Annotated in this window: 52 protein-coding genes (2 of these 52 cut by a window edge); 27 read left to right on the top strand and 25 right to left on the bottom strand. The window is 66.3% G+C overall.

Annotated features, from left to right (window positions below; genetic code table 11):
• The 9 genes from BLR24_RS07925 to BLR24_RS07885 form a co-directional block, all read left to right on the top strand.
• Positions 1-1,224: the 3' portion of an NADP-dependent malic enzyme gene (locus BLR24_RS07925; RefSeq protein WP_093015287.1), read on the top strand. Its footprint begins 1,080 nt before the window's first position; only the last 1,224 of its 2,304 coding nucleotides appear in the window; the start codon falls outside the window, past its left edge; it ends in the stop codon at positions 1,222-1,224.
• A gap of 301 nt (positions 1,225-1,525) precedes the next feature.
• Entirely contained in the window at positions 1,526-2,440 is a 915-nt protein-coding gene (locus BLR24_RS07920) for a dihydrodipicolinate synthase family protein (protein WP_093015284.1), read from the top strand.
• A 21-nt stretch (positions 2,441-2,461) separates the two neighbouring features.
• Complete coding sequence (locus BLR24_RS07915; RefSeq protein WP_175543223.1) at positions 2,462-3,076, top strand: TRAP transporter small permease; 615 nt, start codon at positions 2,462-2,464, stop codon at positions 3,074-3,076.
• Between the two features lies 1 nt (position 3,077).
• Positions 3,078-4,343 carry a TRAP transporter large permease gene (locus BLR24_RS07910; RefSeq protein ID WP_093015281.1) on the top strand — a complete coding sequence of 422 codons (1,266 nt, stop codon included), beginning with the start codon at positions 3,078-3,080 and terminating at the stop codon, positions 4,341-4,343.
• A 52-nt stretch (positions 4,344-4,395) separates the two neighbouring features.
• Positions 4,396-5,397 carry a TRAP transporter substrate-binding protein gene (locus tag BLR24_RS07905; RefSeq protein ID WP_093015278.1) on the top strand — a complete coding sequence of 334 codons (1,002 nt, stop codon included), beginning with the start codon at positions 4,396-4,398 and terminating at the stop codon, positions 5,395-5,397.
• A 98-nt stretch (positions 5,398-5,495) separates the two neighbouring features.
• Positions 5,496-6,530: an ABC transporter substrate-binding protein gene (locus BLR24_RS07900; RefSeq protein ID WP_093015275.1), complete on the top strand. Its 1,035-nt coding sequence runs from the start codon at positions 5,496-5,498 to the stop codon at positions 6,528-6,530.
• Complete coding sequence (locus BLR24_RS07895; protein ID WP_093015272.1) at positions 6,530-7,390, top strand: ABC transporter ATP-binding protein; 861 nt, start codon at positions 6,530-6,532, stop codon at positions 7,388-7,390. Before BLR24_RS07900 ends, BLR24_RS07895 begins: the two co-directional genes overlap by 1 nt.
• A gap of 7 nt (positions 7,391-7,397) precedes the next feature.
• Positions 7,398-8,168: an ABC transporter permease gene (locus BLR24_RS07890; RefSeq protein ID WP_093015269.1), complete on the top strand. Its 771-nt coding sequence runs from the start codon at positions 7,398-7,400 to the stop codon at positions 8,166-8,168.
• A 10-nt stretch (positions 8,169-8,178) separates the two neighbouring features.
• Complete coding sequence (locus tag BLR24_RS07885) at positions 8,179-8,655, top strand: nucleoside deaminase (RefSeq protein WP_093015266.1); 477 nt, start codon at positions 8,179-8,181, stop codon at positions 8,653-8,655.
• A gap of 6 nt (positions 8,656-8,661) precedes the next feature.
• Here the strand turns inward: BLR24_RS07885 and BLR24_RS07880 are convergent, their stop codons facing one another.
• From BLR24_RS07880 to BLR24_RS07870, 3 genes are read right to left on the bottom strand one after another with little or no spacing between them, the layout of a single operon-like run.
• Positions 8,662-8,886 (bottom strand): oxidoreductase-like domain-containing protein, encoded by a 225-nt coding sequence (locus BLR24_RS07880; protein ID WP_093015263.1) that lies wholly within the window; start codon positions 8,884-8,886, stop codon positions 8,662-8,664.
• Positions 8,887-8,931: 45 nt separating this feature from the next.
• Entirely contained in the window at positions 8,932-10,008 is a 1,077-nt protein-coding gene (locus tag BLR24_RS07875; RefSeq protein ID WP_093015260.1) for a threonine aldolase family protein, read from the bottom strand.
• Positions 10,005-10,997, bottom strand: coding sequence for a Bug family tripartite tricarboxylate transporter substrate binding protein (locus tag BLR24_RS07870; RefSeq protein WP_254787210.1), 993 nt, complete (start codon positions 10,995-10,997; stop codon positions 10,005-10,007). The genes BLR24_RS07875 and BLR24_RS07870 overlap by 4 nt, the downstream gene beginning before the upstream one ends.
• 124 nt (positions 10,998-11,121) lie before the next feature.
• Here BLR24_RS07870 and BLR24_RS07865 point away from each other — a divergent pair, with 124 nt between their 5' ends.
• A complete protein-coding gene (locus tag BLR24_RS07865) occupies positions 11,122-12,006 on the top strand; it encodes a LysR family transcriptional regulator (RefSeq protein WP_093015253.1) in 885 nt (294 codons plus the stop codon).
• A 27-nt stretch (positions 12,007-12,033) separates the two neighbouring features.
• On the opposite strand, the gene lpxO is transcribed toward BLR24_RS07865, so the two are convergent.
• Positions 12,034-12,930, bottom strand: a complete 897-nt coding sequence (gene lpxO, locus BLR24_RS07860; protein ID WP_093015250.1) for a lipid A hydroxylase LpxO — start codon at positions 12,928-12,930, stop codon at positions 12,034-12,036.
• 145 nt (positions 12,931-13,075) lie between these two features.
• Positions 13,076-13,945: an NAD(P)-dependent oxidoreductase gene (locus BLR24_RS07855; RefSeq protein WP_093016283.1), complete on the bottom strand. Its 870-nt coding sequence runs from the start codon at positions 13,943-13,945 to the stop codon at positions 13,076-13,078.
• Positions 13,946-14,069: 124 nt separating this feature from the next.
• Between BLR24_RS07855 and BLR24_RS07850 the strand changes: the two genes are divergently transcribed.
• On the top strand, positions 14,070-14,402 hold the full coding sequence (locus tag BLR24_RS07850) for a winged helix-turn-helix transcriptional regulator (RefSeq protein ID WP_093015247.1): 333 nt from the start codon (positions 14,070-14,072) through the stop codon (positions 14,400-14,402).
• Positions 14,403-14,421: 19 nt separating this feature from the next.
• Here the strand turns inward: BLR24_RS07850 and BLR24_RS07845 are convergent, their stop codons facing one another.
• Together BLR24_RS07845 and BLR24_RS07840 are read right to left on the bottom strand one after the other, a co-directional pair.
• Positions 14,422-14,820, bottom strand: coding sequence for an OsmC family protein (locus BLR24_RS07845; RefSeq protein WP_093016281.1), 399 nt, complete (start codon positions 14,818-14,820; stop codon positions 14,422-14,424).
• Between the two features lie 56 nt (positions 14,821-14,876).
• Positions 14,877-15,344, bottom strand: coding sequence for a winged helix-turn-helix transcriptional regulator (locus tag BLR24_RS07840; protein ID WP_093015244.1), 468 nt, complete (start codon positions 15,342-15,344; stop codon positions 14,877-14,879).
• A gap of 129 nt (positions 15,345-15,473) precedes the next feature.
• Here BLR24_RS07840 and BLR24_RS07835 point away from each other — a divergent pair, with 129 nt between their 5' ends.
• Positions 15,474-16,775, top strand: a complete 1,302-nt coding sequence (locus tag BLR24_RS07835; protein WP_093015241.1) for a D-amino acid dehydrogenase — start codon at positions 15,474-15,476, stop codon at positions 16,773-16,775.
• Between the two features lie 12 nt (positions 16,776-16,787).
• On the opposite strand, the gene BLR24_RS07830 is transcribed toward BLR24_RS07835, so the two are convergent.
• On the bottom strand, positions 16,788-17,870 hold the full coding sequence (locus BLR24_RS07830; protein WP_093015238.1) for an aromatic ring-hydroxylating dioxygenase subunit alpha: 1,083 nt from the start codon (positions 17,868-17,870) through the stop codon (positions 16,788-16,790).
• A 331-nt stretch (positions 17,871-18,201) separates the two neighbouring features.
• On the opposite strand from BLR24_RS07830, the gene BLR24_RS07820 reads away from it, so the two are divergent.
• The 3 genes from BLR24_RS07820 to BLR24_RS07810 are packed head-to-tail and all read left to right on the top strand — an operon-like array spanning position 18,202 to position 20,639.
• Entirely contained in the window at positions 18,202-19,236 is a 1,035-nt protein-coding gene (locus BLR24_RS07820; protein ID WP_093015232.1) for an ABC transporter substrate-binding protein, read from the top strand.
• A gap of 8 nt (positions 19,237-19,244) precedes the next feature.
• A complete protein-coding gene (locus BLR24_RS07815) occupies positions 19,245-19,769 on the top strand; it encodes a nucleoside deaminase (RefSeq protein ID WP_093016279.1) in 525 nt (174 codons plus the stop codon).
• 39 nt (positions 19,770-19,808) lie between these two features.
• Positions 19,809-20,639, top strand: coding sequence for an urease accessory protein UreD (locus tag BLR24_RS07810; RefSeq protein WP_093015229.1), 831 nt, complete (start codon positions 19,809-19,811; stop codon positions 20,637-20,639).
• Positions 20,640-20,652: 13 nt separating this feature from the next.
• Here the strand turns inward: BLR24_RS07810 and BLR24_RS07805 are convergent, their stop codons facing one another.
• Positions 20,653-21,525 (bottom strand): LysR substrate-binding domain-containing protein, encoded by an 873-nt coding sequence (locus tag BLR24_RS07805; RefSeq protein WP_093015226.1) that lies wholly within the window; start codon positions 21,523-21,525, stop codon positions 20,653-20,655.
• 108 nt (positions 21,526-21,633) lie between these two features.
• On the opposite strand from BLR24_RS07805, the gene BLR24_RS07800 reads away from it, so the two are divergent.
• The 4 genes from BLR24_RS07800 (at position 21,634) to metC (ending at position 26,225) form a co-directional block, all read left to right on the top strand.
• Positions 21,634-22,224, top strand: coding sequence for a mercaptosuccinate dioxygenase (locus BLR24_RS07800; protein ID WP_093015223.1), 591 nt, complete (start codon positions 21,634-21,636; stop codon positions 22,222-22,224).
• Between the two features lie 96 nt (positions 22,225-22,320).
• Positions 22,321-23,901 carry a rhodanese-like domain-containing protein gene (locus BLR24_RS07795; RefSeq protein WP_093015220.1) on the top strand — a complete coding sequence of 527 codons (1,581 nt, stop codon included), beginning with the start codon at positions 22,321-22,323 and terminating at the stop codon, positions 23,899-23,901.
• 64 nt (positions 23,902-23,965) lie between these two features.
• The gene (locus BLR24_RS07790) at positions 23,966-24,976 is read left to right on the top strand and encodes a Bug family tripartite tricarboxylate transporter substrate binding protein (RefSeq protein WP_093015217.1); all 1,011 of its coding nucleotides are present in this window, start codon (positions 23,966-23,968) and stop codon (positions 24,974-24,976) included.
• Between the two features lie 43 nt (positions 24,977-25,019).
• Positions 25,020-26,225 (top strand): cystathionine beta-lyase, encoded by a 1,206-nt coding sequence (gene metC / locus BLR24_RS07785; RefSeq protein ID WP_093015215.1) that lies wholly within the window; start codon positions 25,020-25,022, stop codon positions 26,223-26,225.
• Between the two features lie 18 nt (positions 26,226-26,243).
• Here metC and BLR24_RS07780 read toward each other — a convergent pair whose 3' ends face one another.
• The 8 genes from BLR24_RS07780 to BLR24_RS07745 all read right to left on the bottom strand — a co-directional run bounded on the left by BLR24_RS07780 (position 26,244) and on the right by BLR24_RS07745 (position 33,031).
• Positions 26,244-27,104 (bottom strand): alpha/beta hydrolase, encoded by an 861-nt coding sequence (locus BLR24_RS07780; protein ID WP_093015212.1) that lies wholly within the window; start codon positions 27,102-27,104, stop codon positions 26,244-26,246.
• Positions 27,105-27,143: 39 nt separating this feature from the next.
• Positions 27,144-27,587, bottom strand: a complete 444-nt coding sequence (locus BLR24_RS07775) for a DUF1161 domain-containing protein (RefSeq protein ID WP_254787209.1) — start codon at positions 27,585-27,587, stop codon at positions 27,144-27,146.
• A 6-nt stretch (positions 27,588-27,593) separates the two neighbouring features.
• On the bottom strand, positions 27,594-28,013 hold the full coding sequence (locus BLR24_RS07770) for an SEL1-like repeat protein (RefSeq protein ID WP_093015206.1): 420 nt from the start codon (positions 28,011-28,013) through the stop codon (positions 27,594-27,596).
• A 123-nt stretch (positions 28,014-28,136) separates the two neighbouring features.
• Positions 28,137-29,372: a glutamate carboxypeptidase gene (locus BLR24_RS07765; protein WP_093015203.1), complete on the bottom strand. Its 1,236-nt coding sequence runs from the start codon at positions 29,370-29,372 to the stop codon at positions 28,137-28,139.
• Between the two features lie 156 nt (positions 29,373-29,528).
• Complete coding sequence (locus tag BLR24_RS07760) at positions 29,529-29,735, bottom strand: YbdD/YjiX family protein (protein ID WP_093015200.1); 207 nt, start codon at positions 29,733-29,735, stop codon at positions 29,529-29,531.
• An 8-nt stretch (positions 29,736-29,743) separates the two neighbouring features.
• The gene (locus BLR24_RS07755) at positions 29,744-31,810 is read right to left on the bottom strand and encodes a carbon starvation CstA family protein (RefSeq protein ID WP_093015197.1); all 2,067 of its coding nucleotides are present in this window, start codon (positions 31,808-31,810) and stop codon (positions 29,744-29,746) included.
• Positions 31,811-31,971: 161 nt separating this feature from the next.
• Positions 31,972-32,379: a hypothetical protein gene (locus BLR24_RS07750; RefSeq protein WP_093015194.1), complete on the bottom strand. Its 408-nt coding sequence runs from the start codon at positions 32,377-32,379 to the stop codon at positions 31,972-31,974.
• Positions 32,380-32,509: 130 nt separating this feature from the next.
• Entirely contained in the window at positions 32,510-33,031 is a 522-nt protein-coding gene (locus BLR24_RS07745) for a C40 family peptidase (protein WP_093015192.1), read from the bottom strand.
• Positions 33,032-33,133: 102 nt separating this feature from the next.
• On the opposite strand from BLR24_RS07745, the gene BLR24_RS07740 reads away from it, so the two are divergent.
• The 5 genes from BLR24_RS07740 to BLR24_RS31015 all read left to right on the top strand — a co-directional run bounded on the left by BLR24_RS07740 (position 33,134) and on the right by BLR24_RS31015 (position 37,414).
• Positions 33,134-33,694, top strand: coding sequence for a hypothetical protein (locus BLR24_RS07740; RefSeq protein ID WP_093015189.1), 561 nt, complete (start codon positions 33,134-33,136; stop codon positions 33,692-33,694).
• Entirely contained in the window at positions 33,691-34,884 is a 1,194-nt protein-coding gene (locus BLR24_RS07735) for a PrsW family intramembrane metalloprotease (protein ID WP_093015186.1), read from the top strand. The genes BLR24_RS07740 and BLR24_RS07735 overlap by 4 nt, the downstream gene beginning before the upstream one ends.
• Before the next feature lie 41 nt (positions 34,885-34,925).
• The gene (locus BLR24_RS07730) at positions 34,926-35,702 is read left to right on the top strand and encodes an extensin-like domain-containing protein (protein WP_093015183.1); all 777 of its coding nucleotides are present in this window, start codon (positions 34,926-34,928) and stop codon (positions 35,700-35,702) included.
• A gap of 135 nt (positions 35,703-35,837) precedes the next feature.
• Positions 35,838-36,935 carry a serine hydrolase gene (locus BLR24_RS07725; protein ID WP_254787208.1) on the top strand — a complete coding sequence of 366 codons (1,098 nt, stop codon included), beginning with the start codon at positions 35,838-35,840 and terminating at the stop codon, positions 36,933-36,935.
• A 68-nt stretch (positions 36,936-37,003) separates the two neighbouring features.
• Positions 37,004-37,414 (top strand): serine hydrolase domain-containing protein, encoded by a 411-nt coding sequence (locus tag BLR24_RS31015; protein ID WP_254787207.1) that lies wholly within the window; start codon positions 37,004-37,006, stop codon positions 37,412-37,414.
• Positions 37,415-37,444: 30 nt separating this feature from the next.
• Here BLR24_RS31015 and BLR24_RS07720 read toward each other — a convergent pair whose 3' ends face one another.
• The 4 genes from BLR24_RS07720 to BLR24_RS07705 all read right to left on the bottom strand — a co-directional run bounded on the left by BLR24_RS07720 (position 37,445) and on the right by BLR24_RS07705 (position 39,716).
• Positions 37,445-38,239: an SDR family NAD(P)-dependent oxidoreductase gene (locus BLR24_RS07720; protein ID WP_093015180.1), complete on the bottom strand. Its 795-nt coding sequence runs from the start codon at positions 38,237-38,239 to the stop codon at positions 37,445-37,447.
• Between the two features lie 118 nt (positions 38,240-38,357).
• The gene (locus BLR24_RS30360) at positions 38,358-38,660 is read right to left on the bottom strand and encodes a hypothetical protein (protein ID WP_139188738.1); all 303 of its coding nucleotides are present in this window, start codon (positions 38,658-38,660) and stop codon (positions 38,358-38,360) included.
• A 25-nt stretch (positions 38,661-38,685) separates the two neighbouring features.
• On the bottom strand, positions 38,686-39,081 hold the full coding sequence (locus tag BLR24_RS07710; protein ID WP_093015174.1) for a hypothetical protein: 396 nt from the start codon (positions 39,079-39,081) through the stop codon (positions 38,686-38,688).
• Between the two features lie 11 nt (positions 39,082-39,092).
• Positions 39,093-39,716: a DUF938 domain-containing protein gene (locus BLR24_RS07705; protein ID WP_093015171.1), complete on the bottom strand. Its 624-nt coding sequence runs from the start codon at positions 39,714-39,716 to the stop codon at positions 39,093-39,095.
• A 267-nt stretch (positions 39,717-39,983) separates the two neighbouring features.
• On the opposite strand from BLR24_RS07705, the gene BLR24_RS07700 reads away from it, so the two are divergent.
• Together BLR24_RS07700 and BLR24_RS07695 are read left to right on the top strand one after the other, a co-directional pair.
• Positions 39,984-40,202 carry a hypothetical protein gene (locus tag BLR24_RS07700; RefSeq protein WP_093015168.1) on the top strand — a complete coding sequence of 73 codons (219 nt, stop codon included), beginning with the start codon at positions 39,984-39,986 and terminating at the stop codon, positions 40,200-40,202.
• Complete coding sequence (locus tag BLR24_RS07695) at positions 40,199-48,382, top strand: glycoside hydrolase family 94 protein (protein WP_093015165.1); 8,184 nt, start codon at positions 40,199-40,201, stop codon at positions 48,380-48,382. Before BLR24_RS07700 ends, BLR24_RS07695 begins: the two co-directional genes overlap by 4 nt.
• A 40-nt stretch (positions 48,383-48,422) precedes the next feature.
• On the opposite strand, the gene BLR24_RS07690 is transcribed toward BLR24_RS07695, so the two are convergent.
• Positions 48,423-49,439: a patatin-like phospholipase family protein gene (locus tag BLR24_RS07690; RefSeq protein WP_093015162.1), complete on the bottom strand. Its 1,017-nt coding sequence runs from the start codon at positions 49,437-49,439 to the stop codon at positions 48,423-48,425.
• Between the two features lie 266 nt (positions 49,440-49,705).
• Between BLR24_RS07690 and BLR24_RS07685 the strand changes: the two genes are divergently transcribed.
• Complete coding sequence (locus BLR24_RS07685) at positions 49,706-51,343, top strand: alpha-amylase family glycosyl hydrolase (RefSeq protein ID WP_093016277.1); 1,638 nt, start codon at positions 49,706-49,708, stop codon at positions 51,341-51,343.
• A 4-nt stretch (positions 51,344-51,347) separates the two neighbouring features.
• Here the strand turns inward: BLR24_RS07685 and BLR24_RS07680 are convergent, their stop codons facing one another.
• The 3 genes in view from BLR24_RS07680 to BLR24_RS07670 are tightly spaced (each overlapping or abutting the next) and all read right to left on the bottom strand, a layout consistent with a single transcriptional unit that may run on beyond the window.
• A complete protein-coding gene (locus tag BLR24_RS07680; protein WP_093015159.1) occupies positions 51,348-53,624 on the bottom strand; it encodes a CocE/NonD family hydrolase in 2,277 nt (758 codons plus the stop codon).
• Entirely contained in the window at positions 53,621-55,381 is a 1,761-nt protein-coding gene (locus BLR24_RS07675) for an ABC transporter ATP-binding protein/permease (protein ID WP_093016275.1), read from the bottom strand. Before BLR24_RS07675 ends, BLR24_RS07680 begins: the two co-directional genes overlap by 4 nt.
• On the bottom strand, positions 55,378-56,174 hold the 3' portion of the coding sequence (locus BLR24_RS07670; RefSeq protein WP_254787206.1) for a glycoside hydrolase family 15 protein. 634 nt of this gene lie beyond the right edge of the window; only the last 797 of its 1,431 coding nucleotides appear in the window; its start codon lies off the right edge, out of view — the gene reads right to left on this strand; it ends in the stop codon at positions 55,378-55,380. The genes BLR24_RS07675 and BLR24_RS07670 overlap by 4 nt, the downstream gene beginning before the upstream one ends.

Genomic DNA, 56,174 nt, shown 5'->3' with positions numbered 1-56,174 from the left:
CTCACCAAGGCCGACATCAGCGAAGAGGTGGCCACGGCCTATGCGGGCCAGGAACTCTCCTTCGGGCCCGACTACATCATTCCGAAGCCCTTCGATTCGCGGCTCATCCTGCGCATCGCGCCGGCCGTGGCCAAGGCCGCCGCCGCCTCCGGCGTGGCCGCACGGCCCATCGAGGACATGGATGCCTACCGCCAGCACCTGACGCGCTTCGTCTACCAGACCAGCATGTTCATGCGGCCGGTATTCGGCGCCGCCAAGATCGCCGCATCCAAGCGCGTGGCCTACGCCGAGGGCGAGGACGAGCGCGTGCTGCGCGCCGCGCAATGGGCCATCGACGAAGGCCTGGCCCAGCCCATCCTGGTGGGACGCCCCGCGGTGATCGAGGCACGCATCCAGAAGGCCGGGCTGCACATCCGCGCGGGCACCGACTTCGAGATCGTCAACCCCGAGGACGATCCGCGCTTTCGCATCTACTGGGAGAGCTTCCACAAGCTCATGGGCCGCCGCGGCGTGACGCCCGAGGCCGCCAAGACCATGGTGCGCCGCTCCAACACCACCATTGCGGCGCTGATGATGCACCTGGGCGATGCCGACGCCATGATCTGCGGCCTGGTCGGGCGCTTCGACGTGCACCTGGAGCACATCCGCAACCTCATCGGCCTGAAGCGCGGCGCGCCGGGCTTTGCCACGCTGAACGCGCTCACGCTCGAGAAGCGCACGGTCTTCATCACCGACACCAACGTGAACGAAGACCCGAGCGCCGAGCTGCTGGCGAGCATTGCGCTGATGGCGGCCGAAGAGGTGCGCCGCTTCGGGCTGCCGCCCAAGGTGGCTTTTCTCTCGCACTCGAACTACGGCACCTCGAACCGCGGCTCGGCGCGCAAGATGCGGCTCGCGCGCGACCTGTTCGCGCAGCTGGCACCCGACATCGAATGCGACGGCGAGATGCACGGCGATGCGGCGCTGTCGGAAGAAGTGCGCCGCACCGCGCTGCCCGAAAGCACCCTCACTGGCGAGGCCAACCTGCTGGTGTGCCCGAACCTCGACTCGGCCCACATCCTCTATAACGTGCTGAAGATGACCGGTGCCAACGGCATCACGGTCGGCCCCATCCTGTTGGGCGCCGCGGGCTCGGCGCACGTGCTCACGCCGTCGTCGACGGTGCGGCGCGTGGTCAACATGACGGCGCTGGCTGTGGCTAACGCGACCACGGCGCTGAAGTAGGCGCTCCCCGCTTTCTTCTCTTCGTCCGAACGCCCCGCTGCGCACGCAGCGGGGCGTTTTTCATTGCGGGCCGATCAGGTGCACGCCGTGCCTCGATGCGGCGCCCGCACGCGCCAGAAGGGCGCGCCGGGAGCGCCGCAGCCGCCGCTGAAGCCGTTTTTCGCCTGCCCATCATTTTTTGGGCTGGCATGCAATCTGCTAATACCCTGAGCAGATATTTTAAATATCTTATTAATATATTTACCGAAGCAACGGCCCCTTTGGGCTCTCCATCCACCCTCTCCGATTCCAGAAGCAACCCATGACCCATCCCCGCTGGCAAGGCATCTTCCCCGCCATCACCACCAAGTTCCACGCCGACGAAAGCATCGATGCCGAAGGCACCGCGCGGCACATCGACTTCCAGATCCGCAACGGCATCCATGGCCTGGTGACCTGCGGCTCGCTGGGCGAGGCCAGCACGCTTTCGCTCGAAGAAAAACTGCAGGTGGCCCAGATCGCGCTGGAAGCGGCCGACGGCCGCATCCCGGTGCTGGCGAATGTGTCGGAAACCAGCACCCGCAAAGCGCTGCGCTATGTGGACGGGGCCAACAAGCTGGGGGTGGCGGGCTTCATGGTGATGCCTTCGGTGATCTACGTGGCCGATGCGCGCGAGGCGATGCTGAATGTGCGCACCATTGCCAACGCGGCTCAGAAGCCGGTCATGGTCTACAACAACCCGGTGGCCTACCGCGTGGATCTGAAGCCCGAGCACATGGTCGAACTGGCGGACTGCGAGTGGATCGCGGCGATCAAGGAGAGCACGGGCGACATCCGCCGCATCACGGACCTGCGCAACACGGTGGGGACCCGCTACCAGCTGTTCCTGGGGGTGGACGACCTGGCCTATGAGGGCCTGGCGCTGGGCGCGGATGGTCTCTTGGCCGGGGTGGGCTGCGCGTTCCCGCGCGAGACGGTGGCGCTGTATGACCTGATGAAGGCCGGCCAGTTTGCCGAGGCGCTGGCGCTGTACCAGTGGATGACACCGATGCTGCACCTGGATGTCTCGAACAAGCTGGTGCAGAACCTGAAGCTGATCGACGCGCTGGTGGGCGTGGGCACGGAGCACATGCGCCGTCCGCGGCTGCCGCTCATCGGCGAGGAGCGCGCGGCGGTGGAGGCGATCGTGAAGAAGGCGCTGGCGACGCGGCCTGTGCAGTATCAGTCGGTTGCCTGAAGGCGCGGCTCCCTTCTCACCATGGAAGAACACGCCTTGGAACGCGGGGGCCTCTCCCGCCGGGTGCTCGACGCGTCGGACTTCGTCCTCGCCTGCGAGCGCCGACTCCTCTCGGGCCTGATGGGCCTGCTCATCGTGCTGGTGCTGCTGAACGTGGTCACGCGCTACGGCGGCTTTCCGCTCTACTGGGTCGACGAGGCCTCGGTGTACTGCGTGGTCTGGCTCACCTTCATCGGCGCCTCCGCGATGACGCGGCTGCGGCTCGACTTTGCGGTGACGCTGCTCACCGACAAACTCGGCGAAAAAGCCGTGCGCATCGCCAAGGCCAGTGCCTCTGGCGGCGTGCTGCTGCTGGGGCTTGCGCTGCTGGCGATGTGCTGGCTCTACATGGACCCGGTGGGCATCGTGCGCTGGGGCTTCGATGCCAAGGAGTACGCGGCCGAATCCTTCAACTTTCTCTATACCGAGCGCACCCAGACGCTGAACTGGCCAGTCTGGGCCATCCAGCTGATCCTGCCGATCTTCTCGGCCACGCTCAGCCTGCATGCGCTGGCCAACCTCGTCGAAGACCTCGGCCTGCAGCCCCGGCGCACGCACGCCGAGTTCCACGTGACCAACGCAGACGCGGTGAATTGACATGCTGACTTCCGCATTCTTTCTATTGATCATGCTGGTGGGCGTGCCGATCGGCGCCTGCCTGTGCCTTGCGGGCATCGTCTACATCCTCGACTCGGGCGACACGGTGCTGTTCCAGTCGTTTCCGGTGCAGATGTTCGGCGGCGTCGACAGCTACAGCCTCATCGCGATTCCGCTGTTCATCCTGATCGGCGAAATCATGAACGGCGGCGGCATCACGAAGCGGCTGGTCGACCTCGCGCTGGCCTTCATCGGCTCGGTGAAGGGCGGCCTTGCCTACGTGAACATCCTGGCCAACATGCTGGTGTCGTCGATCATCGGATCGGCCACCGCGCAAGTGGCGATCATGAGCCAGATCATGGTCCCGGAGATGGAGAAGCAGGGCTACGACAAGACCTTCGCGGCCGGCATCACGGTGTACGGCGGCATGCTGGGGCCGATCATTCCGCCCTCTGTGATGTTCGTGGTGTACAGCGTGCTCGCGCAGGTGGCGGTGGGCGACATGCTCATTGCCGGCATCATTCCGGGCGTGATTCTCACGGTGCTGTTCTTCATCGTGATTGCGTGCATGGGCCTGATCTACAACTACCCGCGCACCGAGAAACGCACGATCAAACAACGCCTGCACACGATGCTCACGGCCTGCCCCACGCTCTTGATTCCCATCGTCATCGTCGGCTCGATCCTGGGTGGCATCGCCAATCCGACCGAGTCGGCGGCGGTGGGCGCGGTGGCCGCGGTGCTAGTGGGCCGCTACGTCACGAAGGAATTCCGCTTCGGGATGATTCCGCAGATCCTGCTGAAGTCGGCGATCTACTCGGCGGTGGTGCTGTTCCTGGTGGCTGCGGCCGCCGTGTTCTCGTGGCTCCTGATCTACGGCAAGGTGCCGCAGGCCACGGCCACGTGGATCCAGACCGTGGCGAAAGACCCGATCGCGTTCCTGCTGCTGGTGAACCTGATTCTGCTGGTGATCGGAACGGTGATCGACGGCATTCCGGGTCTGATCATGACGGTGCCCATCCTGCTGCCCATTGCCACCGAGATCTACGGCATCGACCCGCGCCACTTCGGCGTGGTGGTGGTGATCAACCTCGTGCTGGGGCTGATGACGCCGCCCGTGGGCCTGAGCTTCTTCGTGGCTTCCGCCGTGACCGGCGCCAAGCCCGGAAAGATGTTCATCGTCACCTTGCCGTTCTTCCTCATCTGCTGCGCGGCGCTGGTGCTGCTGTCGCTGTTCCCGAGCCTGTCGCTCGCGCTCATCAAGTAAGTCCCGCCTTTCTTCTTTTCCCCTCCTTCCCTTCACTCAACCGGAGCCTCGCATGTCCCTTTCCCGCCGCAAATTCGTCGTCCAGGCCGCCGCCGGAACCGCCGCCGCGTCGTCCGCTCTCTTCACCGGCGTGTCGCGCGCCGCGGCCGCCAAGGAATTCCGCCTCGGCCTCATCACGCCGGCCGGCCACTCATGGAACCGCGCCGCGCTGGGCTTCGGCGAGGCGCTGAAGAAGGCGACCGACGGGCGCCTGAGCGCCACCGTGTTCCATTCGGGCCAGTTGGGCAACGAGTCGGCCATGATGCAGCAGCTGCAGTCCGGCGCGCTGGACATGGGCTGGATCCAGGCCGCCGAACTCGGCTCGCGCGTTTCCAGCGTGGCGGCCATCAACGCACCGTACCTCGTGCGCTCGACCACCAACGTGGCCTCGCTGGTGCGCACGCCCGCCGCGCTCAAACTGCTCGACGTGCTGCCGCGCGAGACCGGCACCATCGGGCTGGGCTGGGGCATCACGGGCATGCGTGTGGTGTTTGCGACCAAGCCCATCTCGACGCCCACCGACCTCAAGGGCATGAAGCTGCGCATCAACCCGACGCCGGTGTACCGCGACTTCTACCAGCTGCTGGGCGCCGCCCCAACGCCCATTCCGACCCCGGGCGTTTTCGACGCCATGTCCAACGGCCAGGTCGACGGGCTCGAAGCGGACATCGAGTTCTCGTGGAACCAGCGCTTCGACCGCGTGGCCAAGACGATGCTGCCGATGAACGCGCTGTTCATGCCTTTTGCGCCGCTGGTGTCGGGCCGCATCTGGCAAACGCTGGACGGCAAGGACAAGGCGCTCATCACCGACCTGGTGAAGCAGTCGCTCGACGCGCAAATCAAGGACATCGTGACCACCGAGCTCGGACTGGTCGACAAGTTCAAGGCCAGCGGCATCACCATCAAGAGCGACGCCGGCTACAACCCCGCGCCGATCATTGCGGAATTCGACAAGATCTGGCTGCCCAAGGCGCCGCAGATCGCCGAGCTGCGCAAGATTGGCGCGGCACTCTGAGCCCGCTAGGCGCGGGGCCGGCGGAAGGGTTCGCACCAATCGCGTGCGGGCACCGTTTTTGCTTGAATGCAGAAGCATTCACCTTTCACGGATCCCGCATGAACAAGCGCCAACTTCTCCAGTCCTTCCTCGCGGCCTCGGCCCTCAGCTTCGGCCTTTCCCCGGCCTTTGCGCAGACCACGACGCCGATCAAGTTCCAGCTCGACTGGCGCTTCGAAGGACCGGCCGCGCTTTTCCTGCACCCCGCCGCCAAGGGGTACTTCAAGGCCGCGGGCCTCGACGTGACCATCGACGCGGGCAACGGCTCGGGCGGCACGGTCACGCGCGTAGCCTCGGGCGCCTACGACATGGGCTTTGCCGACCTGGCGGCGCTGATGGAATTCCACGCCAACAACCCGGACAGCCCGAACAAGCCGGTCGCGGTGATGATGGTCTACAACAACACGCCGGCCTCGGTCATGGCGCTCAAGAAGAGCGGCATCACCAAGCCGGCCGACCTGGCCGGCAAGAAGCTCGGCGCCCCGGTGTTCGACGCGGGCCGCCGCGCGTTCCCGATCTTCGCCAAGGCCAACAGCATCGGCGCCGTGAACTGGACCGCCATGGACCCGACGCTGCGCGAAACCATGCTGATCCGCGGCGACATCGACGCGATCACCGGCTTCACCTTCACCTCGCTCCTGAACCTGGAGGCGCGCGGCGCCAAGGCTGCCGACATCGTCGTGCTGCCCTACCCCGACTACGGCGTGAAGCTCTACGGCAACGTGATCATCGCGTCGCCCAAGCTCATCAAGGAGAACCCCGAGGCGGTGAAGAAATTCCTCTCGGCCTTTGCCAAGGGCGCGAAGGAAGTCATCGCCAACCCGGCGGTGGCCATCGAATCGGTGAAGGCGCGCGACGGCATCATCGACAGCAAGCTCGAAACCCGCCGCCTGCAGCTGGCCATCGACACCGTGATCAACAGCGCGGATGCGCGCAGCGAAGGCTTCGGTGCGGTGAACGCAGGCCGCATGTCGCTGATGGCCTCGCAGGTGTCGGACGCTTTCAACACCAAGACACGCGTGAGCCCCGACGCCGTGTGGACCGCTGCACTGCTGCCTCCGGCAGCCGAACTCAACGGCGTGCTGCGCAAGTGATGGCGGACGCATCGAGCGCGGACGCTGCTCCTTTCGTCGATTTCCAGGACGTCTGGCTCGCCTACAACGAAGAGCTGCTGCGCGCCAACCACTTCGCGGTCGAAGCCATCGACCTGAAGGTGAAGCGCGGCGAGTTCATTGCCATCGTCGGCCCTTCGGGCTGCGGCAAGTCGACCTTCATGAAGCTCACCACGGGCCTCAAGATGCCGTCGATGGGCAAGATCCGCATCGACGGCCAGCCCGTGACCGGGCCGCTCAAGATCTCGGGCATGGCCTTCCAGGCGCCTTCGCTGCTGCCGTGGCGCACCACGGTCGACAACGTGCTGCTGCCGCTCGAAATCGTCGAGCCCTACCGCTCGAACTTCAAGGCCAAGCGCAAGGAATACGTCGAGCGCGCGCGCAAGCTGCTGCAGAAGGTGGGCCTCGCGGGCTACGAAGACAAGTTTCCGTGGCAGCTCTCGGGCGGCATGCAGCAGCGCGCGAGCATTTGCCGCGCGCTCATTCACGAGCCCAAGATGCTGCTGCTCGACGAGCCCTTTGGCGCGCTCGACGCCTTCACGCGCGAGGAGCTCTGGTGCATCCTGCGCGACCTCTGGACCGAGCAGCAGTTCAACGTGATCCTGGTGACGCACGACCTGCGTGAATCGGTGTTCCTGGCCGACACGGTGTACGTCATGAGCAAGAGCCCGGGCCGCTTCGTGGTCAAGCGCGAGATCGAGCTGCCGCGTCCGCGCGAGCTGGAGCTCACCTACACCAAGGAGTTCACCGATATCGTGCTGGAGCTGCGCGGGCACATCGGCGCCATCCGCAACACGGGTATCAGCGCGGCGCAAACCGCCGCTGCCGCGGTGTCTCACTGAGGGCGCCATGAAGAACACCAAGCAACTCGAACGCTGGTCGCCCTGGCTGCTGCTCATCGCAGTCATCCTGCTGTGGCAGGTGATCTGCGCGGGCTTCGGCGTGTCGGACTTCATCTTTCCGAGCCCGCTGCGCATCTGGAACCAGTTCTGGGAGTTCAAGGAAATCATCGCGGGCCACGCGTGGCGGACCTTCTGGGTCACGATGGCAGGCTTCGGCCTCGCGATCGTGGTGGGCGTGATGCTGGGCTTCGTGATCGGCAGTTCGCGCATCGCGTATGCAGCGATCTATCCGCTCATGACGGCGTTCAACGCATTGCCCAAGGCAGCCTTCGTGCCCATCCTCGTGGTGTGGTTCGGCATCGGCGTCGGCCCGGCGATTCTCACGGCCTTCCTGATCAGCTTCTTCCCGATCATGGTCAACATCGCCACCGGCCTTGCCACGCTGGAGCCCGAGCTGGAAGACGTGCTGCGCGTGCTCGGCGCCAAACGCTGGGACGTGCTCATGAAAATCGGCCTGCCGCGCTCCATGCCCTACTTCTTCGGCTCGCTGAAGGTCGCGATCACGCTGGCCTTCGTCGGCACCACGGTGAGCGAGATGACCGCGGCGAACGAAGGCATCGGCTACCTGCTGATCTCGGCCGGCTCGGCCATGCAGATGGGCCTGGCCTTCGCGGGCCTGATGGTGGTTGGCGCCATGGCCATGCTGATGTATGAACTCTTCTCCGTGATCGAGAAGCACACGACCGGCTGGGCACACCGCGGATCGCAAAACCAATAAGGCACCGCGGATGACACGCGACCAGATCATCCGAGCACTGCGCCATGCCGACGAAGTGGCCCGCCGCGCCATGGCGATGGGCCGCCACCCCTTCGGCGCCGTGCTCGTCGCGCCCGACGGCGAAACCATCCTCGCCGAGCAGGGCAACATCGACACGGTGAACCACGCCGAAGCCACGCTGGCGCGGCATGCCGCCCAGAACTGGCCGGCCGATTACCTGTGGCAATGCACGCTGGTGACGACCTTCGAGCCCTGCGCCATGTGCGCGGGCACCAGCTACTGGGCCCACATCGGCCGCATCGTCTACGGCGCAGAAGAAAGCGCATTACTCGCGCTCACGGGCGATCACCCCGAGAACCCGACGCTGAGCCTGCCCTGCCGCGAAGTGTTCGCGCGCGGGCAAAAGAAGATCGAAGTGATCGGCCCGGTGCCCGAGGTGGCGGAAGAAATGATCGCCACCCATCGCGGGTTCTGGGAAGCGCGTTAGGTAGCGCTAGGCCAGCAGCAGCGTGGCCTCGTCGCGCCAGTAGGCCACGGCCGCCAGCCAGCCCTCCCACACGCAGCCGTTGCAGCCGCGCCCGCAGCAAGTGGTGGGCTCCGGTGGCGGCATGCGCAAGGCAAGGCCTCGGGCCCGGAGAAGCGACTGGACGCTCTCGATCAGCGCCTGGGCGCTGGCGAGATCGGTCGGACGAGCGAGGTCTTGTTCAGAAAGAAGCATGGCAGGCACCGGCCGATTGTCGGCGCTTCAGCAGGCCTTCCGGGATCAAGCCCTGGCCGGTGCCGATGCGGCAACCGCGGCGAAAGCCTCCAGGGCAAGATCGACCTCATGCTCGCCGATGTGGCGATGGGTGACGCAGCGCAGCCGATGCCTTTCCCACGGACGGACCAGCACGCCCAGCCTCTTGAGCGCAGCCTCCCATTGAACGGCATCGAGCCCCGTCGCCTTCACGTCGACCTGCACGATGTTGGTCTGGGGCGCATTGACGGTGAGGCCTGGAATCCGGCTTGTTCCGCGGGCGAGCCGGCTTGCGTTGGCGTGGTCTTGCGCAAGCCGTTCCGCCATGGTGGTAACGGCCACCAGCCCTGCGGCCGCGGCAATGCCCACTTGACGCTGGCCGCCCCCGAGCAATTTCCTGAGCCACCGGGCACGTTCGATGGTGGCGGCAGGCCCCGCGAGCACGGCACCCATGGGCGCACTCAGGCCCTTGGACAGGCAGAGCGAAACGGTGTCGGCGAAAGCTGCAATACGCGCCGCCGGCACGTCCAGGGCCACGGCCGCATTCATCAGCCGCGCACCGTCGAGGTGGACGGCGGCTCCCGCTTGCCTGGACGCCTCGAACACGGCCTGCATGTGCGCAAGCGGCAGCGCCGCGCCGCCGGCGTTGTTGTGGGAAGTCTCCAGGCACACGACGCCGGTTGGCAGCTTGTTGCGGCCCGGCGCGAGGGCCTCCTGGAGCAGGTCCAGGTCCATGGCGCCATCGACGCCCGCAATGCCCTGATAGAACGCGCCGGTCAGCGCCGCGGCGCCCCGCTCGGCCACGTAGATGTGCGATGCCGCTTCGGCAAGCACGAGTTCCTGGCGTTGGGCTTGCGCGAGGATGGCCAGGAGGTTGGCCATCGTGGCGCTTGGCGCATACAGCGCGGCTTCCTTTCCGAGCATGGCCGCGGCCGTTGCCTCCAGCTCTTGCGCGGTCGGGTCGCCGTCGAGCCCGTCGTCGCCCAGCGGTGCCGAGGCCATGCGCTCGTACATCTGCGGCGTGGGCCGCGTCACCGTGTCGCTGCGAAGGTCCACCGGCGGCTGTTCCGCACCGTCCGCCATCGTTGTTGCGGCCTGCGTCATTCGGCGGTCGCTCCGGTGGCCTTCACGAGCGCTGCCCACTTCTTTCTTTCGCTCTTCAGGAACGCATCGAAACTTTCGGGCGTGCCGGTACGCACATAGATGCCGCGCGCCGCCAGGTTGGCCCGGACCTCCGCCGTATCGAGCACGCGATTGATTTCCTTGTTCATGGTCCGCACGATGTGCTCCGGCGTCTTCGCAGGCACCACGACGCCATAGAGGGTGTAGTACTCGAATCCCTTGAAGCCGCTCTCGACGAAGGTGGGAACATCGGGCAGCGACACGTCCCGGGTGCCCGAGGTCACCGCGAGTGCCCGCAGCTTGCCGCTCTTGATCAGCGGCAGTGCCGAAACCAGCGACGAGACGTAGAAGTCGGCCTGTCCTCCCAGCATGTCCGCCATGGCGGGGCCGCCGCCCTTGTAGGGCACGTGCAAAAGATCTGCGCCCACGGTAACGCGCAGGTTCTCGGATACCAGGTGCCCGACGGTTCCGTTGCCGGACGAGGCATAGGCGAGCGGCTTCTTCTTCGAGCCCGCCAGCAACGAGGCCAGGTTGTCGAACGGGCTGTCGGCCCGCACGACCAGCACCGACACGCCGGTGCCCACCAGCGCCACCGGCGCGAGATCCTTGACCGGATCGAAGCTGAGCTTCTTGTAGAGAAACTGGTTGACCGTCAGGTTGCTGGTTTCTCCCAGTACGGCGGTGTAGCCGTCGGGCGGCGATTTCGCGCCGAAATCCAGGCCGATGTTGTTGCCCGCGCCTGGCTTCGTATCGACGACGACCTGCCATCCGGCCTGCTCGCCGAGCTTGGCGGCAAGCAAGCGGCAGACGGCATCGGTGCCGCCGCCCGGCGGACTCGGCGAGACCAGGTGGATCGCGCGCTCGGGTACCCACGCATCGGCCGCGTGCGCCTGCCACGCGGCGAGCGCGAGCCCCAGCATGCATGCCAGCCGCCTGGCGCGTGCGAAAGAGTGGTGTCGGGTGTCGTTCATGGTGAGGGTGTCGGTCGTGCAGGTTGAAGGATCGGGACGAAGCCGGAACAGAAGCCATTCGATCCTAGGCTCCCCATAGAATGAGTAAAGCGATATGTCCAAATATCAACTGTGAGGTTTTCTCATGAATCTCGCGATGCTCATCACACTGAGAACCATCCTCGAACAAGGCAGCTTCACTGCAGCGGCCGGCGTGGTGGGCTGCAGTCCGAGCGCGGTGAGCCTGCAGGTCAAGCAACTGGAGCAGTATTTCGGCAAGCCGCTGTTCGACCGCTCGACCCGCGTGGTGGTGCCCACGGCCTTTGCCCGCGAGGTGGTGGACGCCGTGGGCGATTTTTCCCACAGGCTCCAGATGCTGCGCTTCCGTCCGGTCGTGGAAGTGGCGGGCCGCGTCAAGGTGGGTGTGATCACCAGCATGCAGAGCGATGTGCTGCCGCAGGCGCTCCATGCGCTTCGCCAGCGGCATCCGTCGCTGGAGATCGTGGTGCCGCCGCTGAACGACAGCGGCGAGCTGATTTCAGAGCTGAAGGCGGCGCGGCTCGACCTTGCATTGCTTGTCCGGCCGGAATCCGGCGGTTCGCGCCGACTCGTCTGGCGGGAGTTGCACCGCCAGCCCTATGTGCTGCTGGCGCCGCCGAATGCCTCCGGCAAAACGGCCAGGCAACTGCTGGAGGCCCATGACTGGATCGGCTACGACCTGTCTCTTGCGGGAGGACGCGTGGCCGCGCGCTACGTGCGCAGCCAGATTCCGAATGCACGCTGCGCCATGGAACTGCGCTCGATGGACGCGATCGTGGCGATGGTCGCCCAGGGCCTGGGGGTTTCCGTCGTTCCCCAACCCAGGCGGCCACTGGTCGAGGCCTATGCGGTGCGAGAGGTGAGCCTCGGAAGCCACGCCCCGGTCCGCAAGCTCTCCCTGGTCTGGCGCAGCTCGGACGCCGGCAACCGCAATGTCGAGGCTGTGGCCGAAGCTTTCACTGCGGCCTTTGGCATGCGGCCGCATCGGTGAGGCGCGTTCGCGCGGCAGGCTTGCGCCTTACCAGAAGATCCAGAGCGCCAGGCCGCCGAAGATGGCCCACTTCACAAGGTAGTACACCCGCTTGTCCCAGGCCTTGAGCCGCTTGCCGATGACGCGGATCTGGTAGATGTACTTGAACGCGCGGTTGATGCCGCCCGTCTTGTCGCCGGCCTCGTTGGGCGAACTGGCGGCGGCGAGCAGGTTCTTGGCGAACCAGCGGTTCACGGCGCTGGCCCAGCGGTACTTCAGCGGGCGCTCGATGTCGCAGAACAAAATCACGCGGTCGTGGTCGGTCGTGTTCTCGGCATAGTGGATGTAGGTCTCGTCGAACACCACGGCCTCGCCGTCGCGCCAGTAATAGCGCTGGCCGTCCACGTCGATGTAGCAGCCCTCCACGCCCGGCGTCCACAGGCCCAAGTGGTAGCGCAGCGAACCCGCGAACGGGTCGCGGTGGCGCACGAGGCGGCTGCCCGGCGGCAGTTCGGCGAACATGGCCGCCTTGATGGTGCCGATGCTCTTGAGCAGCTCGGTGGTGCGCGGGCACAGCACGGCGGCCGAGGGATGCGCCTCGTCGTACCACTTCAGATAGAAGCGCTTCCAGCCGCTCTTGAAGAAGGAGTTGAAGCCCACGTCGTTGAACTGGCTCGAGGCCTTGATGCTGCCGCCGTTGCGCATGGCGAGCGCCTCTTCGCGAATGACCTGCCAGTTCTCCTCGAGCACGCGCATCTCGGGAAACTGCGCGGGCGACAGGTACGGCGTGCTCGGCACCTTCGAGAAGATGTACATGAAGGCGTTCAGCGGCGCCAGGAAGGTCGAGTGATCAGACAGCTGCCTGAAGAAACGATGCCGGACCTGGCCGCGGAAGTGAACGTAGAGCGCGCTGAGCGCGAAGATAGCAAGAATGACCCACTTCATTGTTGAAAGTGTCCTGTAGACGACGCCGGGGCTAACCGGGTAGTGTAAATCGTCGCCCCAAATTGGACCTGACCACGCCTTTTGGCCGTGCCCCGAGGGAGGTTTCAGCATGCGGCGCATGGGCTGGGGCGGGTCGCCCGTCGTGTCAGCGCAGCAGCTTGATCAGCGCCGCGATCTCCTCGCCGCCGAGCCCCGCCGCATCGGCGCGCCTGAAAAGGCCCGCAGCGAAGGCCGGGAACTCGGTGTTGATGCCCGCCTCCTGCGCCGTCTGCAGGATGCGTTGCGTCGCCTCGACCGAGATGCGCATCGGGCTCTGCGACACCTTGAAGTCGCCAGACTGGATCACGGAGCCCTCGTGCTGAAGGAATGCGGCGAAGGTCGGCATGACCCCGGCCACGATACGGCCGTACTCCGCGACGTCGAATCCTTCGTGCTCGGCGATGCGCGCGCCATGCATGAACCCGAGCAACGTGCCGTAGATGGTGGAGAGCGTCGCCAGGTCCATGGCTGCCGCGGCACTGGCCTTCTCGCCCAGGTACACGATACCGCCGGCCAGCGCCTTCAGGATCGGCTCTGCCTCGCGGAAAACGCCTTGCGCGCCCGACAGGAGGATCGGCGTGTCGGGCTGTCCCATCTGGTCCGGCGCGGCCTGGATCGCGCCTTCGAGGTAGGCGGCGCCATGCCGATGGGCCCAGGCCTCGGCCGCAAGCGCATCGCGGGGGCTGCCGGTGGTCAGCTGGACCAGCAGGCGGCCGTCCATCGCCGCCGCGACGCCGTCCAATGCAAGGATTGCATCGGCGGCGCGGTAATCGTAGACGCACATCACCGCCGTCCTGGCGGCGCTCACCGCTTCGGCTGCGCTGCGCGCCAGCGTCGCACCCTTCGCGACCAACGCATCGGCTTTCTCCGCCGTGCGGTTCCACACCGTGACCTTGTAGCCCTGGTCGATATAAAGCTGCGCGATGGCGATGCCCATCGAGCCCAGGCCCAGAACGGAAACTTCCTTGTTGCTCATGGCGATTCCAATGCAGATCTTGCAGGTTGTGACGAGGCCTGCATCGTAGGAATCGCACTTGCCAATGGTCAAGTACCTACCATAAAGTGAGGTACTTACCAAAACGTATTTATTGGAACGTCGGATGAAAGCAAAGAAGCCCTACAACTGCGGCATCGGGCCCGCGTTCGAAGTGATCGGCGGCAAGTGGAAGGCGGTGATCCTGTGGGAGCTGCATGCGCAGCCACGCCGCTTCGGCGAGCTGAAACGGCTCTTGCCCGACATCAGCGAGAAGATGCTGATCCAGCAGCTTCGCGAGCTGGAGGCCGACGGCATCGTCAACCGCGAGGCGTTCCACGAAGTGCCGCCGCGAGTCGTTTACTCCGAAACGAAACTGGGCGCAACGCTCAATGCGGCGCTCGGGCCGCTGGCCGATTGGGGCGAGCGCTACGCCAAGCGCGTGAGCGCCGCGCGCTGAACGGCGATGTCGGTGCCGTTCAGGCCCAGCCCGTCTCGATTTCGGTCTTCACCTCGGTCATGAGCCGGTGCACCGGGCACTTGCCCGCCACGCGCAGCAGTTCGTCGCGCTGAGCGTCGGTGAGTTCGCCGGTCACGCGCAGGCTCGACTTCAGCCGGTAGACGCCCTTGCGTTCCTCGGTGTCGTCGCGATCGACGACCACCTCGATGTCTTCCACCGGCATGCCCTTGCGCCGCGCATAGATCAGCACGGTGAGTGCCTTGCAGGCGGCCAGCGACGCGTCGTACAGGTCGTGGGGCTCCGGCCCCGCATCGCTGCCGCCGCCGGCCGGCGAGGCGTCGATGGCAATTTCATGGTTGCGGATCTTGAGGATGTGACGCGTACCCGTGGTGCCGTCGCGCCGGACCGTGATGCTCATGCCGATGTCCTTGTGGGGTGTGAATGCGGCGCCATCGTAGCCCGCAAGCAAATCGCTCAGCGGTCCACCGCGAGCATCAGCGTTTCCTTGATCTCCTCCATCACCACGTAGCTGTGCGACTCGGCCGCCACGGGCAGCTTCTTGAGGATGTCGCCCAAGAGGTGCCGGTACTCGCTCATGCCACGCAGGCGCGCCTTCACCAAGTAGTCGAAGCTGCCCGACACCAAGTGGCATTCGAGCACCTCGGGCATGTGCAGCAGCTCCTTGCGCACCTTGTCGAACACGTCGCCCGACTTGGCCGAAAGCTTGATTTCAACGAACACCAGAAGCGTCTTGCCCAGCGCCTCGGGCGACACGTGCGCGTGGTAGCCGCTGATGACGCCCTCACGCTCCATGCGCTTCACGCGCTCGGCGCAAGGCGATGCCGACAGGCCGATGCGCTCCGCGAGTTCGGTCATGGAAATGCGGCCCTGGCGCTGCAGCAGGTCGAGGATCTTGCGGTCGATGCGGTCGAGTTCGGGCATTTCACTTCGCACGGGGCATGAAGGCGATTCTTCGCAGCGGATTTCACTGCAGAATCTACAAAAACGATGGAATCCACTGCATTGTGCGCTTTAGATTCCATGCATTCACCTTCATTCGCGTAAATACCCATGAAAGTCATCGTTCTTGGCGGCGGCGTGATCGGCACCACGACGGCCTACTATCTCGCGCGCTCCGGCGCCGACGTGACGCTGCTCGACCGGCAGGCCGGCCCCGCGGAAGAAACCAGCTTCGGCAACGCCGGACAGGTGTCGCCGGGCTACTCGACGCCATGGGCCGCGCCCGGCATTCCGCTCAAGGCCATCAAGTGGATGTTCCAGAAGCACGCGCCGCTGTCGATCCGGCCTGACGGCACGCTGTTCCAGCTGCGATGGATGGCGGCGATGCTGCGCAACTGCTCGCCCGAGCGCTACGCCGTCAACAAGGAACGCATGATGCGCGTGGCCGAATACAGCCGCGGCTGCCTGCAGCAGCTGCGCGCGGAAACCGGCCTCGACTACGAGCACCGCACCGGCGGCACGCTGCAGCTGTTCCGCACCCAGGCGCAGCTCGATGCGGTGCAGCGCGACATCGCGGTGCTCGAGGAATGCGGCGTACCCTACGAACTGCTCGACCGCGATGCGCTTGCGCGCGTCGAACCCGCGCTGGCCGGCGCCCGCGACCGCCTCACGGGCGGCCTGCGCCTGCCCAATGACGAAACCGGCGACTGCCACCTGTTCACCCGCGGCCTCGCCGACATCGCACGCGGCATGGGCGTGGACTTCCGCTTCGGCCAGGCGGTCGAAGGCCTGGAGATGGCGGGCGACCGCATCACGGGCGTGCGCACCAGCGCCGGCAAGATCCTCACGGCCGACCGTTACGTGATGGCCTTCGGCAGCTATTCGCGCGCCGCCATCGCATCGCTGGGCCTCGACATCCCGGTGTACCCCGTCAAGGGCTACTCGCTCACCGTGCCGCTGCTCGACGAATCGCTGGCGCCGCAATCGACCGTGCTCGACGAAACCTACAAGGTGGCCGTCACGCGCTTCGACAACCGCATTCGCGTGGGCGGCATGGCCGAGCTCGGCGGCTTCGACCTGCGCCTGAACCCGCACCGCCGCGCCACACTAGAAAAAGTGGTGAGCGACCTGTTCCCCGGCGGCGACCTGCCCCGCGCCACCTTCTGGACAGGCCTGCGCCCGATGACGCCCGACAGCACGCCCATCGTCGGCGCCACGCGCTATGCGAACCTGTTCCTCAACACCGGCCACGGCACGCTCGGCTGGACGATGGCTTGCGGCTCGGGCAAGCTCATCTCCGACCTCGTGACCGGCCAGCGTCCGGAAATCCGCACCGACGGATTGGCGATGGACCGCTACGCGCAGGGCTCGCCGCGCGCAGCGCGCCCGAACCCGGCAACGGCACACGCTTGATGCGGCGGCCGCTCAGGCGGCTTTTGCAATCGGAATCGTCGCGCTCGTCATGCCGCGGTAGACCTCCGCCTCGCCGTGCTTCGCAAGCAGCTGCATCAGATGCTTGCGGATCAGCATGCCGGGCCGGTCCGATTCCATCGAATACTCGACGCCGCGCCGGCGCGTGTCGACCAGCGCATCGGGGTCGGTCGATTCGAGGATGTCCTTGTCCTCGCGCGTCACCGCCTCGTCGAAATCGATCAGCATCTGCGCGGTGCAATCGGCCTCGGTATCGTTGCGGAACAGCCATTGGCACAGCTGCATGCGGCCGTCATCAATGGGCGTGAAGCAGTTGATGATGATGTGGCGCACGCCGCTCGGGTATTCGATGTCTAGCCGGCGCGAGAACGGCAGGAAGTAGGCGTTGCGCATGTGGCGCGTGGTGATCGGGTCGGTCACGCCGCTGATGGCGTGAAACTTGACCGGGTTGACCGCCTCGATCACCGTCTCGGCATAGAAGCCGCCCTCGTTTTCCACCAGTTCGTACTTGCTCGGCTTCGGGCTCGCAGCCACGCCGAAGGTGGCGCGATGCACAAAGCTGAAATGCGAGTTGTCGAAAGAGTTTTCGAGTGCGCGCATGGGGCTGGTCTGCCACTCTTCATAAAACTGGAAGATGGTGCGGTAGCCCGGATCGTCGAACTCCGGAACGGCGGGAATATCGGCAATGGGTTCTTCCAGCGCCACCCACGCGTAGCCATAGCGCGCGGTGCAGCGGTAGGCGGTGGTGCGGTACTCCGGCGAGATCTTTCGGTCGGCCTCGTACTGCGGAATGCGGATCACCTGCCCGCTGCGGTCGTAGGTCCAACCGTGATAGCCGCACTGGATGGCGCCCTGCCCGCAGGCCTGGCCTTCGGCATCGACGCACCAGCCTTTCGAAAGTTTCGCGGTGCGATGGCAGCAGCGGTCTCGCAAGGCGGCCGGCTGGCCGGCGGCGTCGACGAATAGAACGATGTCTTCGCCCAGCAGCCTGAAAGGCTTCGGGCCGTTGGCGAGTTCGGTCAGCGGCATGACGGCATGCCAGAACTTGCGGAAGACGGGTTGTTGGGTGACGAGCATGCGTGGACTCCTTCGGTTGCGCGTGGGTACGTACGAACTTGAAAGAGCAATTTCCTGCCGCGGGGGCTGAACGCTTCTACTCTGCGCCATTTGCCTTGCAAATTGCGCGCCCGCATTGTGGCGCGGGCCGGCGCCACTTCAAAGCCTTGGTCGCAATGCCCGAGCAAAAGACGGTGGCATGCAGCTTGGCATGGCTCGTGCATGAACTCGCGCAAGAGTAGAAGCGTTCAGCAGCGCACGCACCACCGTTGTGCGCCCGCCCGGAAATTGCTCTTGAAGTGCCTCCGCCTTGTGCGGGGGATTCAAGACTCGCAATGATTCCGAGGCCCACATGCAACGTCGACTTTTTCTTGGCGCCAGCGCCGCCACCCTGCTCCCTCTCGCCGCCCCTGCCGTGTTCGCCCAGGGCGGCGGCAAGCTGACCCCACTCAAGTTCACGCTCGACTTCCGCATCAACGGTCAGACCGCGCCATTCTTTCTTGCGCATAGCAAGGGCTACTACAGGGATGAAGGGCTCGACGTGACCATTGATACCGGCGCCGGATCGGTCGCCTCGATCACGCGCATTGCGAGCGGCGTCTACCAGATGGGCCTGGGCGACATCAGTTCGCTGGTGGAGTTCAATGCGCAGAACCCCGGAACACCGATGGTCCAGGCCGTGTACCAGTACTACAACCGCGCGCCCTTCGTCATCATCGGCCGCAAGGACCGCGGTGTGACGAACGATTTCAAGAGCCTTGCGGGCAAGAAGGTGGCGGCCGCGGCCGTCGAATCCACCCGCCGCGCCTGGCCGATGGTGGCGCGCAAGCAAGGCATGCGCAGCGATGCGTTCCAGTGGCAGACGACGGACTTCAGCGCGCGCGACAACGTGATGGTGCGCGGCGACGTGGATGCCGCCACTTACTTTCATGACTCGGCGATTTCGCTCTTTGCGCGCATGAAGCCGGAGGAGCTTTCTGTGCTCAAGTATGCGGACGCGGGCGTCAACCTGTACGGCAACGCCATTCTCGCGAGCAGCAACCTGATCGCGCAAAATCCGAAGCTGGTTGCGGCCTTTCTGCGCGCCACCAACCGCGCTATCGTCGAGACCTTTGCCAACCCCGCGCCCAGCATTGCGGCCCTGCGCCAGCGCGAACCCATCCTCGACGAAAGGATGGAGCTTGAACGCTGGGGCGTCACGGCGCAATATGTGGGCGCCGCCGATACGCGAAGCCACGGCCTGGGCGAAATCAACAAGCTCACGCTAGAGCTGCAGGTCGACGAGGTCGTCGAAGTATTCGGCCTCAAGGTCAAGCCCGCGTCTGACGCGATCTTCAATACTTCGATGCTGCCATTGCGCAGCGAACGAACCCCACTCAAGACATGATCGAAGACATGAATTCCGCTGGCAGCCATATCGCATTCCCTGAAGAAACCACGCTCGACGAGCGCGACGAACGCTACCTTCGCAAGGCCATCGTCTGGTCGCATGCGGCTCGACGCCGAGGCAACCGGCCCTTTGGCTCGCTCATCGTCTCGGCCGACGGCGAAGTGCTGGCCGAAGCGGGCAACAGCAATGCCGAGACCGGCGACTGCACCGCGCACGCGGAAGTGAATGCCCTGCGCGCGCTCGCGGGGCGCGGCCTCACTCGCGAGGAGCTCGCCGGCGCCACCATTTATGCATCGGGCGAGCCCTGCGTGATGTGCGCGGGCGCCATCTTCTGGTCGAACATCGGCCGCGTGGTGTACGGCATCGATGCGGAGCGGCTGCGCGTGTTCCGCGGCGAGCGGCAGGACCAGCGCGATGCGGAACTGTCGTGCCGCGACGTGTTCCACGCCTCTCCACACCCGATCGAATGCATCGGCCCCGCGCTGATCGACGAAGCGAGCGCCGCCCACGATGGGGCCTGGGTCAGCTAGGTCCACAGGAGAAGCGTCCGGGGCGAATAGACTCGTTGGATGTCCTGGCACGCACGTCTCCACCTCGATTACCGGCACGAATCCGCTCGCAGCGTCGCGCGCTTTCGGCATGACGGGCCGCTTCGAATTCTGCAAAGCCTCTATCCGGAGGGCGACGCGATCTGCCACAACGTGCTGGTGCATCCGCCGGGCGGGCTGGTGGGCGGCGACACGCTGGACATTGACATCGAGGCGGCAGACGGGAGCCACGGCCTGATCACCACGCCCGGCGCGTCGCGCTTCTACCGCTCTGAAGGCGAACTGGCGCTGCAGCGTACGCGCATCCGGCTTGCCAGGGGCGCGCGGCTCGAATGGCTGCCGCTGGAGGCTATCTGCTACAGCGGCTGCCGGGCCGAGAACCGGCTCACCATCGAGGCCGAACCCGGCGCCGAAATGATCGGCTGGGACGTGACGGCGCTCGGCTTGCCCAATGCCAACCAGCCATTCGAGCGCGGCACCTATCTGCAGCACATCGAAGTGCCCGGCGTCTGGCTCGAGCGCGGCCGCATCGATGCGGCGGACCATCGGCTGCTGCAAAGCCCGCTGGGCTTCGGCGGGCACCGCTGCATCGCCTCGCTGTTCTTCGTGGCGGGCACTCCGTCCACGAAGGCACGGCGCGAGGCGTTGCTTGCCCTCGCGCGCACGGCCATCGATGCGCATGGCCTGCAGGAGAGTGCCGGCGCGACGAGCCCGCATGCCGAGATCGTCGTGCTGCGCGTGCTCGCGCCGGTGGTCGAGCCCGCGATGCAGCTGCTGCGGCAGGTGTGGCAGGCATGGCGCGCCGAGCTGTGGCAGTTGCCCGCGAGTTCTCCGCGCATCTGGGCCACCTAGAAGCATCAAGGGTTCAGGCCGGCATGTCGGTGCGTGGCAGCCGAAGGTGCTTCTTCAAGGTTTCGAACACCTGCCGCGTGACCGGGTTCACCACGTGGCTGCGCACATACAGGTAGTAGGCCAGGTCGGGCAAGCGCGGCATGCCGTCGCCCGCGCCTAGCACACGCAGGCCCGCATCCAGTTGCTCAACCCCGCGCGCCGTCACGCCCAGGCCCGCGCGCAATGCCGCCTTGATGCCGATCAGGCTCGACGAGGTGTAGCGCGGCGTCCATGCCACGCCCGCGGCATCGAGCGCCTCATGGCCGATGCGGCGAAAGATGCTGGGACCGTCGGCCATGATCAGCGGCACCGGCTTGGCCGGGTCGTGCACATAGCTTGCCGCGCAGAGCCACACGGTCGGCGAATTGCGCAGCACCACGCCGTCGAACTGCGGATCGGCGCGGTTCGAGATGATCATGTCGACCTCGCCGCTCTTCAATGAGGTCATGAGGTAGGGGCTGCGGCCGATGTGGATGTCCAGCTGCAACAGCGGCGAGGTGCGCGCTATCTCGGACAGCAGCAACGGCAGCATGGTCTCGGCCACGTCGTGCGGCGCGCCGATGCGCAGGTTGCCTTCGAGTTCGCCCTGCCGGAGGCTGCGCAGCGCCTCGTCGTTGAGCGCGAGCAGATGGTGGGCGTAGGTCAGCAGCCGCTCGCCATGTTCGGTGAGCCGCTTTTGCCGGCCCTGCCTGGCGAACAGCGGGTGGCCCGCCTGCTCTTCGAGCCGCTGCATCTGCTGCGTGATGGCCGACTGCGTGCGCCCCAGGTGCACGGCGGCGGCCGCAAAGCTGCGGTGGCTGACAACTGCCACGAAGGAGCGCAGCAGTTCAAGATCGAGCGTGGGCATACATTAATTTTATTGATGTATTTCGTGCGCCGGCTGGATTGTCGGGTCACTCCCGCGTCACTAAAGTGAATGCACACCAAGACAAGCATCCCCACTGGAGAAACCTGCATGAGCACCCTGTCCGACCAGCGCCGCGAAGCGGTTGCCGCGTCCATCGACCAGATGAAGAAAGCCATTGGCGGCGCTGAACCGACCCGCGAAAAGCTCGATGCGGTGCTCGACGCGCTGGTAGGGCTGGCCGCGCGCACCGACTATTGGGGTGCCACCGACTTTCCGGCGCCCGAAGCCGGCGAGCACCAGGCCCGCTATCTGATTGCCGAAGACCCGGACCAGAGCTACGCGCTCTACCTCAACGTGATGCGGCCAGGCAAGAAGATCGTGCCGCACAACCACACCACCTGGGCCTGCATTGCCGCGGTGGAAGGCACCGAGCACAACCGCGTGTACGAGCGCCGCGACGACGGCTCGGTACCCGGCGTCGGCAAGCTCGATGAGACCGCGCTGGTCGTGGTCGAACCGGGCAAAGGCATCGCGCTCATGCCCGAAGACATCCACTCGGTCGAGATCCAGGGCGAGCAGGTCATTCGCCACCTGCACATGTACGGCCGCGCGCTCGAAACGCTGAACCAGCGCACCGCGTACGACCTGGCCGCGGGCACGTACCAGACGATGGGCATCGGCGTGCAGACGCGCCGCTAGACGTCCCCTAATTCATTTTCCGATGCGGGCCGCGGTGCGGCGCCGCACGGAGTCGCTCGCCCTGCCGCTTCCGCTTCATCGATTTTCTCCTGACCCATGACGACCTCTCATATCGATCCGAAGACCCTCAAATCCTGGTTGCACGACGGCGGCGAGATCGCGCTGCTCGACGTGCGCGAGCACGGCCAGTACGGCGAGGCGCACCTGTTCTACGGCACCCCCCTGCCCTTCAGCCGGCTCGAACTCGATGCGCCGCGCCTGGTGCCGCGCCGCGGCGTGCGAGTGGTCGCGTATGACGATGGCGAATCCGACGTGGCCGAGCGCGCCGCCCGGCGGCTCGCGGTCCTGGGCTACACCGACGTGCATGTGCTGCAAGGCGGCACCCGCGCCTGGAAGGCCGCGGGTCATGCGCTCTTCGCGGGCGTCAACCTGCCCTCGAAGACCTTCGGCGAACTGGCCGAAGAGGTCTATCACACGCCCCGCGTCAGTGCCGACCAATTGGCCGCCATGCTTGCGCGCAACGAAAAAGTGGTGGTGCTCGACGGCCGGCCCGTGAGCGAGTTCCACAAGATGAACATCCCCACAGCCACCTGCTGCCCCAACGGCGAACTCGCCTACCGCGTGCGCCGTCTGGTGCCCGACACCACCACGCCCATCGTGATCAATTGCGCGGGCCGCACGCGCAGCATCATCGGTGCGCAGACGCTCATCAACCTCGGCCTGCCCAACCCCGTCTATGTACTGGAGAACGGCACGCAGGGCTGGTACCTGAACGACCACGCGCTGGAGCACGGCGGCACGCGCCGCTATCCGGTGGACAGCGGCGACACCGATCTTCGGCCCGCCGCGCAAGCCTTGGCCGAACGCTTCGGCGTGCCCACGGTCACCGCGCAAACCGTGCAGCAATGGGCCGGCGATACGGGCCGCACCCTGTTTCTCTGCGACGTGCGCACGCCCGAAGAATTCGCGGCCAGCAGCCTGCCGGGCGCACAGCACGCGCCCGGTGGCCAGCTGATGCAAGCCGGAGACCAGTACGTCGGCGTGCGCGGCGCGCGGCTCGTGCTGTTCGACAACGACGGCGTGCGCGCGCCGACGATTGCGAGTTGGCTTCGGCAGATGGGGCACGACGCGAGCGTGCTCGAGGGCGGCCTCGAGAGTGGGCTTGCTCTTTCGTCCGCGACCGTTCCCGCGGCTCCCGCTCTAAGGACCATCGATGCGCAAGCACTGTCCACCCGTTTGGATCGAGGCGACGTGGCGCTGATCGACTTGCGCCCGAGCACGCAGTTCCGCGCCGGCCACATTCCGCAGGCACGCTGGTCCATTCGCCCGCGGCTCGCCAACGACGTGAAAAGCGAAACGCGGCAACTGGTGCTGCTGGCCGAAGACGGCGCGCTCGCGGAGTGGGCCGCGGCTTCCGAGCTGGCCGGCCGTTCGCCCGCTCCGCTGCTGCTCGAAGGCGGCATGGCCGCATGGCGCGGCGCCGGGCTGCCAGTGGAAGCAACGCCCGAGCTCCCCGTCGATGCGGAATGCATCGACTATCTGTTCTTCGTGCACGACCGCCACGACGGCAACAAGGAAGCGGCGCGCCGCTACCTGGCTTGGGAAACCGGGCTGGTCGCGCAGCTTGACGCGGCGGAGCGCGCAGCTTTCAGGCTGCCCGCCGCGCCGCGCGCCTGATCCGGTTTCGCATCGCTTCTTCCATTCCTTCGCCGCTGTCTGTTCCTATTCCAGGAGTCCTGCCATGTCGTCTGCCGATCGCCTTCCGGGCCTTGCCCGTCTCTCCGTCGTTGCCGCATGGCTGGCGGCCATGGCCCTGCAGCCTGCCGCGGCCGAGCCGCTTCCGGCGCGCAACGGCTTTCCCTCGCAGACGGTGAAATTCGTCTCGCCCTTTCCACCGGGCGGCGGCAACGACGCCACGGCCCGGCTGGTCACCACGCGGCTGCCGGAAATCATGGGCCAGGCCGCGGTGGTCGACAACCGCGGCGGCGCGGGCGGGAACATCGGCGCCAAGTCGGTGGCCGAGGCCAAGCCCGACGGCTACACGGTGCTCACCTCGCAGGTGTCGATCATGGCGGTGAACCCCTCGCTCTACTCGGCGCCGGGCTTCGATCCACTCAAGAACTTCATGCCCATCACGCAGGTCAACGCGGCACCGCTTGCACTGGTGGTCGAAGCCAGTTCGCCCTACAAGACCTTTGCCGATCTCGCCAGTCGCGCCAGGGCCAGCCCCGGCAAGGTCACCTATGCCACGCCGGGCAACGGCACGCTCTCGCACATGGTCGGCGTGGTGCTGCAAAAGGACAGTGGCGTCGACATGACCCACGTGCCCTACAAGGGCGCCGGCCCCGCGCTCACCGATCTGCTCGGCGGCCAGGTCGACGTGCTCGTGACCTCCACCGCATCGGTGGCGGGCATGGTGCAGAACGGCAAGCTGCGCGTGCTGGCGGTCACCAGCCCGCGCCGCATCGGCGTGTTCGCCAAGGCGCCCACGCTCGAGGAGCTGGGTTATGCCAATGCCCGCTTCGAAGACTGGTACGGCTTCTTCGCGCCGGCCGGCACGCCGCCCGAGCGCGTGGCCTATCTGAACGAAGCCATCGTGCGCACGTTGCGCCTGCCTGAAGTGAGCAAGCTCGTGACCGACGGCGGCAGCGAAGTGGTGGCCAACACGCCCGAAGCCTTTGCCGCGCAGCTGCGCCAGGACATCGATCGCTGGTCGCGCATCGTCAAGCTCTCCGGCGCAAAAGCCGATTGACGCAACATAGAGGCCCTGCGAACCACGCCCTTCGTTCATCACCATGCCCGCTTCTTCGCACACCGATGCCGCCGCGCAGGCGCTGGAAACGCGCCTTGCCCACACCGGCAAGCAGTCGCTTCATGCCGGCGGCAAGCCCGTCAACCCGCCGCTGGTGCGCGCGAGCACCGTGGTGTTCGACAGCGTGGCCGACATGCGCGATGCCCGCGCACGGCGCGGCGACGAGCGCGTTTTCAGCTACGGCGCACGCGGCACGCCCACCACCTTCGCGCTCGAAGATGCGGTGAGCGAACTCGAAGGCGGCTATCGCACGCGCCTTTTTCCCACTGGCCTCGCGGCCATCGGCATGGTGCTGCTGTCGTACCTGAAGCCCGGCGACCACGTGCTGATGTCGGACAGCGTTTACGAGCCGGCGCGCAACCTGGTGCATTCCTTTCTCGACCCCTACGGCATCCGCTGCACCTTCTTCGCGGCGGACGGCAGCGGCGTGGAAGAACTGTTCGAGCCGAACACGCGGCTCGTGTATGCCGAATGCCCGGGCTCGCTGGTGTACGAGATGTGCGACCTGCCCCGCCTGGCCGAGCTGGCCCACGCGCGCGGCGCACTGCTGGCCGCGGACAACACCTGGGGCTCGGGCGTTCAATACCGCCCGCTTGCGCTGGGCGCCGATATCTCGCTGATGGCCGCCACCAAATACCTCTCGGGCCATTCCGACGTGATGATGGGCACGGTCGCCACCACGCGCGAAGCCTGGCAGCCGCTCAACGAGCGCTGCGACGCCTTCGGGATGACGGTGAGCCCCGACGACGCATGGCTGGTGCTGCGCGGCATCCGCACCCTGTCGGCCCGGCTGCAGATGCACGAGCGGCATGCGCTAGCAGTGGCAGGTTGGCTCGAGGCGCGGAGCGAAGTGGCCGCGGTGTTCTGCCCGGCGCTGCCGCAGCACCCGGGCCATGAACTCTGGAGGCGCGATTGCCGCGGCACCAATGGGCTGGTCTCGTTCGAGCTGCAACCCGGCATCGGAAACGCCGCGGTCGAACGGATGGTCGATGCCCTCTCGCTGTTCGGCCGGGGCTCGTCGTGGGGCGGCTACGAAAGCCTCGTGGCCTGGGCCAACATGCGCGTGGCCCGCAGCGTGACCGACTGGAGCGCGCGCGGCGCCGTGGTGCGACTGCATGTGGGACTCGAAGCGCCTTCGGACCTGCTGGCCGATCTGGCACGCGCGTTTACCGCCTTGAGCGCAGGCTGAGCGGGTTACTTTGCCGGCTCAGGCCGCCACCGGCTCAACCGGTTCTGGCTCAGGCTCGGGTTCAGGAAGAATCGCCGTCAGCGCAAAGTCGACCAGGTGAAGCCAGGTCGATTCGAGTCCCATGATGCTGTGGTGGTCGGAACCCGGAACAGTCTGCACGCTGATGGGCGTCGGCCAGGCCGCGATGAGCTTTTGCGAGCGCTCGGGCAGCACGACGTTATCGTTCTCGGCCAGCAGCACCTGGGTTTTCGCGGCCACCTCCTTGCAATGCATGAGCGAATCGAACCGGTGCCGCAGCAGCAGCGACAGCGGTACCAGCGGAAAGCGCCGCTTCGCCACTTCGAGCATCGAGTCGTAGGGCGTGACCAGTTGCAAGCTGGAGAAATGCTGCTGCGCTACCAGCTGGATGGCCACGCCCGTGCCCAGGCTGCGCCCGACCACGTGCAGGCGGACCTTGGGAAAAGCCTTGCGCAAGTGGCTGGCAAACTGGATCGCGTCCGCCACCGAGGCGATCTCGGAAGGATGGCCTTGCGAATCGGCCACGCCCCGATAGTTGATTGCCGCAAATCCGAAGCCCTCGGGCAGCCAGTGCAGCGCCTGCGCAGTGGCGCGCACGTCCTCGCCGCGGCCCGCGAAATAGATGAACAGGTCTTGCAGCGAGTCTTCGCCCTGCGGGTGATAGACGTAGCCGCGGACCATGCCGCCCGGCACCGTATGCGAGTAGGTGGAAAAGTGGTCGGACAGATGAACGACCGGATGCTTTCTGACATTGAAGAGGATGTGTCCCTGGCGTGCGGCCAGGATGGTCCAGTAAGCGGCGATGCTGCCAACCGCGGCGGCCGAAACCGAGAGTGCGATGCGAGAGACTTTGCGGGACAAGGTGAGCTCCGAAAAAAAGTGCGACGCCAGGGTTGCCGCTTATTGTTTGCAGCTGCCGCCGACGGTCACCGTGCCATCCTTGCATTCCGTCAGGATGCGTTCGTTCGCAGGTGCTGGCGCTGGTCGCGTCAAGGCGCCGTCCGCTGCGGGAGCGCCTTCGCGCTGATAGATGATCTTCTTGCTGCCAAGATCGCAGCTGCCCACCACTTGGCCATCGGCCTGTGCGTTGGCATCGACGGTGATCACGCTGAAACGCGTCACGCCCGACGCGGCGATCTTCGATTCGATCTGGGTGCGCAGGGCTTCGCAGTTTTCAGCGCCGTGGGCGGCGCCAGCAAAAGCAAGCACCATGGATATCGACCAGAGTTTCATTGATGAGTCGGCCTGTGCCGAGGATTTCGTCATCCAACAGTCTAGCTCGGCATTCACCGATGAGACATCCTCGCGCACACCCAGGTAACCGCACGTCACCGTCCCCGGCATGCATGCTCACTCGCAGACGTTTCTCCCGGCCGGAGACTGGCGCAGCCTGTTCAGGAAGGTGAGCTGTACCCTGGCCGTATCGCTGCCCTGCGATGCGGCCCGCAGCATCCACCGGCGGGCCTCGCAGCGGTCGGCCTTCACCTCGGTGCCGTACAGCGTCGGGCCGGCCAGCAGCACCATGCCGAGCATCTCCTGCGCCTCGGCGTTATCTTCAGCAGCCGCCCGCCGGAGTTCCTCGAGCATGGCCCGGTAGTCGCGGGCCGCTTGCGCTTCCAGCGCCAGCTGAAAGCGCTGCTCGGCATGCAGCACGATGTTCGCGTCGGGCGGCTGCGCCGCGGAAAGTGCTGCCCCGACGCACAGCGCGCCCGCAAGAAAGATGCGCCAGCGCAGCGACCAGCTCACGATCTGGTTCAGTTCGGATGCCATCGATGTTCTCCACCATTGAGTTGTGTGGAGGGCATCGTGGCAGCAAGCGCTTGCAAAAAGAAACTGGAATTCGCACAGCCAGGCTCAGGCGGCGCCTGAGCCTGCGCCTGCGCCTGCCAAGCTTCAATTCGCGCTCAGGTCCATCAGCATCCGCGACAGCAGATAGAGCCGCGGCACCACGCTCTCGACCTCGGCGTATTCCTCCGGCGTGTGGATGCCGCCGCCCACGATGCCGAAGCCGTCGAGCACCGGCACGCCCACGCCCGCCACCAGGCTGGCGTCGGCCGCACCACCGCTGCTCTCGATGGTGAGCTTCTTGCCGATCTCGGCATAGATGCCCTCGGCCATGGTGACCAGCTTGTCCGACGCAGGCGAGCGCGGCATCGGCGGCAGGCCGCGGATGAGGCGCACGCGCACTTCGGTGTCGGGGATCAGCTTGTTCTGCGAGATGCGAGCGAGGTCCTTCTCGACACGGTCGAGCTCTTCGGGCGTGGCGGCGCGCACATCGCCCTTGGCGCTGGCGCTCGCGGGAATTACATTGGTCGGGCCGTTGGCCGTGAGCACCGTGAAGTTCACGGTGGTCTTCTTTGCGGCATCCCCCGTCTTTGAAAGCTGCAGCACCTGGTGCGCCACTTCCATGGCGGCATTGCGGCCCGCGTCGGGCGCCACGCCCGCATGCGAGGCGAGGCCCTTCACCTCGATGAGAGCCGTGGCCGAGCCCTTGCGCTCCACCACGAGGCCGTCGGCCGGGCGGCCCGGCTCCAGGTTCAGCGCCACGTCATGCTGCTTGGCGACGCGCTCGATCAGCGCGCTGGTGCCGACCGAGCCCACTTCTTCGTTGGTGTCGATAAGGAAGGTGATCTGTCCATAGTCCTTGAAACCGATCTTCTGCAGGATCTTCAACGCCTGCAGCCCGGCGACCACGCCGCCCTTGTTGTCCATCACGCCGGGGCCGTAGGCGCGCCCGTCCTTGATGTAGAACGGCTTGGCTGCGGCCGTGCCTTCCTTGAACACGGTGTCGATGTGGGCGAGGATCAGGATCTTCTTCTTGCCCTGGCCGGTGAGCGTGGCAACCACGTTGGTGCCGGGATGCGGCTCCGCGGGAAAGGTCTCGATGCGAGCGCCGAGCTTGCGCAGCTCGTCGACGGCAATCCCGCGCACCTTGTCCAGGCCCTCGGTGCTGGCCGAGCCGGAGTCGATGTTGACCATACGCTCCAACAGCTTGAGCGCTTCTTCCTTCTGTTGCGTGGCGGCGTCCAGCGCCGCCTGGTGCGGCTTCTGGGCCATGGCATTGCCAGCCAGCAGTGCACAGGCCAGCACCATGCCGTGGCAGGCGGTGCGCAGCAGCGCGGGTTTCATGGAGAAGGGGTGGCGCTTCTGAAAGGTCATAGGTCCGTTCTGTTGTTCGTTCGTTCGAGCTTGGGCGAAAGAAAGCCCGCTTCTCGCGGGCGATCGCAGGCTATCACCCGCGTTCCGCGCGGGTCAAGCGAACAAGCAACAAGCGGGCCCTGCGCCCTAGCAGCAGCGGCCCTTGCCGGCGCCGTAGCGCGCCTCGAGCCGCTCCCGAAAAAACGCCTCGTAGCTCATCGGCGGGCGGTCCGGGTGGGTGGCCGCCATGTGGGTCAGGTAGGCATCGTAGTCGGGCATGCCGACCATGAGCCGCAGCGACTGCTTGAGCGAGCGGGCGAAGTAGCGCCCGGCTTCCGGCATTGCGAGACCCATGGCTTCGTTCAGCGCGCCGCCGATACGGCGAGCGGTTCGAAAGGCGTCTCTTGCGCGGTGGGGCGGTTGGCCGCGCGTGCCGCGAAGCATGCCTTCACGGCATACACCAGCACGCTCAGCACCACGAACATGAAGAGCGCGCAGAGCGCGGCGTCGAGCCGGTCGTTGAAGACGATGCGCGACATGGCTTCGGTCGTCTTGGCCGGCGCCACCAGCACGCCGTTGGCAAGGCCTTCGGTGTACCTGGCCGCATGCGAGAGGAAGCCGATCTTCGGGTCGGGCGAGAAGATCTTCTGCCAGCCCGCCGTGAGCGTGCAGGCCAGCAGCCACGTGGCCGGCGCAATGGCCACCCAGGCATAGCGCTCGCGCTTCATGCGGAACAGCACCACCACGCCGAGCAGCAGCGCCACCGCGGCCAGCATCTGGTTGGAGATGCCGAAGAGCGGCCACAGCGTGTTGATGCCGCCCAGCGGATCGACCACGCCCTGGTAGAGAAAGTAACCCCATGCCGCCACGCAGAGTGCCGTGGCAATCAGGTTGGCCGGCAGCGAATCGGTGCGCTTGAGCGCGGGCACGAAGCTGCCCAGCAGGTCTTGCAGCATGAAGCGGCCCGCACGGGTGCCGGCGTCCACGGCCGTGAGAATGAAGAGCGCCTCGAACAGAATCGCGAAGTGATACCAGAAGGCCATCATGGCCTGTCCGCCGATCACCTGGTGAAGGATGTGGGCCATGCCCACCGCGAGTGTGGGCGCACCGCCCGCGCGGCCGAGGATGGTGCTTTCGCCCACGTCCTTGGCGGTTTGCACCAGCATCTCGGGCGTGACCACGAAGCCCCAGCTCGAGATGGTTTGCGCGGCCTGCTGCGCGGTACTTCCCACCAGCGCGGCAGGGCTGTTCATTGCAAAGTAGATACCGGGCTCGATGCACGAGGCCGCCACCAGCGCCATCACCGCCACGAACGATTCGGCCAGCATGCCGCCGTAGCCGATGAAGCGCGCATGGCGCTCGTTGTCGAGCATCTTGGGCGTGGTGCCCGAGGAGATCAGCGCATGAAAGCCCGACACCGCGCCGCAGGCAATGGTGATGAACAGGAACGGGAACATGCTGCCCGCCCACACCGGCCCGCCGCCTTGCGCAAACTGCGTGAGCGCGGGCATTTGCAGCGTCGGCATGACGAACACGATGCCAAGGGCCAGCGCGATGATGGTGCCGATCTTCAGGAAGGTCGACAGGTAGTCGCGCGGCGCCAGCAGCAGCCACACCGGCAGGCTGGCGGCGATGAAGCCGTAGCCCACCAGCATCCACGTGAGCGCCTTGCCGTCGAAGGTGAAGAGCGGCGCCCACACGGGGTTCTGGCTCACGGCCTGGCCGCCGAAGATGGCCAGCATGAGCAGCACGAAGCCGATTAGCGACACCTCGCCGATGCGGCCCGGTCGAATGAAGCGCAGGTACACGCCCATGAAGAGCGCCACCGGAATGGTGGCCGCCACCGTGAAGGTGCCCCACGGCGATTCGGCCAGCGCCTTCACCACGATCAGCGCCAGCACCGCGAGGATGATGATCATGATCATGAAGGTGCCGAACAGTGCAATCATGCCGGGCACGGTGCCCATCTCCTGCTTGACGAGGTCGCCGAGCGAGCGGCCGTCGCGCCGCGTGGAGATGAACAGGATGATGAAGTCTTGCACCGCGCCCGCGAACACCACGCCGGCCAGCACCCACAATAGCCCCGGCAGGTAGCCCATCTGCGCGGCGAGCACCGGGCCCACCAGCGGGCCGGCACCGGCAATGGCCGCGAAGTGGTGGCCGAACAGCACGTTCTTGTCGGTGGGAACGTAGTCGAGCCCGTCGTTGTGGCGATGGGCCGGCGTCTTGCGGTTGCTGTCGAGCCCCAGCACCTTCTCGGCGATGAAGAGGCTGTAGTAACGATAGGCGATCAGGTAGGTGCAGATCGCGGCGGTCACCACCCAGAGGGCGTTGACGCTTTCACCACGCGTGAGGGCGACGGTGCCCAGCGCGAATGCGCCGACCACGGCCACGACGAGCCACACCAGGTGGCGGCGGATGCTGTGCATTGGGAATGTCTCCTCGGTATTGGAACCGGGAGTGTTCCCCGCCAGCCTCGAAGCCGCATCCGTCGGACCGCGTGGGCGCTATGCGTGGGAATTCTTAATGGAAAACCCTAGCGCCGGCCATGCGCCCGCGGCGCTCCTCGTTCCTCATGCGAGCAGCGGCGTCAACGGACGGTCGACATCACCGTCGCGCGGCAGCGAGGCTGGTCGCGCGGGGCCAGGAGGTTGCAGTTGTCCAGCGCGCGCTGCTGCATGTCGCTCAGCCTCGGCTGCTCGCCGGGAGGCGGAGTGTCCCACTGGCGATAGGCTGGCGGCGGTGGCGGTTGTTCGGCCCAGCGCTCGCGACGGTCGTAATCGCGGCGCTGCTCCCGTTCGTAGGCGCGCTGCTCGCGGCGTTCATAGCGCTCCTCGCGGTCGCGCTGGACGCGCCACATGCAGGTGTTGAAGTCGACGCCGGAGCGACCGCTGGCGCAGTAGCGGCGGTCATGCTCGTAGGTGTCGGGATCGCGCTGCGCAAGCGCCGGAAGCGTGGTGGCAAGGCCCAGAATGGCCAGGACGATGAGTTTTTTCATAGGGACCTCTCGGAGGTTCGGTGACATCGGCACAGCATGCCACACCGATCAGGCGGCCCCAAGGCAGGCATCCCTGTAGACCAATGACTACGCCAATCCGTTAAGTTGGATTGACTGGCGTTTTCGGGGCCTAGAGCCGCCGCGCCTGCATGGGTTGGCGCGACCAGTAGATACCGTCCAGCCGGTCGAGCCGCACCTCCCCGCCGGTCGATGGGGCATGCACGAACTGCCCTGCCCCCACGTAGATGCCCGCATGCGTTGGCGTGGACGCGCCGAAGAGCACCAAATCGCCCGAACGGATGTCCGACGCGGACACCGGCCGGCCGAACGCCGCCATGCGCGCCACGGTGCGCGGCGTGGCCTGGCCCGCGCTGTTCTTGTACACGTAGCCAATGAGCCCGCTGCAGTCGAAGCCGCCCTCGGGGGTATTGCCGCCGTAGCGGTACGGCGTGCCGACGAGGCCGAGGGCATGGATCGCGACGCTGTTCGATTCCTCGGAGCTGAGCGGCGAACTGCTGTAGCCGGCCGACGGTGGCGGCGCCCGCGGGCTCGCGCAGCCCAGCGCCAGGAGGCAGGCGCCGATGGAAAGCAGGCGAAGCAGCAACAGTGGCATGCGGGGACGTGGCGTGGGTACTGCGAGTGCGTCGGGCATGTGGGTTGGCGGTCTTGTGGACGTGGCCGGACTCTAACGCGAGCGACCGATCCGGCCAAGGCAAGGAGCCCGCGCAACAGATGGATATGGCACGATCAAAACATGCCCGAGCCCTCACGCCGAATCCCGTACCGCACCTGGCCAGGTGCGCTCGCCGTTCTGCTGGCCATTGCAGGCTACGTGGGCGGCCTCGTGTTCTGGGACAGGCACACGCCCGCCAACCGGCCGTTGCCTGCCGGCGAAATGATCGAGATCGGGCACGCGCGGTTCGTTCCCGCCAGCGGTTGGGAGATGGACGTGTCCCGCTCCAAGGCAGGCCGGTCGCTGATGCTGTTCAAGGGCGGCCACAAGTTTCTGGTGACCACCGGCCCATGGGCGGGTGGGCCGGACGGACCGCTGGTGCGGCAGCAACGGCTCATGGAGCGCGGCCAGCGATTGCGCATCGACGGCGACCCGTCGGACTTCGTCACGACTTGGGGCCTGCAGGGTAAGACCTTTGCCTACTATGGATCGAAGCTGGCGGGTCGCTTCTGGCAAGTGGTCGACCTGCGGCGCCGGTCGCTGGTGCAGATCGACTTCTACGGCGCCACCGACGGCCTGAACGAAGCAATGGCCGAGGCGCGGAGCATGCTCGAATCGATGGACCTGGAGGCGCCGCTGTGAGCCTTCTCCACGTCGCCGAGCAGCAGGACAAGGGCGATTGGCCGATTGGCACCGACTCGTTCTTTCAGCCGCATCGCGCGGCCTTCTGGGTGCTGGCGGCGCTGATCGTCAATGGCCTGTTCTACACGGTCAACATGTTCTCGATGGGATTCCGCGTGGTCCCCATCACCGCCTTGCTCGGCATCCTGGTGTGGGCCATCTACACGCTGGTTTTTCTTCTCGTCTTTCGCGCCTTGGACTTGCTCGAACAGCACCCGCCGGAGGCCTTTGCGCTGGCCTTTGCATGGGGTGGACTGGGCGCCGTGTACTTTGCCGCGCCCGCGAACATCGCCATTCAAAGCCTGTGCGCCAAGCTGGTGTCGCCGGATTTCGTCGCGGCCTGGGGGCCGGCCATCGCGGGGCCGATCACCGAGGAGTTCTTGAAGCTTGCTGGCGTCGTGCTGCTGGTGCTGGTGGCGCGCAACCAGTTCCAGACCTACTTGTCAGTGCTGATCGTCGGTGCCATGACGGGGCTGGGATTCCAGGTGGTCGAGAACCTCACGTACACCGTCAATGCATCGATGCACTTTCCGCTCGAGAACCAGGTGTATCCGGTGCTCATCAACCTGCTGACGCGCGGGCTGCTGAGCGGACTGTGGAGCCACGCGGCCTACACGACGATCGCATCCTTCGGCGTTGCATGGTTTCTGCTGCACCCCGAGCGGCCAATGGCGGTGAGGATCGCCTGTGCCCTGCTGTGCTTCGTGCTCGCGTGGGCCATGCATTTCATCTGGAACTCGCCGTGGCTCGAAGACCTCTTCGATGGCGGCTACGGCGAGATGGCGGTACTGCTCGTCATCAAGGGCATTCCGGCGATGGCCGCGGCCTGGCTCTTCTGGCGCGAAGCCGCCCGCGAGAACGGCGCGTACCTCCATGCGCTTGCAGCCTACTTCGTGCCGGAGCGCGATTTGATCCGTGACGACGAATGGCTGCGGCTGGGTGCGCCTCTGTTGCGCTACAGGGTCCGCAGGCAGATCGGCTGGACCTTCGGCCTGCGTGCCAGGCTGCTGAAGACGCAATTGCAGCGCGAGCAATTGCGGCTGATCCGGAAAGCGATGACCTACGGCCGCGGCGCGCAGACGCTGCGGCATGAAGTGGCGATACGGCGCATCCGGGCCGAGCTGGACCCGCTGGTTGCGGTGCAGCCCTGACGCGACGAGCCACTAAAGATACAACGGGCGAGGTCTGCTGCATGGCGCCTCATGCTGATGATCCGATCAAGCCGACGCCTTCGCGCCGCAAGCGCTGGCTCGCCTTGGCTGCCGTGTGTTGTGCCGTCCTCGCCGCGGGTGCATGGGCCATTGCAACCGGCACGGTCGAGATTCCGGAGCGCTTCAATCCATGGGCGCCACTCGACGTGGCGGCCGAGCCAGACTGGCTGACAGGCTTCAAGCTTTCACGGGCCCGACGCGACCCGGCGCGCTGCCTTGCGGCGTTGGCGCAAACCGGCATGCAATACGACCTGCTGCCCGACCGCGTGACGGGAGTCGGCTGCGGCTTTCAGAACGCCGTCAGGCTGCGCACTGCTGGCGTGCGCCTCGGCACCGCGCCTTCGCTCAGCTGCCCGATGGCGCTGTCCTTCTTCATGTGGGAGCACCACGCGTTGCAGCCCGCCGCCATGCAGCGCTTCGGCCAACCGGTGGTGGCTATCGATCACCTTGGCAGCTATGCCTGCCGCAACGTGAACCGTGGCGAAGGCGCCGTGCCCGGCGCTTCGCGCAGCCGGCATGCGACCGCCGATGCACTGGACGTGGCGGCCTTGACGCTGGCCGATGGCCGCCGCATCTCGGTGCTGCAATCCTGGCCGCGCGACGTTGCCACGAGCGTGGGCGACCCCGCTGCAATGCTCCTGCTCGACGTGCACCGCGGCGCGTGCCGCTTCTTCAATGGCGTTCTGAGCCCCGACTACAACGCCGTGCACAACGACCACTTTCACCTGGAGACCGGCGGGTACGACATGTGCCGCTAGCGATGTTCTGCCTTCCTTGACCCCAAAGGAGAACCTTGGAGCTACACCGCGTGCGCTGCCGTTGAAAGAGCTAGGCGGTCATAAGGTATTCACTCAGAATGCCGCCGGTGTTGACGCATGCCAGCAAGGACCTCAATGAAGTTCTCGATTCGCCGTTCAGTTACCACGACCGCCGCGGCCTTGGGCATCGCGGCCGTCCTCACCTCTTGCGGTGGCGGCGGAGGTGGTGGCGGTGGCGGTGGCGGGGGAATCGGCTTCGGCGTTCCATTGGCCGCCGCGCCGAACACCACGGCACAGTTGCCGGAACGCGACGCGCTCATTGCCCGCGCACGAGCGCTCGAACTGAACACGCCCTATGTGCCGCCGCCCGGCAACGTGCTGGAGCACAACACCTCCGGCTATGCCAAGACGATGTGCTCCGCAGTGTTCATCACGGGCATCGACCCCGACGTAGCCGCTGAAAGCCTCGGCTACTTCGTAGGACCGTACGACCAGCGCAAGAACGTCGGCAAGCCCGTGGTCGACCGCGTGAAGAAGGAAGTTCGCATCTCGATTCCCAATGGTCCGACGCTGGTGGCGCGGCACTTCGGCTCGCAAGGCTGCGTCACGCTGCCGGCCGGCAGGGACGATGTTTTCTTCACGCCCGTCGTGGTCAAGAGCACGCTGCCCGACCCCGCCACTCAACCCTGGCCGATGGGCGATGTGCTGCCGGGCGACCCGCCGCCGGCCGAAGTCAACATGGCCAAGGTGAACGAGGCCGTGGACGCCGCATTCGGCGTTTCGGAGGCCTACACATCGGCCTTCGTGGTCACGCACAAGGGACGCATCATTGCCGAGCGCTACATGAACGGCATCGGTGCAACGACGCCGCTCGAATCGTGGTCCATGGGCAAGAGCGTCGTCGCCACGATGATGGGCTTGCTGATCAAGCAAGGCGTGTACAAGCTCGACCAGCCGGCGCCGATTCCCGAGTGGCAAGCCACTGGCGATGAGCGAAAGAAGATCAAGATCTCGGACATCCTGCAGATGTCGAGCGGACTGCGGATCAAGGCGCCGGACGATCCGGACTTCGATCCCAACGGCACCTACCCCGATCACATCTACTACTACACCGGCCGCATCAATGCGTTCAACTACGCCGCCACTCGCCCTCAGCAATGGCCTCCGGGCGCGGTGGGCCGCTACCGCAATACCGATCCGGTACTTGCAAACTACCTGGTTCGCCTCGCGTAGAAAAGCGCGGAGAAGAGTACCTGTCGTTTCCGCAGCGCGCACTCTTCGACAGGATCGGCATCCGCTCGATGGTGATCGAGACCGACCCCTACGGCAACTTTCTCACGCAGGGCTACGACTTCATGTCGGCGCGCGATTGGGCTCGCCTGGGCAATCTCTACCTGCAAGACGGCGTGTGGAACGGCGAGCGCCTTCTTCCCGAGGGCTTCGTCAATTTTGTGAGCAGCGTTGCACCAGCCTGGGCAGCGGACAAGCGCCCGATCTACGGCGGCTTCTTCTGGATCAACGGGATGGGCTCGCTGGCCATGCCGACGTCGGCCTACTACATGCTCGGCGCCGGGGGCCAGTTTGTGCTGGTGATTCCGTCGCACGATCTCATCGTGGTGCGCATTGGGCATTCGAAGGGAGAGCGCTTCGCGATCTCGACGCTGAACCAGGCGCTTGCGCTGCTGACGACGGCGGTGCCCCGCGTACGCTGACAGGCAGGCAGGCAGGCAAGCGAGCAGGTTTCAGGACGCGGGCGGTCCCTTGCGCAAGGTCGGCAAGCCGACCCCCGCGGCATCGAAGCCACCGTCCACGGCCAGCACCTGACCGTTGATGAAGCTGGCCTCGTCGCTGCACAAAAAGCCCACCGCGTTGGCCATCTCTTCCGGCGTGCCGTAGCGGCCCTGCGGGATGGCGTCGTAGTAGTCGGAGCGGATCGCCACCGTGTGGACGAGCTTTGCCATCTCGGTTTCCACCGGCCCCGGCGCGATCACGTTCACGCGCACCCCGGCGTTGCCCAGCTCGACCGCGTACTGCTTGGTCAAATGGATAAGGGCCGCCTTGCTGGTGCCATAGGCGACGCGCAGCGTGCTCGCGCGCAGGCCGGAAATGGAGGCGACATTGACCACCGCGCCGCGCCCGCGCTCCGCCATCAGTGCGCCGAACGCCTGCGTGCACAAGAACGCGCCGTCGAGATTCGTGCCGAGCACCGTGCGCCATTCTTCGAACGAGGTCTGGAGCACCGGCTTGAACACCGCCACCCCCGCGTTGTTGACCAGCGCATCGACCTGCGCGAAGCGCGCGACCACGGCCTTCGCGGCACTGCCCACCTGCGCAGGATTCGATACGTCGCAGTGCACACCAAGCACCCGCTCCGGCGCGGCCAGTTCGGCAACCGCCTGATCGAGCGTGAGGGCATCGATGTCGAGCAGCGCAACGTTGTAGCCGTGCGCCAGGAACCAGCGGCCAATGGCCAGGCCGATGCCGCGCGCGCCGCCGGTGACGACGGCGACGCGGGAGGGGGTGGAGAGATCGGTCATGGATGGGAGTTTTTGCGGTGGACGAAGTCGGTTGCTAGCGATGGGAGCCATTCTTCCAGAGTGACTATGGAAATGACACACGCGGAATTGCCGCCCGACGCGACAAAGCGCATCGTGTTCATGTTGCGAGGATCTCCAATACTCGGCCATGTCCGATGACGCGTCCCTCCCACATCGAAAACGAGGCTCCCACTGGAAAATGAGGCAGAGCCGCTTCCGGGACAAGAAACTGAACGCCGAATTTCTGCAACTTTCCTTCGCTGGATGTCAGAGGAACGACGAATCGAATCGAGAAACCCTGCTCGCCGACGAGGAAGACACCGCGGTATTCGCCTTCATTCAATGGTCTTTGTCGGCCGCCCCCGGCCGCGTCATGCAGTTCCAGTTCGACGACGATTTCGGGAGTAACGGGTTTGCTCACGGTCGTGACCCTTGGGTTTGACTCTCTAGCTGTTGAGTGCTCGAAGCACCTTGATTGCGATGGCTCCACGCCCCGCACCGACACCGCGATTGTGCAGACCCGTGTTCTGAGTCGCGGTCACGTCTTCCCAAGCTTCCACCGATTCAACGACCTCATGAGTCTCGTCTGTGTCGATTTCGAAGTGCACGAATCTCTCATCTTGCGTGAGCAACAGGCCGAACAGCCTTGGCATTCCGGGGAAGTCGATATCCAGATCAACGACGATGGACTTCTCCCACCGAACGCCTCGCTCGAGACCGACAACCTTGAGCGCTTCAGGAAGAGGTTTCTGTCGCCAGCGCATGGCCCCTCGCCGAATCGAATCTTCTACCAAGGCGTTTTGCTCCTGTACGTTCAGGCTGCGATGGCGCGGGAGCGTCATGACCCTCGACCTTAGAAGCCAAAGACCAACAGCAAGTTGTTCGCGGGCATCGCATGCCGCTCTCGCAATGCAAGGCCTGCGCGATGCGCCTCTGCCGCGACGTCCTCCAGGCGGCGTATGCCCCAAGCGGAATTGCGGGCGCGCAAGTCTTCGTCGAACGCCAGGTTGCTCGGCGCCGCCGGGATTTCTTCTTCGAAGTACGGCCCGTACGTGATCAGCATCCCGCCAGGAAGCAGATGGCGCGCCGCTCCTTGCATCAGTGCGGAGCATGTGGCCCAGGGCGCGATGTGCAGCATGTTGGCGCAGAAGATCGCATCGAACTTCTTTTCTTCTTCGGTGAAAGCGGCACCCTGCGATGGCCATTGAGACGCCATCACGTCGAGCAGGAGTGGCGCATGGAGATTGGGCAGCGCGGCTTCTGCAACGCGGCTTGCCAGCGCGGGGATCATGCGTGCGTCCGCGTCGGTGGGCTGCCAGATCCATTGGGGCATTGCTGCCGCAAACCAGGCAGCATGCTGGCCTGTGCCGGATGCGATCTCCAGTGCGGTGCCGCGCTCACCGAGGATGCGGGTCAATGCATCGAGGATGGGCTGCTTGTTGCGGTCGGCGGCTGGGCTGTGCGGAAGGTCGGGCATCGGTATTGGGTTTGGATGGTCGGTTTGGAGGGTATCAGGACCATAGGGCGAGGCACTTGTCGGTCGCGACGATGTCTGCAATGCAGCGATGGTAGACATCGACCGCCAGGCGACTGATGCCTTGAAGCGCGAATGTGTAAGCATCCTCCTACGTCGTTCCGTGAAAGCAGGAACCCGTAAGGTCATTTAAAAGCGTACGGTCGGGATACGTTCACAGTTCTCGCAATCGCGCGGCAGCTCGAAGTCGTTTCACAGGAGCCCGTTGCAATGTCCGTCCCGCAGTCCCTTTCCCATTCGCACGTCGATTTCGTCGGCAACGATTTCGAAGCCCTGGCCTCCCACATGCACCACTGTGCACGTGCCCACGGGCGATGGTTCTCGCTGCGAAGCCACATGCAGCGTGTGCGCGCGCTCGCTGCGGGCCGCATTGTCACCATGGCCTGCGTGGCCGCGGTGTTGGGCATCGGCTTGTTCGCCATCACTTGAGCGTCGTTGCCGTCGTCGACCGCCTCCAAGGGCTCAGTCACTACGCCCGGACCCTTCTGCTCGGTCCTCACGACCCGGTAGCACTCCCGATCCGCGCCGAACTCTTCGGCGCCCAACGTTTCGAACAGCACGGCCACAGCCTGGCCCGTGCCCAGGTGGTGGAAGACGAGCACCACCGCGCACGCGGAGGCGCGCCCTTCTTTCCGCGGGTTGACGAAAACCTCGAGTCGCTGCGCGCTGCCTTCGACTACATCGCGCTGATCTCGCTGAACGGGCGCTATGTATCGCCGGCGGCGGAATGGCTGCTCGACAACTTTCACCTTGTCGAGGCACAGCTCCGGCAGATCCATGACGGCGTGCCGCGCAGCTACTACGCACGCCTGCCCAAGCTCATCACGCCGCCGCTGGCGGGGCTGCCGCGCGTGTACGGCATTGCGTGGGCCTATGTGGCGCACACCGACAGCGTGCTCAACAAGACGCTGTTCACCGCCTTCCTCAACGCGTACCAGGACATCGACGAACTCATGCTCGGCGAACTGTGGGCGCTGCCCACCACCTTGCGCGTGGTGCTGCTCGAAAACCTGCGCCTCGTGGCCGAGCGCATTGCCGAGAACGAAGTCGCACGCGAGATCGCGCACGCTGCGTGGGACGCGGCGCCGCGTCTCTCGGTGCAAGACCTCGACGTGCTCTACCGCGCACTGCAAAGCCACGGCCTGCAGGACAGCTACCTCACGCAGCTGTGGCAGCGCCTGCCCGTCGAGCACGGCGACGACATGCCCGCGCTGGTGCGCTGGACCGAGCAGCACTGCCCCAACGGCCCGGCGCTGATCGGCGACGCGCAGAACGCGCAGGCCGCGGCCAACCTCACGGTCGGCAACATCATCACGACCCTGCGCATGATCGGCCAGGTCGAGTGGAGCGATCTGATCGAGCCGGTGAGCCGCTCGCTGCGCGTGCTGCGCGAACTGCCGAGCTTTGCGAACGAGAGCGAACTCACGCGCCAGCAGATCACGCATGCGATGGAGCAGGTGGCGCGCAGCACCGAACGGCCCGAGCGCGACGTGGCGCAGGCCGTGGTCACGCTGGCATCCAGCGCGTCGGCCGACGAAGTCGGTGCGGAAACCGACCGCGCCGACGGCACCGCGGGCTACTACCTCTTCGGCCAGGGCCGGCCCGCGCTGATCGCATCACTGCAGGCCGACAGTCCGCCGGGCCGTTCCGCCCACACAGCAAACACGCGGCCCGCGCGCAGCCATCGCGGCTGGCGCCTGCCTGTCTACGTGAGCGCCGTCGCCATCGGCACCGCGCTGCTGCTGGCGGCCGTGGTGCACGGTCTGCCGCATCGCGGCGACTGGACCACCGTCGCGGCGTTGCTGCTTCTTGCATGGCCGCTGTCCGAAGCGTTGATTGCGCTGGCGCAACGCATCATGGCGGAATCGGTGCGCGCGCGGACCCTGCCACGCCTCGATTTTGCAAACGGCATTCCCGAGCGGCACCGCGCACTCGTCGTCATGCCCACGATGCTGGGTTCGACCGCGAACAACTCAAAGCTCGCGCACCGGCTCGAACTGCACTGGCTCGCCAACCGCGAGGCGCACGCGCAGTTCGCGCTGCTGACCGACTGGGCCGACGCCTCGCAAGCATCGATGCCCGACGACGCGCCCTTGCTCGCCGACGCCCAGCAACGCATCGCCGCGCTCAACGCCAAGTACCCGCCGGCGGAAGGCGCCGCGCCGCGCTTCCTGCTGCTGCATCGTCCGCGCAGCTGGAGCGAGACCGAGCAGCGCTGGATGGGCTGGGAGCGCAAGCGCGGCAAGCTCGAAATGCTCATGCGCCTGCTGGCCAGCGGCGACGCCAGCGATTTTCTTCCGCTTGCACCGGGCCAGCAGCTCACGCCCGGCCGCACGCCCTATGTGCTAACGCTCGACAGCGACACGGGCCTGCCGCCCGGCGCGCTGCGCGACCTCGTCTCCATTGCCGCGCATCCGTTGAATGCGCCCGTGATCGACATGCCAAGCCGACGCGTGGTCGCGGGCTTCGGCATCCTGCAGCCGCGCATCGTCACGCCGTTCCCGATGCGCAGCGAGCGCTCCTTCTTCCACTGGGTGTTTGCCGGGCAGTGCGGGCTCGACCCGTACGGCAGCGGCGCCTCCGACATCTACCAGGACGTGTTCGGCAGCGGCTCCTTCACCGGCAAGGGTTTGCTGAACGTGCGCGCGGTGCACGCCACGCTGAACGACCGTCTGCCCGACAGCGCCGTGCTGAGCCACGACCTGCTCGAAGGCAGCGTCGCGCGCTGTGCGATGGTCAGCGACGTCGTTCTGGTGGAAGACCATCCGCACCATGCCGGCGTGGCCGCCTCACGCGTGCACCGCTGGGTGCGCGGCGACTGGCAGCTGCTGCCGCTGATGTGGCGCGCGCGCCGCTTCGGCATCGACACGCTAGGCCTGTGGAAGATGAGCGACAACCTGCGCCGCTCGCTGGTGGTGCCGGCGTCTTTCGCGCTGCTGGTGCTGGTGATCTTCACGCAGGCCATGCCGCTCGGCTGGGCACTGGCTGCCGTCGGCGCGGCGCTCACGCTCGGCCCGCTGCTGGGCGCGCTGGCCGGCTTGGTGCCGACGCGGCGCGCCATCGAGCTGCGCCACTTCTTCGACGTGGGCGCGGTCGAACTGCTGCGCGCCATGGCCGGTGCGGCCTGGCAGTTCGTGCAGCTGGCCGCGCAGACGCGGCTGCTGCTCGACGCGGCCTTCCTCGCCACCTGGCGGCTGGTCGTCAGCCGCAGGCATCTGTTGCAATGGACGACAGCAGACCAGGCGCAGGCGCAATCCAGCCAACGACTGAAGCCCTTCGTGCGCAGCGCGGCCCTCAGCAGCGCGGTGTGCCTGGTACTTGCCGTGCTCGCGAACTGGAGCGCCTACCCGGTGCTTGGCCCCCTGCTCTTCGTGCTCTGGTCCCTGGCGCCCCTCGCGGCCTGGTGGGGCAGCCGCGTCGACGCGCACGCGGAAGACCCGCTCCAGCCCGCGCAGCGCAGCTACCTCGACAAGCTGGCGCACGACACCTGGCGCTTCTTCGAGCACGTGGTGGGCCCGGACGACAACCACCTGCCACCCGACAACTTGCAGCTCGAACCGCAACCGACCATCGCGCACCGCACCTCGCCGACCAACATCGGCATGTACCTGCTGGCCACCTGCTGCGCGCGCGAGTTCGGCTGGATAGACACCGCCGCCTTGCTGGCGCGCCTCACCGCCACGCTCGACACCGTCGGCCGCATGCAGAAGCACCACGGCCATCTGTTCAACTGGTATGACACGCAGACGCTGAAGCCGCTGCCGCCCGACTATGTGTCGAGCGTGGACAGCGGCAATTTTGCGGGCCACCTCGTGGCCGTGGCGCAGGCCTGCCGCGCTTTCGCAGCGGCAGAAAATTGCCAGTACCACGAAGCACCCGCACTGGAAGCATTGGCGCAACGTTGCGACGCACTGCACGACGGCATGGATTTCAGCGGCCTCTACGACGCCAAGCGTCACCTGTTCCACATCGGCCTGCGCGTCGAAGAGAACGTGCTCGACGCGAGCTACTACGACCTGCTGGCTTCCGAGTCGCGCCTCTTGAGCTTTCTGGCGATTGCGAAGGGCGACGTGCCGCGCCGCCACTGGATGGCACTGGGCCGGCCGTTCCTGCTGGTGGGCTTCCAGCCCAGCCTCAAGTCCTGGTCGGGCTCGATGTTCGAGTACCTGATGCCGGCGCTGGTGATGACCGAGCCCACCGACGGCCTGCTGCAGGTGGCCAACGCCGCGGCCATCGCCGAGCAGCAGGCTTTCGGCCGTGCGCAGAACATGCCGTGGGGCGTGTCCGAGTCGGCCTACTTCGCGCAAGACCATTCGCTGGCGTATCAATACTCGCCCTTCGGCGTGCCGCGCCTGGCACTGCGGCGCACGCCGCCGACCGACCGCGTGGTGGCACCTTACGCCAGCCTGATGGCCGCGCCGTTCGCGCCCGAAGCGGCCGTCATCAATCTCGAGTTGCTCGAATCGCTCGGCGCGCGCGGCGAGTTCGGTTTTCACGACGCAATCGACTTCACCACCTCACGCCAGACCGAGGGCCAGGACTTCACCGTGGTGCGCAACTTCATGGCGCACCACCAGGGCATGTCGCTGGTGGCGCTGTGCAACGTGCTGCGCGACGAAGCTCCGCGCCGCTGGTTTGGCAGTGCCGCGCTGGTGCAGGCGCACGAGTCGCTGCTGCACGAACGCACGCCGCGCCAGATCATCGGCAGCGCTGACCCGCGCACGCCGCCCGAGCCCAGCCAGGCCGACCACACGCCGCTGTTCCAGCCGCGCGTGGTCGATCCGATGGGGCCGGGCTTCCAGCCGACGCACCTGCTGTCGAACGGCCGCTACACGGTGGCGCTGCGGGCCAACGGCGCGGGTGTGAGCCGCTGGCGCTCGTTCAATGTGACCCGCTGGCGCGACGATCCGCTGCGCGACAGCTACGGCACCTTCTTCTACGTGCGCGACGAAGGTCAGGCCGCGCTCACCTCACTCACCGCCCTGCCCGCGCCCGGCACCGACTGGCACTACCGCACCCGCTTCCTGGCCGATCAGGTGCAGTTCGATGCGGCCGGCCCCGGCCTGCAGGTGCGCACCACGGTTCTGATCAGCCCCGAGAACGACACCGAACTGCGCAACATCACGCTGCACAACTCGGGCGATGAAACGCGCACGCTCGAACTCATTTCGTACTTCGAGCCGGTGCTGTCGAACCCGAAGGCCGACGAGGCCCACCCGGCCTTTGCCAACCTGTTCGTCGAGTCGCGCTGGGAGCCCGCGTGGCGCGCGCTGCTGCTGGCACGCAAGCCGCGCCTGCATGGCGACCCGGTGGTGGCCGCCGTGCACTTCGTGGCCTCGGTCGATGCCAACGTGCTGTCGATCGACTGCATGACCGACCGGCGCGCCTTCATCGGCCGCAACCGCACGTTGGCCACGCCCGCGCTCGATGCGCAGCCGAAGGCCATCAACGGCACGCCGGTGAACGGCCTGGACCCCATCGCCTGCCTGCGCGTGCGCCTGTCGATTGCGCCGGGCACCACCGCGCGCATGAGCTTCGCCACCGCCGCCGACGAGAGCATCGAGGCGCTGATGCCCAACATCGACCGCTACCTGCAGCCCATGCACGTGGAGCGCGCCACTCGCATGGCCGCCACGCTGGCGCAGGTGCGGCTGCGCGACCTGAGCATCGCGCCCGCGCAGAACCTGGCGCTGCAGGACCTGACGACCATCCTCACCTACACCACGCCGCGCGTGATGAGCGACCGCGGGCTGATCGACCTGCGCCAGATCTGGCGCTTCGGCATCTCGGGCGACAAGCCCATCGTGCTGGTGTACATCCACTCGATGAACGGCATGGGGCTCATCGACACGCTGCTGCGCGCGCAGCCGTGGTGGGGCTTCGGTGGCGTGGCCTGCGACCTGGTGGTACTTAACAGCGAACCGAATTCGTACCTGATGCCGCTGCAGCGCGAGATCGAGACGCTGCGCTCGCGCGTCGCGCAGCAGACGCAGAACAGCTTTCCGCGCAACGACACGGCCGGCTTCTACCTCTTGCGCGACCAGGACGTGGTGCCTTCGGAAAAGGCCGTGCTGTCCAGCCTGGCGCGCGTGGTGTTCACGGCCGATGGCCGGGCGCTCGAAGTGCAGGTGGCGGCGTTGCATGAGGCACGCAGCCCGACGATCGTCGACGACAGCAGCGCACCGGTGCAGCACCGCACGCCGCTGTTGACGAGGCGGGCGCCGCAGTCGACCGCCACCGTGCCCACCGGTGACTTCGACGCCGAGAGCGGCGAGTTCCGCTTCGAGGTCGGCCCCGACCGCCGCACGCCGCGCCCGTGGATCAACGTGATCGCCAACGCGACCTTCGGCTTCCAGGTGTCCGAATGGGGCGCCGGCTACACCTGGGCCGGCAACAGCCGCATGCACCAGGTCACGCCGTGGTCGAACGACCCGGTGCAAGACCCGGCCTTCGAGCATTACCTGCTGCAGGACGTATCCTCGCGCGAGATGCTGCCGCTGACGCCGGCCGGCGGTGGCGACGGCTCCATCCGCCACCGTGTGCGGCATGGACAGGGCTACACCATCTTCGAGTGCCGCCAAGGCGACCTCGTGCTCGAAACCACCTTCTTCGCGGACCGCGACGAAGCCGTCAAGCTGGTGCACGTGCGCGTGCGCAACGTAGGCGGCAGCCAGCGCCGCCTGCGCGCGCTCGCGATGGTCGAGTGGCAACTGGGCGCCGCACGCGGCGAACGGCGCACCGTGCATTGCTGGAAGCCCGAAGACCTGCCGGCCGTGTTCGGGCAGCAGCGCGAATCGAGTGCGGGCTTCGGCGGCAGCGCGGCCTTCCTGCTGCTCGCCGGCCTGCAGGGCGTGACGACCGGGGCCACGCAATGGACCTGCGACCGCAGCGAGTTCTTTGCCGGCCGCGGCATTGTCGAAGTGCCCGACACACTCGCGCGGCGTGCCGGCAGCGGGCTCGATGCCTGCGCGGCCCTCGGCGGCGAATTCGTCGTGGGCGCCGGCGATACCTCCAGCTTCAGCTTCGTGCTGGGCCATGCCGGCACGGCCGACGCGGCGCTCGACCTTGCGCGCCGCTGGCGGCAGCGCGACGTGCCCGAAGCGCTGGCGCAGGTGCGCGGCTTCTGGGACAACCTGCTGGGCCGCCTGCAGGTGCGCACGCCCGACCCGCTGTTCGATGCGCTGGTCAATCGCTGGCTCGTGTACCAGACGCTGGCGTGCCGGCTCTGGTCAAAGGCCGGCTTCTACCAGGCCGGCGGCGCCTTCGGCTTTCGCGACCAGTTGCAGGACGCGATGGCCTTCGCGCTCACCGACCCGCCGCGCCTGCGCGCCCAGATCCTGGTGAACGCGGCGCGCCAGTTCCCCGAAGGCGACGTGCAGCACTGGTGGCACATGCCCGGCGGTGCCGGCGTGCGCACGCATTTCTCCGACGACCTGCTGTGGCTTCCGTACGCGTCGGCGCACTACGTCGAGGTGACGGGCGATGCCTCGCTGCTCAACGAGATGGTCGGCTTCATCGAAGGCCCTGGCATTCCCGATGGCGCCGAAGACGCCTACTACGCGCCGCAGAACAGCGGCCGCATGGCCACCGTGTTCGAGCATGGCGCGCGCGCCATCGACCGCAGCCTGAAGACCGGCGTGCACGGCCTGCCGCTGATGGGCACCGGCGACTGGAACGACGGCATGAACCGCGTCGGCCACGAAGGCCGCGGCGAATCGGTGTGGCTGGCGTGGTTCCTGTGCAGCGTGGTCGAGCGCTTCACACCCATCGCGCAAGCGCGTGGCGAGCACGAACGCGCCGCGCGCTGGACCGAGGCACGCACCGGCTGGATCGTCGCACTGCACGACGCCGGCTGGGACGGCGCCTGGTTCCGCCGCGCCTTCTTCGACAACGGCGCTCCGCTGGGCTCGTCGACGAACGACGAATGCCGCATCGACCTGATCGCGCAGGCCTGGTCGGTGCTCTCAGGCGCCTCGGACGAGGCCCACACCGGCCCGGCCATGGCCGCCATCCAGAAGCGCCTGCACGACGAGCCGGCCGGCTTGCTGCGGCTGCTGGCGCCGCCTTTTTCCCACTCGACCAACAACCCGGGCTACATCCAGGCCTACCCGCCGGGCGTGCGCGAGAACGGCGGCCAGTACTCGCACGGTGCCGTGTGGGCGCTGATGGCACAGGCGCTGCAGGGCGACCATGAAGCGGCCTGGCAAAGCTTCGAGGGCCTGAGCCCGGCCCACCGCGCACGGCATCCCGAGCGCGGCCCGGTCTACGAGCTGGAGCCCTTCGTGATGGCTGGCGACGTCTACGGCGCCGCGCCGTATGTGGGCCGAGGGGGCTGGAGCTGGTACACCGGCTCGGCCGCGTGGCTGCACCGCGCCGCCGTCGAGACCTTGCTGGGCCTGAACGTGAAGGGCAAGCAGCTCTCATTGACCCCGCGCTTGCCGGCGCACTGGCCAGGCTTCGAGATCGCGCTGCGGCTCGGGATGCGCGAGTTCACTCTGCAATGGGGCCACATGGAAGGCTCCGCCACGCCCACGCATCACTTGGCGGCGGGTGAATGGGTTGATTGGCACTCACTGCCGCCGAATTCGACCGTACGGGTTTTGGCGTAGCGCAACCTGCCTGCACGTCAGCGGGTCAGGATGTGCTCGCTCAGGTCCAATTCTGCTGCACCCAGCTGCGCACCGCCGCCCACTCGGGCGAGGTCTCTATGTAGTTCTGCGTCGCGCTCACCAATTCGCCTACGTTCTTGTAGTCGTCCAGACCGAACGGCTGGCTCAGCGGCACATTGCCGCGCATGTAATTGCTGCCGAGCAGTTGCTGGGCCTGGATCGCCGCCAACTCCGCGGTGGCATCCATGGTGAGGTCGAGCAGCGCCGTTGCCGGCACCGCGCCATCGCTGAACGGCCACAGCCAATGCGTAACGCCCCAGTCCAGCGGATTGGACACGGAACCAGGCGGCACGCCCACCGGATTGGCGCCGGTGCCCAGCGACAGCATCACGATGTCCGACGTGGCGGTAGCGTAGCCCTGGTAGATCGCTTCCACGATCGCCGTCATCGAGGGGTTGTTGGCGAAGGTGCCGCCGTCGGCAAAGTAGCCGAAGTCCCCCACCTGGTACGGCGGGAAGTACGTCGGCGCGGCCGAGGTGGCCAGCGCGGCGTCCACCATGCTGATGCCACGGTAGGTGTTGCTCTGGCCGTTGGAGATGGTGCACGGCGCCCAGCTGTTGTCGCTCGCATCCCATAGCCGCGCGGAGTTGACGGCCACGAAGCGGCTCGCCGACGACATCGCGCCTCCACCCACCAGATTCTGGGCGACGGCCTGCAAGCCGGTGTTGACGTACTGGCATCTGAAGATGCCAGGGCCGCTGCGCAGCAGTTCTTCCGTCGACTGCGCCGGCGCACGGTCCTGCTGCTTGGCCTGTGCGTCCAGGAACCAGCCGTTGGGCTCGAAGATCTTGGCCCCTTCGTTCTGGTAGAGATTGACGATGGCGTCGATGCCCACATTGCTCACCAGGCCCAGCGAGATCAGGCCACCGGTGGAAGTGCCGGCGAAACCGTCTGCGCTTTGGACGATGCCGAAGCGCTGGTCCAGGTCCTGGATCAGCAGCGCAGTGATGACACCGCGGATGCCGCCGCCGTCGCAGCAGAGAATCTTGAAAGACATGGCTGTGCTCCTTGCTTGAGTGGATAGATGATGAGAAATGCGCGCTCGTCCCCGACGTGACGGGGATGCCCATCTCCACCCACGCCGGAAACCGAACCTGAGCACTGTGGCGCCTCTTCATGCGCCAGTCCATTGCAGTTCATTACAGGTTGGTTCTGGCCGGTGCTGCAGGACCGTCTGGAAAGTTATTGGCCACACCGTGGTGATGCCCTGCACGCTTTCTGGAGACAATGAACCCACTCGAAACCGAGCATGAAGGGATCGCGATGTCAGCCGACAACTGGTGGAAGTGCGGAATCGTCTATCAGGTCTATCCGCGTTCGTTCCAGGACAGCAACGGCGATGGCATCGGAGACTTGGGCGGAATCCGCGCCCGGCTGGATCATCTGGTCTCGCTCGGCGTCGATGCCATCTGGATTTCGCCGATCTATCCCTCGCCGATGGCCGACTTCGGTTACGACATCTCCGATTTTTGCGACGTCGATCCGCGCTTCGGCACGCTGGACGGCTTCGATGCGCTGGTGCAGGAGGCCCACGCGAGAGGGCTCAAGATCATCCTGGACTTCGTGCCCAACCACACGTCGGACCGTCATCCGTGGTTCGTGCAGAGCCGCAGCGCACGCAGCGATCCGCGACGCGACTGGTACATCTGGCGCGACCCGGCGCCGGGCGGCGGGCCGCCCAACAACTGGCTCAGCAATTTCGGCGGTCCGGCCTGGGCCTTCGATCCGGCCACCGGCCAGTACTACGGCCATTCGTTCCTGAAGGAGCAGCCCGACCTCAACTGGCGCAACCCCGAAGTGCGAGCCGCGATGTACGAGGTGCTGCGCTTCTGGCTTCGGCGCGGCGTCGACGGATTCCGCGTCGACGTGCTCTCTCAAATCATCAAGGACGCGCAGTTCCGCGACAACCCGCCGAATCCGGACTTCGCCCCGGGCCAGGACCCATTTTTTCGCTGGCTGATGCTCTACAACACCGACCTTCCGGAGGTGCAACCAATCGTGGCCGAGATGCGCCGCGTGGTCGATGCGTTCAGCGACGCGCACTCGTCGCGCGTGCTGATCGGCGAGCTCTACCTGCCGCTCACGCGCCTGGTCGCCTACTACGGACTCAACGCCGAAGGTGTGCTCGAAGGTGTGCAACTGCCCTTGAACTTTCAGCTGATCGCAACCGAGTGGCAGGCAGAGACCATCGACCGCTTTGTGCGCGACTACGAAGCTGCCCTGCCCGCGGGCGCGCAGCCAAATTGGGTGCTGGGCAACCACGACAGATCCCGCATTGCGAGCCGCGTCGGGCCGCGGATGGCGCGGCTCGCGGCTATGCTGCTGCTCACGCTGCGCGGCACGCCGACGCTCTACTACGGCGACGAGATCGGCATGACGGACGTCCCCATTCCCACCGATGAAGTGCAGGACCCGTTCGAGAAGAACAAGCCCGGCATGGGCCTGGGCCGCGACCCGGAGCGGACACCCATGCAGTGGAGTGCCAGAGAGCACGCGGGCTTCACGACCGGTATGCCGTGGCTGCGCCTGGCAGCCGACTGGCCCACGAACAATGTGGAAGCGCAATCACGCGACGCAGGGTCGATACTGGCGCTCTACCGGCGCCTCATCGCATTGCGCCGCGCGCAGCCTGCGCTGAACCGGGGCAACTATGAAGCGCTTGAAATCGAGGGCGAGGTGCTCGCCTATGCGCGCAACTGCGAAGGACAGCGGCTGGTGGTGCTGCTCAACTTCGGCGCCATCCCGGCGCCGGTTTCGCCGGCGTTGATGCCACATCAGCCGATCGTGCTGGCATCGACCGATCCTGCGCGTGCTGAGCTCATCAACGGGCCCTTGGTGCTGGCGTCTCACGAAGGCGTCGTTGTCGGCACCGCGAGCGACAAGGGCTCAACGACACGATGAGCAATCAAGATTTGCCGGTCTGGATCTCGACGTAGCTGCGCGCATGCCAGCGCACGCGCACGGGCCACTTCGCGTCGGCGATGGTTTCCGAATTCACGTCCTTGCCGCTGCCGTAGTTGATCTGCCGGTCGGGGCGCCTGTTGAGACTGATCAGCAGCACGATGCGGCTGCCCGCCGCAAGCCTGCAAGCCGTCACGCGTTCGGTGGTGAACGAAAGCAGCTGACGTTCGCCGGCCCGAAGAAGCCTGCGACGCACGCGGTGGCCTGCGTAGCTGGCGCGAAAGTCGTAGGAATCGAACAGCAGTTGATACTCACCGCTTTCCGTCTGCTCATACAGCGAGATGTTGAAGTCCACGTCCTGCCGCGAGGGCGTGATGTCGAACACGCCGCGCAGGCTGCCGAAGATCTCGGTGTCCTCCGAGAGCGGATCACTGACAAAGCTGATGCCGTTGCGCGTTGGCAGTTGCTTCACGCGCAGCGCGTCCGGCCACGGATCGCGCACGTCACGCCGATCGACAAGATCGACTGAGAGCCGCGCGCTGCCACCGCCTTCGGACGGTGACGGCAGCAGCCGGTGCGGGTCGTCGCGCTCGCGGGTGTCGAGGTAAAGGCGCAGCCCGGTATGCTGCGGCGCGTCCAGCGTCGGCACATGGCGCCACTGGTCCGCACCCATCACCTGGTAGTTGACGCGATCCATCAGCAAAGAAGGCTTGTTAGTGCCCTTCAGGATATGGTCGAACCATTGGTAGCGCAGCTCGGGCAGGTCGACGCGTGCAACGGGGTCCAGCGTGTAGCCGCGCAGCGTCGGCGCCGTGCCGAGCCGGATGGAGGCCGCGTCGTAGGGGCCGAGCAGCAGCGTCGTGTCCGCCTGCGGCTGGTTGCGAAGATGCTCGTGGTGAAAGTAGAGCGCGCCGGCGTCGGCGCCGTAGTAGCCGGCAAAGCTGAGCACCGGGATGTCGATGCGCGCAAACTGCTGCGCCGACGGCAGGAACTTCTGCCAGTAGCGATCGTGGCTGGGGTGCGTCAGCCAGGTGCGGATCAGCCTGCTGCGCTTGCCAATCAAAACGCGGTCGATGTCCCAGTAAGGGCGATTGCCTCGATACCAGCGCGCGTCGAGTGCTTGCCATGGCGCGTCCGGCTCGGCGTCTATGGCGGCCCGCAGCGGCTCGGCATTGGTATGCTCCTGTGCCCAGCGGACCATGGCGTTGCGGAAGATCTGTCCGGCCATCGGAAAGTCAATGCCCGGCGCCATCGGCGCGATGGTGGCGATGGCCTTGAGTGCTGCCGGTCTCAAGCGCGCGGCGGCCCAGGCGGCGTAGCCGGAGTAGCCGTCGCCGAGCATGCAGACCCGGCCGTCGCTCCACGCCTGTTGGGCAATCCAGTCAATGACGGCGGCGGCATCTTCGCCGTCGCGGATGAACGGCCAGACGGCGCCCTTGCCATCGGGCGTGCGTCCGCGCACGTACGCCGTGACGCCGACATAACCTTTGACGGCGCTGCGCTGGGCGTCGTCCTCGGCGGGATCGAGCGTGAAGCGCAGCAGCGTCGGCAGTGCGTCACTCGCGCGGCCGGGCCGAACCAGGCTCGCAAAGATGACACCCCCGCGCACGGGAATCCTGACGTCGGTCTCCGCCACGTAGCGGGCGCGGTTTTCCGCCGCGAACAATTCGGGCAGCAGCGCACCGAAGCTGCGACGCGACTGGTACGAATGCCAGGTTCGCACAAGCGCCAGCGCATCGGCCTCCGGGAGGCTGCCCTTCGCGCGCCACAGATCGAAAGCCTGGCGAAGCGGCTCTCTATACACCGCCGCTGGGATTTCGAGCCGCGCCATGATGGCCTGGGCTTGCGCGTTGTCGAGTGGCGACACCAGTTCCTGGAACGCGCGCGCGTAGGCTTCGGCAAAGCCGAGGCGCGCGTCCGCTACGAGTGCGCGCGCACGCGCATAGATGCCATCGAGGATCGCACGCTGGACCAGGTCGTCGAACGGCTTGCCCTTGCGGCGGCTGCGCAGGGACCCGCTGCTGTCGGAGGCTGCACGGTAGGCGCCGCTGACGATCTGCAGAGCAGTCAGGTTGGCCAGAAAGACGTCGGTGTCCGCCTCCTGGTACACCGGCAAGATGCGCTGGGCCAGATCGAGCATCAGCGCTGCCGCCGTGGCATCGTCAGGATCGCGCGGTGGCCGGAAGCCGAAATCCGCTCCCCAGGCCCACGCGGGCAGCGCAAGAATCACCCGCGTGAAGACGCGACGCACACGACTGATGGTCGACTTGGGGTGTCTCAAGGTCGCTGCTCCTCGGGCACGGCGTTTGGCGCTTTGACCAGATGCACCACCTGCGTGAACAGCCGGTCGTGCGCTTCTCCGGCCGAGCCTATGTGGACAATGCCCGTGTGCGTGAGCTTGCCCAGCGCGTCGATGATGAGTTCGAGCGTGTCGTCGTCGAACGCGCCGAAAGCTTCGTCCATCACCAGCCAGGGCGGTGCCTGCAGCACCACGCGGGCGAAGCCCAGGCGCAACTGCTCGTCCATGCTGAGCTCGCTCTCCCAACGTCCCTTCTTGTTCAGCAATGGCTCCAGGCGCTGGAGGCCCACACTCGCCAGTGCGGCCACCGTGGCTTCTCTCGGGTAGCTCGACGGTTCCATTGGGTACGACAGCACTTCGGCCAGCGTGCCGCGGGGAATGTAGGGCGTGCCGCGCGGCATGTAGTGGATCGTCTCGCCGGCGGGCCGGCGCACCGTGCCGGAGCCCCAGGGCCAGAGGCCCGCGAGCGCCCGGAACAGCAAGGTCTTCTCGGTGCCCGGCGTGCCGAGGATCAAGACGCGCTGACCGCTGTGCACGACGAGACTTGGGGTGTCCAGCCGATCGTGGCCGGTCCAGGAGCGAACCTCGAGCGCCTCGATTGCGAGCGTCCCGGCTTCGCCCTCCTCATAGGCGATGCGGCTGCCGCCTGCTTGTGCCTCCAGATCGGATGCCAGCATGCGACGCAGGTCGGCAACGCGCAGCAGCGTGGCGCGCCAGTCGGCAATGATGCTGAAGTTGTCCACGAACCACCGTAGCGAAGACTGTGCCTGCGTGAAGGCCGCGGCAGCCATCATCAAGCCGCCGAACGAAACCTTCCCCGAGAAGTAGAGGGGTGCGGCCACCAGCGTTGGCGCGATGATGGTGACCCAGCCGAAGCCCGCGGTGACCCAGGTCAGGTTGGTCAGCCCGAGCACCACGCGCGACGTAGCGCGCAAGACGTCGCTCAAATGCATGGCAACGCGGCGCTTCTCGTCGGCCTCGCCAGCAGCCAGTGAGATACCGTCGAGATGCTCGTTGATGCGCGTCAGCGAGAAGCGCAGCTCGCCTTCACGCGCGTAGCGCTCTGCGTTGCGCGAGATGAGGCCGCTGCCGACCCAGTAGGTGACCAGCGAGCCGGCGACCGCATAGGCAATGGCCGCCCACAGCATGAAGCCCGGCAACACATGGTCCTTGCCGTCGAAGAAGAGGCTGAAGTCCTTGGAGATGACCCACAGCACGCTCGCAAAGCTGCCGAACAGCATTGCTGCCTGCAACAGCCCCACGCCCAAGGCGACCGACAGATCGCACAGCTTCAGCGCGTCGTCGTGCATGCGCTGATCCGGATGGGCCCCCATCGGGCCGCTGGCCTGAAGCCAGAACGCCCGGCGCGGCTGCAGCCACAGCCCCACAAGATCATTGACCACGGCCTCGCGCAGTTTCAGCTGCAAGGTTTCGCCCAGCCACCGCTGCACGACGTTCAACACCAGCAGCACGCCCGCAATGACCGCGAAGACGCCTACCTGTACGACGAATTCGTTCAGATCGCGACGCGAGATCGCATCGTAGAACGGCTTGTTCCAGCTGTTGAGCTCGATCTGCCCATACGCCGTGAGCGCGACGACCACGACGATCGCGCCCATCAGCACGACAAGCGTCTTTGCGACCGGGGACACTCGCAAGGCGCCGAGCAGCTCGCTGACCTGACGGAAAAAACCGGTCTTTGCAGCCGGCTCGGCGCGGTTCTCTGGCCTTGCGCTCATCGCCCCCGCGGCGCCTGACAAGCGGCGGCCGCGAGGCGGCGTGCCGAGACACACGAAATGAATGCGGCGTGGCTCCAGGCCAGTTGCTTTGCCGAGGTCTGCGCGCCGCTGTGCTGGTCGAACTGCTCCGACAGATCACCACTGGCCGGCGTGTACGCGCGTACGGTGGCGAGATAGGCGTCGCCGCGTTCGATCCAATGGCGTGTGTCGTCGCCCATCGCCGCGGCGTGGAAACAGAACTCGGCGGCGCCGAGCGTCGAGAAGTAGTAGGCGCCGCCCGAGTAGTAGACGTCGCCGGCGTATCGGCCCATCGCCGCGCCACGGCCTGCGGCACGGCCGTGGTTGATTGGATAGGCCGCATCGAACAGCGCGTCGAGCCGCTCCAGCGTGGCCTGCATGCGCGGATCGGCCGGTCCATGCGCGGCCGGCATGCGTGGACCGGCCGCGCGGCGCGTGGCCTCGGTGCCGAGGCTGTGGATCGCCGACAGGATCACCGCGATGTCCAACGCCTTCGGGCTGGGTCCGCCGTCCGCCAGCTCGCGTGAACGGTAGTAGCCGCGTGTCGCGTCGCCATCGTCCGACCGTTCGTGTCGTTCGTCTCTTTCATCCACCCAGTAGCCGTCGAGCAGGCGCAGCACGGCCCGTGACTCCTCCCGGCAGCGCTGCGCCTGCGCCGTATCGCCCACGCTCTCCAGCCATGCCGCGCCCTCGGCCAGCGCGGCCCCTGCGACGCGCAGTGTGTAGTAGTGGTGGCCGAGCTCCTCCTCCCAGATGTCGTACGACGGCTCGCGCC

It is taken from the genome of Variovorax sp. OV700 (assembly GCF_900099805.1).
Taxonomy (GTDB): domain Bacteria; phylum Pseudomonadota; class Gammaproteobacteria; order Burkholderiales; family Burkholderiaceae_C; genus Variovorax.
Note: the sequence above shows the minus strand (reverse complement) of the source record. Positions and strands in the feature narration are given on the sequence as shown.

Bases quoted from the DNA above. Each gene is read 5' to 3' on its own strand.
- BLR24_RS07920 (WP_093015284.1), top strand. From the start codon at position 1,526: ATGACCCATCCCCGCTGGCAAGGCATCTTCCCCGCCATCACCACCAAG.
- BLR24_RS07915 (WP_175543223.1), top strand. From the start codon at position 2,462: ATGGAAGAACACGCCTTGGAACGCGGGGGCCTCTCCCGCCGGGTGCTC.
- BLR24_RS07910 (WP_093015281.1), top strand. From the start codon at position 3,078: ATGCTGACTTCCGCATTCTTTCTATTGATCATGCTGGTGGGCGTGCCG.
- BLR24_RS07905 (WP_093015278.1), top strand. From the start codon at position 4,396: ATGTCCCTTTCCCGCCGCAAATTCGTCGTCCAGGCCGCCGCCGGAACC.
- BLR24_RS07900 (WP_093015275.1), top strand. From the start codon at position 5,496: ATGAACAAGCGCCAACTTCTCCAGTCCTTCCTCGCGGCCTCGGCCCTC.
- BLR24_RS07895 (WP_093015272.1), top strand. From the start codon at position 6,530: ATGGCGGACGCATCGAGCGCGGACGCTGCTCCTTTCGTCGATTTCCAG.
- BLR24_RS07890 (WP_093015269.1), top strand. From the start codon at position 7,398: ATGAAGAACACCAAGCAACTCGAACGCTGGTCGCCCTGGCTGCTGCTC.
- BLR24_RS07885 (WP_093015266.1), top strand. From the start codon at position 8,179: ATGACACGCGACCAGATCATCCGAGCACTGCGCCATGCCGACGAAGTG.
- BLR24_RS07880 (WP_093015263.1), bottom strand. From the start codon at position 8,886: ATGCTTCTTTCTGAACAAGACCTCGCTCGTCCGACCGATCTCGCCAGC.
- BLR24_RS07875 (WP_093015260.1), bottom strand. From the start codon at position 10,008: ATGACGCAGGCCGCAACAACGATGGCGGACGGTGCGGAACAGCCGCCG.
- BLR24_RS07870 (WP_254787210.1), bottom strand. From the start codon at position 10,997: ATGAACGACACCCGACACCACTCTTTCGCACGCGCCAGGCGGCTGGCA.
- BLR24_RS07865 (WP_093015253.1), top strand. From the start codon at position 11,122: ATGAATCTCGCGATGCTCATCACACTGAGAACCATCCTCGAACAAGGC.
- lpxO (WP_093015250.1), bottom strand. From the start codon at position 12,930: ATGAAGTGGGTCATTCTTGCTATCTTCGCGCTCAGCGCGCTCTACGTT.
- BLR24_RS07855 (WP_093016283.1), bottom strand. From the start codon at position 13,945: ATGAGCAACAAGGAAGTTTCCGTTCTGGGCCTGGGCTCGATGGGCATC.
- BLR24_RS07850 (WP_093015247.1), top strand. From the start codon at position 14,070: ATGAAAGCAAAGAAGCCCTACAACTGCGGCATCGGGCCCGCGTTCGAA.
- BLR24_RS07845 (WP_093016281.1), bottom strand. From the start codon at position 14,820: ATGAGCATCACGGTCCGGCGCGACGGCACCACGGGTACGCGTCACATC.
- BLR24_RS07840 (WP_093015244.1), bottom strand. From the start codon at position 15,344: ATGCCCGAACTCGACCGCATCGACCGCAAGATCCTCGACCTGCTGCAG.
- BLR24_RS07835 (WP_093015241.1), top strand. From the start codon at position 15,474: ATGAAAGTCATCGTTCTTGGCGGCGGCGTGATCGGCACCACGACGGCC.
- BLR24_RS07830 (WP_093015238.1), bottom strand. From the start codon at position 17,870: ATGCTCGTCACCCAACAACCCGTCTTCCGCAAGTTCTGGCATGCCGTC.
- BLR24_RS07820 (WP_093015232.1), top strand. From the start codon at position 18,202: ATGCAACGTCGACTTTTTCTTGGCGCCAGCGCCGCCACCCTGCTCCCT.
- BLR24_RS07815 (WP_093016279.1), top strand. From the start codon at position 19,245: ATGAATTCCGCTGGCAGCCATATCGCATTCCCTGAAGAAACCACGCTC.
- BLR24_RS07810 (WP_093015229.1), top strand. From the start codon at position 19,809: ATGTCCTGGCACGCACGTCTCCACCTCGATTACCGGCACGAATCCGCT.
- BLR24_RS07805 (WP_093015226.1), bottom strand. From the start codon at position 21,525: ATGCCCACGCTCGATCTTGAACTGCTGCGCTCCTTCGTGGCAGTTGTC.
- BLR24_RS07800 (WP_093015223.1), top strand. From the start codon at position 21,634: ATGAGCACCCTGTCCGACCAGCGCCGCGAAGCGGTTGCCGCGTCCATC.
- BLR24_RS07795 (WP_093015220.1), top strand. From the start codon at position 22,321: ATGACGACCTCTCATATCGATCCGAAGACCCTCAAATCCTGGTTGCAC.
- BLR24_RS07790 (WP_093015217.1), top strand. From the start codon at position 23,966: ATGTCGTCTGCCGATCGCCTTCCGGGCCTTGCCCGTCTCTCCGTCGTT.
- metC (WP_093015215.1), top strand. From the start codon at position 25,020: ATGCCCGCTTCTTCGCACACCGATGCCGCCGCGCAGGCGCTGGAAACG.
- BLR24_RS07775 (WP_254787209.1), bottom strand. From the start codon at position 27,587: ATGCCGGGGACGGTGACGTGCGGTTACCTGGGTGTGCGCGAGGATGTC.
- BLR24_RS07770 (WP_093015206.1), bottom strand. From the start codon at position 28,013: ATGGCATCCGAACTGAACCAGATCGTGAGCTGGTCGCTGCGCTGGCGC.
- BLR24_RS07765 (WP_093015203.1), bottom strand. From the start codon at position 29,372: ATGAAACCCGCGCTGCTGCGCACCGCCTGCCACGGCATGGTGCTGGCC.
- BLR24_RS07760 (WP_093015200.1), bottom strand. From the start codon at position 29,735: ATGGGTCTCGCAATGCCGGAAGCCGGGCGCTACTTCGCCCGCTCGCTC.
- BLR24_RS07755 (WP_093015197.1), bottom strand. From the start codon at position 31,810: ATGCACAGCATCCGCCGCCACCTGGTGTGGCTCGTCGTGGCCGTGGTC.
- BLR24_RS07750 (WP_093015194.1), bottom strand. From the start codon at position 32,379: ATGAAAAAACTCATCGTCCTGGCCATTCTGGGCCTTGCCACCACGCTT.
- BLR24_RS07745 (WP_093015192.1), bottom strand. From the start codon at position 33,031: ATGCCCGACGCACTCGCAGTACCCACGCCACGTCCCCGCATGCCACTG.
- BLR24_RS07740 (WP_093015189.1), top strand. From the start codon at position 33,134: ATGCCCGAGCCCTCACGCCGAATCCCGTACCGCACCTGGCCAGGTGCG.
- BLR24_RS07730 (WP_093015183.1), top strand. From the start codon at position 34,926: ATGGCGCCTCATGCTGATGATCCGATCAAGCCGACGCCTTCGCGCCGC.
- BLR24_RS07725 (WP_254787208.1), top strand. From the start codon at position 35,838: ATGAAGTTCTCGATTCGCCGTTCAGTTACCACGACCGCCGCGGCCTTG.
- BLR24_RS31015 (WP_254787207.1), top strand. From the start codon at position 37,004: ATGGTGATCGAGACCGACCCCTACGGCAACTTTCTCACGCAGGGCTAC.
- BLR24_RS07720 (WP_093015180.1), bottom strand. From the start codon at position 38,239: ATGACCGATCTCTCCACCCCCTCCCGCGTCGCCGTCGTCACCGGCGGC.
- BLR24_RS07710 (WP_093015174.1), bottom strand. From the start codon at position 39,081: ATGACGCTCCCGCGCCATCGCAGCCTGAACGTACAGGAGCAAAACGCC.
- BLR24_RS07705 (WP_093015171.1), bottom strand. From the start codon at position 39,716: ATGCCCGACCTTCCGCACAGCCCAGCCGCCGACCGCAACAAGCAGCCC.
- BLR24_RS07700 (WP_093015168.1), top strand. From the start codon at position 39,984: ATGTCCGTCCCGCAGTCCCTTTCCCATTCGCACGTCGATTTCGTCGGC.
- BLR24_RS07690 (WP_093015162.1), bottom strand. From the start codon at position 49,439: ATGTCTTTCAAGATTCTCTGCTGCGACGGCGGCGGCATCCGCGGTGTC.
- BLR24_RS07685 (WP_093016277.1), top strand. From the start codon at position 49,706: ATGTCAGCCGACAACTGGTGGAAGTGCGGAATCGTCTATCAGGTCTAT.
- BLR24_RS07675 (WP_093016275.1), bottom strand. From the start codon at position 55,381: ATGAGCGCAAGGCCAGAGAACCGCGCCGAGCCGGCTGCAAAGACCGGT.